We start from the raw sequence: 56,834 nt of genomic DNA on the forward strand, positions 1-56,834 counted from the left end.
CACAGACTTTGCCGGCGCCGCCTCAGAGGGCTCGACAGACTCGGCCTCGGTCATGTTGTTGCTGGTCATCGATGCATCTTCCATGATCGGGAGTTGCACCGAACGTTTTACAGTCCCCCTCGGCGGATTGAGGTTTAGCGGTCGTTGGTGTGGTATGGGCGGACGGGAAGTGCAGCAGGCTTCATTGGCAGCCAAGTTCGATGCGGTCCTGCCGCATCTGGATGAGCGGCAGCGGCGTCTGCTGCTGGGGGCAGAGGCCCGGTCGATCGGCCACGGCGGGATCAGGCTGGTCGCCCGTGCCGCTGGCGTCCGGGAGGCCACGATTTCGCTGGGAGCGGATGAAGTGGACTCCGGTGAGGCCCAGTTGGGGCGGGTGCGCCGGGCGGGCGGGGGCCGCAATCGGACGGTCGATCTGAACCCGGGACTGCGTCCGGCGCTGCTGGCTCTGGTCGAGCCGGATGTGCGGGGTGATCCGATGTCGCCGTTGCGGTGGACGACGAAGTCCACCCGTCACCTGGCCGCCGAACTTACCCGCCAGGGCCATCGGATATCCGCCGACACCGTCGCCGACGTGCTGCGCGAGTAGGGATTCAGCCTGCAGGGCAACGCCAAGACCGTCGAGGGCCGGCAGCACCCTGACCGGGACGGCCAGTTCCGCTACATCAACGAGCAGGCCAAGGACCATATCGGCGCCGGGGACCCGGTGATCAGCGTCGATACGAAGAAGAAGGAAGTCGTGGGGCCGTACGGGAACGGCGGCCGCGAATGGCGGCCCGCAGGCGACCCTGTGCAGGTCAGCACCCACGACTTCCCGGACAAGGACCTTGGGAAGGCCGTGCCCTACGGCATCTACGACCTGGCCGCGAACACTGGCTGGGTCAGCGTCGGCACCGACCATGACACCGCCGCCTTCGCCGTCGAATCCATCCGCGGCTGGTGGAAGGGCCGCGGCAAGGAGGACTACCCGCAGGCCGGACGACTGCTGATCACCGCCGATGCGGGCGGTTCCAACGGATACCGGACCCGCGCCTGGAAGGCCGAACTCGCCGCCTTGGCCCTGGAGACCGGCCTGGACATCACTGTGTGTCACTTTCCTCCGGGCACATCGAAATGGAACCGGATCGAGCACCGGCTGTTCTCCCACATCACCATGAACTGGCGCGGCAGGCCTGACCGGGCTGCCGTCCGCCCAGTGGGACACCCTCATCACTACGCTGACCGCCCTCCACGAGGCTCAGCGCGAGACGCACCTGGACAAACGACGCGGCCACCGCCCACGCGCCAAGGGCGACAGGAGCACCGGGCGCCGCCCGATCCTCACCCTCGCCGACCGGCTCCTGGCCACCGTCCTCCATTACCGGCACGGCCTGCCCCAGGTCGCCATCGCCACCCTGTTCAGCGTCTGCCCCGAGACAATCAACCGGCGCTTGAGGGACATCCGGGAACTGCTGGCAACCGCAGGCCACGCTCTCCACCCCGCCGAACGCCAACTCGCCACCCTGAACGACCTGTTCGACCTGGCGCGCGAGGCAGGCATCACCATCACACCAGAGATCAAGACCGCGAGTTATTGATCTGCAAGCCCTAACTACCCGGCATTGGATCCAGTTCCGCAGCACCTCGGTGTTCACGACGAGGTCGGTGGCGACCGCCTTGATCGTTGCTCCTGGACGCGAGTGGTACAACGTGACCGCGTCCGCCTTGAACTCGGCGGGGTAGTGCTTCACCCCGACGGGGACTCCGTTCTCCGGAACCTTCAGGATCCAAGTCTCTCTGGTATCCAAGATCCGGGGTCAGGGCCCGTTTTGCGACCTGGCCCGATAGGTGCGCTTCTTGGCGAGGGCGCCGCAGGTCTTCATCGAGCACCAGCGGCGGGCGCCCGCGCGGGAGGTGTCGACGAAGGGTGTGCCGCACGCGGGGTTTCCGCAGATGCGGACGCGTGTGCGGTGTTCCGAGTGGCAGAGCTCGATCAGATCCCGCGCGACCATGGAGAGCACCGCCGCGACCCCGTCCCCGTGCCAGCGCACGGAGGCCGCGTCGGCCGAGAGTGCGGGCACGGAGGTGGGCTCGGCGGCCGCGCCGTTGATTAGCGCGATGTCCTCGTGGGCGGGCGGGGCTTCGTCCGCCAGGGCCCGGCCGGCCCGCTGGATCGCCTCGCGTAGTCGTCTGGCGTGGTCCAGGTCGGCTTCGGTGCAGACCGGCGCCACCGTGGTGCAGCCGCTCTCCACGCCCCAGCGGCCCAGGTCCTCTGGCCGGGCCAGCCGTTCGAATGGCGTGTCCGTACCGCGCTCGGCCAGGGTGGCGGCGAAGGCGAAGCACAGCCGCGCGTCGTCGAAGCGGAAGTCGGCCTTGGCGCGCTGGCGCCCTCCGCGTCGACCGTCCTTGTCATTCATGTCCACCACTTTATGTGGTTGACATCGCGCCGAGCAAGCAGTTAGCTTCAAAGTCCACCGCTTGAACCGGTGGACTTTGAGTGTCTTCTGCCGTATCACGAGCCACAAGGAGGTCGCGTCAATGCGCGCCGCAGTCATCGAAGAACTCAACAAGCCGCTCGTCATCCGCGATGTGCCCGACCCCGAATGCCCGCCGGACGGTGCGATCCTCCGCGTCGGGGCGAACGGGATCTGCCGGACGGACTGGGCCCTGTGGGCCGGGAACTTCTGGACGGGGGGACCGAGCGTCGAGCCCCCGTTCGTTCTCGGCCACGAGTTCGCCGGCACCGTCGTGGAGGTCGGCCGGGACGTGCGGGGGTGGAAGGAGGGCGACCGTGTCATCTTCCCGATGAACCCCGGCGAGGGGTCGTGCGAGATGTGCCGCAGCGGCAATCAGCAGGTGTGCGAGCACGTGGACTCGCTCGTGCCCGGGGTGTCCTACTGGGGTGCCTTCGCGGAGTACGTCATGGTCCGCTTCGCCGATGTCAACCTGGTCCGGGTGCCGGAGTCCGTCGGCTTCGTGGACGTCGCCGCTCTCGCCTGCCGCTACATGACTGCCTTCCACGGCGTCGTCGACCAGGCGCGGGTCCGCGGCGGGGAATGGGTCGCGGTGTACGGCGCCGGCGGCGGCATGGGCCTGTCGACGGTGGAGGTTGCCGCGGCGACGGGCGCCAACGTCATCGCGATCGACATCACGGACGAGAAGCTGGAGGCCGCGCGGGCCCTGGGCGCGGTCCACACCATCAACGCGGCGAAGGACGAGCCCGCGGAGGCGGTGAGGACCCTCACCGGGGGCGGAGCGCACGTGTCGGTCGACTCCGTTGGGATCGCCGAGGCCTGCCGCAACTCCGTCCTGTCCCTGCGTACGAGGGGCCGCCACCTCCAGCTCGGGCACACCACCGCCGCGGAGAAGGGGGACGTCGCGCTGCCGATCGACGTCATGATGGTCAAGGAGCTGGAGATCCTGAGTGCCTTCGGCATGCAGGGCCAGCGGTTCGGCACGATGCTGAACATGATCGCCGCCGGCCGCCTCAACCCCGGCCGGATTGTGACCCGCACCGTCGGCCTCCACGAGGCGAGCGGGGTTCTGGAGTCCCTGGAGACGTACGGGCCGACCGGCGTGGTCGTCATCGACGAGTTCCAGGCCTGAGCCGTCCCACCCAACACCGCCCGGAGCGCTGCCCGAAGCGGCGCCCCCTCATGGAAAGAAAGCAGGCACGATCATGCCCGTTTCCCGTCTGCTGATGGACCGGGAACTGAGCCAGGCACTCGACGGCGTCCCCATGACGTCCAACGGCGCGTTCGACCTCACCGACATTCCCGCGACGCGCGCGGCGTTCCGCGCGCAGGCCGAGTCGATCGCCGACAGCGAGCCCGACGACCCGTCGGTCCTTGCGGAGGAGCACCGTGTCAGCCGGGCGGACGGCCCCGACGTGCTGGTCCGCCTGCTGCGGCCCGCGACCGCGCAGGGACCGCTGCCGGTGATGCTCTGGTTCCACGGTGGTGGCCAGGTGCTCGGCTTCGCAGCCCAGGACGATCCCTGGCTCAAGCGGTTGTGCTCGCGGCTCGGCTGCGCCGTCGCCGCGGTCGACTACCGGCTCGCCCCGGAAACACCCTCTCCCGGCGCCGCCGAGGACGGTTTCACCGCCTACCAGTGGCTCGTCCGTGAGGCGGAGGCCCTGGGTCTGGATGGTGCCCGGATCGGCATCGCGGGCCAGAGCGGCGGCGGAGGCATCGCGGCGGCTACCGTACTGCTGGTCCGGGACCGCGGCGGCGCGGCACCCCTGTTCCAGTCACTGACGTACCCCATGCTGGACGACCGCAACCGGACCGTGTCGAGCCACGAAATCACCGACATCGGCATCTGGGACCGCTCCACGAACATCCTGGCCTGGCAGGCGATCCTGGGAGACCGCGCCGGAGCCGGCGACGTCTCCCCGTACTCGGCGCCCTCCCGCGCGGAGGATCTCAGCGAGCTGCCGCCGACCTTCATCGCGGTCGGCGAACTCGACTGCTTCCGCGACGAGGACCTCAACTACGCCGCACGCCTGCGCGCCCACGGGGTCCCGGTCGAACTGCACCTCTATCCGGGCGCTTACCACGCCTTCGACCTGTTCGCCCCCGAGTCGCAGCTCGCGGCCACCTTCCAGCAATCCTGGTTCAGCTATCTCGCCCGCCGGCTCCAGGACACATCCACCCCGTGATGCACCCCTCCAGCTCGGACACCGCGAAACGACGCGAGCGCCGACACGGAATCTGGTGCAGGCCCCGACCAAACTCCTCGGTCGGGGCCGGACGGTGCGGCCATCAACGAGTGGCTGTGACCAGTACTCGTCAGAGACCAGGCTCTACGCCTGGGCCATCGTCGGCAAGCACGGCCAGGTCATCACCTACGAACGCGATGTCGCCTGGAACAGCGCCGAAGCCCGCTGCCGCACCCACATGTGGCTCCACGACCAATGGAACACCGCCCACAACGCCAGCGGCCCTGAGCTCGACCCGCCGTTGGCACGCCTCGCCCAGTAGCCACCCCGATGCCGCCGCGCGTCCGGCGCGGCGGCATCCCCTTGAAGAAGAAACGAAAGAGAGAAGCACGATGCCCATCATCAACATCGACGCCTGGGAGGGCACCAGTGACGAGCAGACGCAGGAACTGTTGACTGAGGTCACCGAGACCGTGCACCGCGTCACGAGCATCCCGCGCGACAAGATTCTCGTCCTATTCCACGCCAACCCGGTCAAGTACTGGGCGCAGGGCGGCGTCCTCGCCTCCGACCCCGACTTCCTCGAAAAGTCGCGTCAGCACTGAAGTGCATGAAGCACGCGAAACGGCGCGCGCGCTCACCGAGTACCACTGGTCGCGGCCCTCTCTCGACGCCAGGGAGAGGGCCGCATCACTCGGGTCGCAGGCCACCGAGCCTTTTCCAACCTCACGCTGACGCGTGATGAAGGACGAGGACGGCCCGGACGATCGCCGTGAGGCGGTTGGTGCTGCAGCGGAGCTTCCGCAGGAGGCGCCAGCCCTTCAAAGTGGCCATGGCCGGTTCGCCAGCTGCGGGAGAAGCAACCCGTACGAGGGAGCCCGGCAACCAGATCGCCCGACACCGGTCGCGCCAACCATGCCCAGCCCGTAGACAGGGAGACGCAGCCACGCCCGCTGACAGGGCCGGGCGGGCTGTGCCTTCCCTTTCGCCGACAACCCGTTCCGCCGCCAGGGGTGACACCACATCGCCTGCCCCCTCCGACCCCTTCGAGGGTGGCGCGGGGAGTGGCTTTCTCTCGCGCTTCGGCTGCAGTGCCAGTTCACCGGTCGAGCAGGGAAAGGAGCATCGCGAGGTTCTCCAGGCTCGGGATCACGTGTGCGGCTCCGGCTTCGGCGAGCGTGTGCAGTGTCGAGCGGCCGGTGGCGACGCCGAGGACAGGGATTCCTGCGGACCGTGCGGCGGACACGTCATAGTCGTAGGTCGTGTCCGACTCATGGATGAAACGGCCTGATGAAGCCGTAGAGCAGATCGAGAAGGTGCCTGCGGAGCTCCTCGGTTGTCAGGGGGAGTGCGCCTGCGCCTGCCAGATGGTCGAAGACGAGGCCGTCCAGGAAGGCCACGAATATCGGCGCCTGTGACGGCGGATCGGATGCGCCCGCAGTGGTGAGCAAATTCTGCGCTACGGCCCGGTGGGCTTTGCCTGCGGCGACGAGAACGGCATGCAGTTCGGGGCGACGCGTGGACTCCAGGGATAGTTCGTAGCGGGCAAGCATGCGTTCGCGACCTTCGGCGACCCAGCGTTCGACGAGATCGGCAGCGACCGTAGCAACCTGGGCCATGTCTGCTGGCTCGGCTATGACGGGGCGATCGGCCAGGTCTGCAGTGTCCGCCTCGGCCAACCGCTCGACCGCCGCCTGCAGGAGCGCCTGCCGGGTGCGGAAGTAGTACGAGCACGTGCCGGTCGGTACACCAGCGGCCTCGTCGACCGCGCGGTGCGTCAGACCCCGCATCCCCGCCCGGGCCAGCGTGCTTATCGCCGCATCGGCCAGTTCCTGCCGCCTTGTCGTGCGTTCGGCCACTGTTTCCTCCCTCTCTACGACCACCCCACTCTACAGGTGTAGCATTTCCGGTGATTGCTGCAGATGCAGAGGGTAGGTGCAGTGGGTGCAGGGACGTCACGCGCAGGGCGTGAGTCCGCGTAGTGCGATCGTGGTCGGAGCAGGGATTCGGTGGTCTGGCCGTTGCCGTCGCTCTGATCCGGCGCGGATAGCGAGTGAAGGTACTGGCACGCGCCCCTGAATTCCCTGAATTCAGCAAAACCAGTTCCGGGCTTTCGGGGCGGTCCAACGGTGTATGTGCTGGACGCGCTGAGACTGGGCAACCAGGCCCGGGCGCGTACCCTCATCGAGACCCAGGCTGGCATCCTGAATGAGTCAGGCCACTGGCGTACGAACACCGGAGAGCTTGCCGGTGCCCTGGCGTCGGGCAGCGGCACAAGCTCCGCCAGGAGATTGAGGGTGGGGGCGAGGAGGGGGTGAGCCGTGGCGGATGGCGCCGATCAGGGCGCGGCCGGGGGATGCTGTAGCTGTCGGTCATGCCGGAGCGCTATACGCCCTGGCGTGACCCGGTCGACGGGTGAGTGTCCGGCTGCTTCGCCGCTGGTGGGGGTCCTGGTGCTGGCGCCGTCGATCGCGATCCGGCCCAGGACGAGACCGACGGCGTGGTCGTAGGTGCTGAGTGTGTTCTGCTTCAGGCGGGCGAAGAGGCGCATGTCTGTCCACGCATCCTGGTGGGCCCGGATCGTGGTGGCCGAGTACGTGGTGTCCGTGATTGCCTGGCAGGGGCAGCTGAGCCGTAGGACCTGGCAGGAGTTTGTCGAGGACGGTGTGATGGGGCGGCGGCCGCGTAGGTGCCGGATGGTACGACGATGCCTGCCCGGGCGGGCCTGGCATGGTGTGTGCGGTCAACGGGGGAGAGAGAAGCTGGCGAGTACCCAGCCGAAGCCGGCCAGCAGCTCCCCGCCCGGTGCCACCGCCACCGCGTGGACAGGCGCGGGGAAGGACAGGACGGGAGCGACCTGTTGGCCGGTGGCCAGGTCCCACATCCGCACTGTCCCATTCGCGTAGTCGGTCTCGCCGACGCTGGTGAGGCCGAATGCCGCGCCGATCAGGGCCCGGGTGCCGGTCTCCACCAAAGTCATCAGCTCCACCATCGGGTAGCCGCCACGGCTCTGCGGTCCGAACCGGTCTACATTCCGGTCGCTCTCGGGGATCTTGATGGAGCTGCAGCCGTCGAAGGAGACTGTGCGGAAGGGACCGAACCGCACGCCGCGCGTCGTCGGCCGGGCCAGCGGCCCGGCCACGACGTCGAAGAGGTGCCGCACCGGCGCGGCACCGATCTGGCGGCGCAGGTCGCGCAGTGCCTTCTCGGTCGGCCGCACGGTGTCCAGCCCTGCCCCCGTCAGCGCTGCGGTCAGCTTCTGCCATACCAGCCGGTATCCGACCTCCGGGAACAGGCACATCGCGAGCACGAAGTAGACGCCCACCCGAGAGGGCAGGTCCCGCAGTCGACACAAAACACCATCGGTCAGGGCAGCTGGTGGCTGTCAGTCACGGCGTGGGATGACGAAGCTGTTCGATGACCGCTGCGTAGCTGTTGCTGCCGTGTCCCTTGGCTACGGCCCTTTCGGCCAGCGTCGTGAGGAGTTCGGGTAGTTCGGCGTTGATGTCGGCGGCGTGGCTTTCATGGAGGAGGTGTTTCATTCCGGCCAGGTTCGTGTTGACGGTGGATTCGGTGGCCGGGTAGGCGCCATCGTCGATCTGCTGCGCATAGCCAGGCACCCAGTCAGCTACGGTTTCGATGCCCGTCTTGGCGAAGCGGGCGAATGCGGTCGCGGGGATTCCTGCCTTGCCGAGCAGGGCAGCGCCGTGCAGGAAGCCGTTGAGTGTGCTCCACACCAAACTCAGTGCGGCCGCGTCGAACAGGGACGGCAGGCCATGGTCTGCGCCGACGTACACGGGGCCGCCGAGGCTGCTGAGTTCCTGTTGGTGCTGGTCGAATGCGGTAGTTGGACCGCTGTAGAGGATGGTGGCGTTCGCGGTGCCGATGGCTGGGGGTACGGCCATGATCGCGCCGTCGAGGTAGGTGGCGCCTTGATGCACCGCCCACTTGGCCGTCTCGCGGGCCTCTTGTGAGGTGCCCGAGGTCAGGTTGACCAGGGTGCGGTCGGCCAGGTCCCGGCTCACGGGTTCGAGGATGTCACGCACGTTGTCGTAGTCGGAGACACAAATGACCACGAGCGGGCTGGCCGTGACGGCGTCACGGACGGTCCAGGCGAGCTGCGCGCCCCGCGCGGTGAGGGGTTCGGCCTTGGTGTGGGTGCGGTTCCACACGGTAGTGGGGTGGCCTTGGCCCAGGAAGGCCGCGGCAAGGGCCTGGCCCATAAGTCCCAGGCCGAGGACCGAGAGGGGGGTAAGGCCGGTGTCGGTGTCGAGGTCGTGCATCTTGTGCTCGCTTCCAGTGAATCGGCGTGGGTGGAGGGGTGTCTGGCGGTCAGCTCGTGGTCTCGGGCAGCTGCCAGGAGGTACGCAGCTGGCGCACCAGGGCGGAGGCCGGGGCCAGGCGGACAAGGGTGTTGCGTACCCGGGTGCGTGTGGGGGTGCTCCAGTGGGCGATGCGTCCGATCTGGTGGGCGGCCTTGACGACGGCGTTGGCCCTGGGCTGGCGGAAGCGTTCGTAGCGTCGCAGGGCGTCGGGAGTGGGGCCGTACTCGGTGATCAGGTCGGTGAGGGCGAGAGCGTCCTCGATGGCCTGGCAAGCGCCCTGGCCCAGGTTGGGGGTCATGGGGTGGGCGGCGTCGCCGAGCAGGGTGGTGCGGCCCCGGCCCCACTGCGTGACCGGCGGGCGGTCGCGGATGTCGTCGCGGCGGATGGCGCTGACGGGGGTGTCCTTGACGGCCTGGCGGACATAATCGGGGAACTCGGCCGTGGCCCGGGTGAGCGCGGCACGGATGTCGCTGTCCTTGCCGTCGGCGGGGCCGTTGGCGCACAGGAACCAGTACAAGCGGCCACCGTCGATGACGCATCCGCCGAAGCGGCGACCCGCTCCCCACATCTCTCCGATCCAGTCGCCAGGCAGAGGGTTGGCGTCGGTGACGCCGCGCCAGCAGTAGTAGCCGCTGTAGCTGGGTGCCTGGGCGCCCAGCAGTGCGGTTCGGACGGTGGAGCGCAGGCCGTCCGCACCGACCAGCACGGAGCCGTGTACTTCCTGTCCGTCGGCGAGGGTGACGGTGGCCTGATCGGGGTCGACGGCGGTGACGGCCGAGGCGAGCCGCAGTTCGCTGGTGCCGAGCTGTCCGACCAGCGCCTGGTGGATGGTGGCGCGGTGCAGGCCCAGAGTGGGGGCACCGACCTCCGCCAGCAGGGCGCTGGCCTGGGCGGGGCTGGGCTTCAGCAGCACGCGGCCGCGGGCATCGTAGACCGCGGCCGTGGAAAGCCGCGTGCCGACGGCTTCGAAAGGCTCGGCCAGGCCGAGGCGGCGCAGCGCGATCAGCGCGTTGGGCTGCACAGTCAGGCCAGCCCCGACAGGGGCGAGTCTTTCCGCCTGCTCCAGGACGACGGCCGGAATGCCGCGGCCGGCGAGTCCCGCCGCGAGGGTGAGTCCGCCGATGCCTGCTCCGGCGATGAGTACGTGGTCCATAAGGTGATTTCTCTTTCGGTTCTTGCCAGGTTCTGGATCAAGTGCAGCAGCCTGGTGCACAGTTCGGCCGGGTAGAGGTCGAGTCCGTCCGGGCCGGCCGGATGCTCGAAGATCAGACCGCCGATGGAAGCCATGAGTGTTTTCGCGCGCTACTCCGGCTCGCGGATGTCGACCGCCATGGGCGGGTCGACGACCGGCCGTCGCATTCCCGGCTGCGGTCTTCAGTACCGACCGCAGTTCGGGCCTGCGTGTCGCCTCAAGGGAGGGTTCGTGGCGTGCCGTCGTGCGCAACGCGCCCCTGGGCCGGCCAGTGCTCCAGGACGGCCACTGCTGCCTCGGCGATCTTCTCTACCGAGGTGATGCCCGTCAGCGGCAATGTGGCGGCGCCCGCGGTCTCCACCTCGGCGAGCCGGTCCGCGGCCGCTTAGAGGAGCACCTGCCGGGTCCTGAAGCAGGAGGAGCAGGAGCCTTCCGCCAGCCCCGCCCACTGGTCGACGGCTCGGTGGGTCAGTCCCCCGCGTATCCGTCGCGGCCGGCGCCTTGATCGCCGCGTCGGCCGGCTGCTTCCGTCGTGTCGAGCTCTCCGTCACAGTCGTTCCCGTCCACACGCCCAATTCCTCTACAGACGTAGAGTACCCCTTATTGCTACAGCTGTAGAGGCCGGGGTAGGTCCACTGCTGCGTATGTCGAACTGCCAGCGGCCCAGGAAGTTGATATGCCAGTCCTTGAGTGCTGAAAGCCGGGCGACACCCACGCCCTTGACGTCGCACCCGCGACCGCCACGCCACTCGCCACACCGCGGATCGTCGAGGATCGACTCCGGGGCCCAGCAGGGGGAATGGATTGCCCAGGCTGGGAGGATGCGGCTACGGGGACCGCCAATCCGTCCGAGCTGATCTGAGGTTCCCCCGAGATGCGGGGATGGGTGACAGAGGGTCAGATGGGTCTCATGAGAGGAGCCCAGACGATGCCTGCGCCGAGGAAGTACCCGCTGGAGTTGCGTGAGCGTGCGGTTCGGATGTATCGGACCGCCGAACCGAAGCCCGTGATCCGCCGCATGGCCGAGGAACTCGGCGTGCACCACGAGGCCCTGCGCAACTGGATCAGGCAGGCCGAGGCCGACGCCGGCGAACGCGACGACATGCTCACCACCGCCGAGCGTGAGGAGCTGGCCGCCCTGCGCAAGGAGAACGCCCAGCTCAAGCGTGCGAACGAGGTCCTGCGGACGGCCTCGGCTTTTTTCGCGGCCCAGCTGTGCGCCACGAGGCGCGATGTTGATCGAGAGGTGGTGAAAGGCCACTTCCGTCAGGTCGTCGTAGCGGCCTGATCGAAGCTTGGGGGCAGCCTGATCCGGGGAACGCCGGTGAGGGTGGCAAGCGGCCCCGACGAAGGCGGGACGTACCGGAACTACCAGACGGTGCGGGCCCGTTCAGCGAGGTCAGAAGGTGTAGCGAGAGCGAACCAGTGGTGGACGCCCCGTAACAGCGAAGCCGGGTCAAATCTGGTGGATATGGGCCGGTGTGCAGCGCGTGAGGACCGGTTCCTTCTGGGCCGGTCTTCAACTCTGAAGCCGTTTAGTTGTGTCGGTGGGGAGGCCACGTCGAAGGTCTACGGCGTAGACGTGGCGATGCTGCCGGGGTAGAGCTGGACGCCTCCCTGACCGATCGATCACATGGTGAACGTGGGAACCATCCACGGTCGCCCTCCTGCTGAACAGCCAGTTCAGCGGTGGGCAGGTCCGTTGCCGATTGAGGGCCGTGGAATGGGGCGGAGGCTCCGTAGTAGTCGCGGGCGTGACGACCCGCCGTGGAGGCCGTGAGAGACGGCCGCAGGGCGAAGGGGGCCAGCAAGTCAGCAGTCGAGGCTGCTGGAATATCGGGAGGGTTTTCGCTGGTGAATACCAACGAACTGGAGCACGCCCTAGATGCGGCGGAGCGGCTGGAGTGGACGGGCGCACGGCCCGTTCCGTCGAGGCCGGACAGGGCGTCGGGGATTTTCTCGACGAACTGCGGTCGCAGTTGAAGGGCCGTAGTTTCCGCCCGCTACCAGTACGGGAGCGCATGATCCCAAAGGCGGGCGGAAAGCTCCGTCGTCTGGGGATCGCGACCGTTACTGACCGGGTGGTCCAGGCATCCTTGAAACTGGTGCTGGAGCCAATTTTCGAGGCGGATTTCCTCCCGTGTTCCTACGGGTTCCGCCCGAATCGTCGGGCTCATGACGCGGTAGCTGAGGTGCGCTATCTCTCTTCGCGGCCACGCAACTATGAGTGGATCGTCGAGGGAGACATCACGGCCTGTTTCGACGAAATCTCGCATCCGGCCCTGATGGACCGGGTGCGGTATCGAGTCGGTGACAAACGCGTCCTGGAACTGGTAAAGGCTTTCCTCAAGTCAGGCATCCTCGGAGAGGACCGCCTGCTGCGGGAAACCACCGCCGGAACCCCACAAGGGTCGATTCTCTCGCCTCTGCTCAGCAATGTGGCGCTTTCCGTCCTGGACGAGTACATAGCCCAGGCTCCGGGAGGCCCGACTGCCCGGAAGGTGGACCGCGCCAGAAGGCACCGCCATGGTCTGCCCAACTACCGCCTTATTAGGTACGCGGACGACTGGTGCCTGATGGTTTTCGGCTCGAAAGCTGACGCCGAGGTCCTGTGCGAGGAAATATCGGATGTCTTGTCCACGATGGGCCTGCGCCTGTCCCCGGAGAAGACGCTGATTACCCATATCGATGAGGGCCTGGACTTTCTCGGGTGGCACATCCAGCGCCACCGCAAGAGAGGAACCAGCCAGCACTACGTCTACACCTACCCCGCGAAGAAGGCTGTCCAGGCCGTGAAGCGGAAGGTCAAGACGCTGTGCCAAGAGGTCGAAGTGAACCAGCCGCTGGATGACCTGCTGCGTCGGCTGAATATGGCGTTGCGGGGCTGGTGTGCTTACTTCCGGCCCGGGGTTTCCTCCGTGACCTTCGCCTATCTGAGCCACTACACGTGGCGGACGGTATGGCGTTGGATGCGGCGCAAACACCGCCGGTCCACTTGGAAGGAACTCCGCCACCGCTATTGCGGCGGCGGTTGGTGGCCTGCCAGTGAGGACAGAGAGCTGTTCGACCCCGAGAAGGTAGGAACGACCCGCTACCGATATCGAGGTTCGATTATTCCGGCTCCCTGGCCTATCGCGGGATGAGGCTGTCCAACACGCAGCCCGTTTCGGGGCTTGTGGAGAGCCCGGTGCATTGAGAGGTGCCCGCCGGGTTCGGGAAGCGGTCCGGGGAAACGGGCCGGTCGAAAGGCCGGCACCGCGCCCCGGGCCGACTTTCACCGACCCAACCCGGCCCAGGTGACGGCGCTCGTCGACGAGCACCCGCACCTGGGGGTCGAGCCCGTACTCCGGGAACTTTCCATCCCCTCTTCCACCTACTACCGATGGCGCCAGACCGAGAAGGAACCGTGCGAGCGGCGACGCCGGGACGCCGAGTTGACCGGGCGGATCCGTGAGGTCCACGACGAGTCCGGCGGGATCTACGGCTCACCCCGCGTGCACGCCGCCCTCAAGCGTGAGGGCGTCCACGTCGGCAGGAAGCGCGTCGAGCGGCTCATGCGGGAGGCCGGCCTGGCCGGGATCAGCCCCCGCCGGGGCAAGGGTTTCACTCGCCGTGACCCGGGCGCCGATCTGGCCCCTGACCTGGTCAGGCGCGACTTCACCGCGAACGGGCCGAACCGGCTGTGGGTCACCGACTTGACCATGATCCCCACCGGGGAGGGGCCGTTGTGGCTGTCCGCGATCCGCGACGCGTTCTCCCGCCGGGTGGTGGCCTGGGAGACCTCCGCCCGCGCGGACGCTGACCTGGTCCTCACTTCGCTGGAGTATGCCCTGGCCAGCCGCGAAGTCGCCCCAGGCGAGCTCATTCACCACGCCGACCACGGCTGTCAGTACACGTCCGTGAAGCTCACAACACGCCTGGTCAGGGCAGGTATCCAGGCGTCCATGGGCTCGGTCGGCGACTCGTTCGACAATGCCCTGGCGGAGAACCTGTGGATGGTCATCAAGACCGAGTGCATCCGCGGCCGCGTCTTCGCCACCAGGGCCGAAGCAAACCTCGCGCTCTTCGAGTACATCGACGGCTTCTACAACCCCCGCCGCATCCAGAAACGACTCGGCTACCTCAGCCCGATCGAGTACGAGGAGAAGCACTACGCCGACCAGGCAGCGACCGAACAAGTGAAACTGAAACCACGTCAACCCGCCCTGACCAGCTAGTCAGCCACTCCCGCTCAGCGGGGGAACCTCAATCGAGGGCCTCTTGGCGTGAATCCGGTTGGCGTACTTTAAGGATGGTCCAGCGATACCGTGCTGCCGGTCCCAGGCGCGGATCGGCCTGCTGGCGGGCGAGGACGGAATGCCAGCCGGGACCATCGAGGGTGCGGGTGGAGTTGTCGACCAGTCGGCGGGCGGTCAACCGGCTGCGCTGTGCTCGGTCTCCGGCACCGGGGGCAGCCAGTGCGCGGCCTTGTCGCGGAAGGGCGCGTGGATGGGCACGAGGTCTATGCCGCTGGTGTCGTCAAGGGCGGTGACGTTGATGCCGATCTCAGGGATGTCGCTGTCGATCGCCGCGAGGCGGCTGCCACAAGTCGGGCAGAAGTCGCGCTTCGCCTCGCCCTCGAAGCTCACGTACCAGGTCGGCTCGCTCTCGCCGGTCCAAGTGACCGTCGCGAAGCCCACCCACCACATCACGGGGATGCCGCCGAGCTTTTGACAGTGTCCGCAGGCGCACAGTTCCCTGTCAAGTTCTTGTGTTCCGTCGTGTGCCTCCTCAGCAGGGTGGCGCACAGTGGTGGCTGCGGAAGGGATGGGAGGGCCACTCAACGGCACGGACGAGCGGTTCGTGTCAGGTCGAGGAAAGCGGGACCAGGGTGTACCACTCCGTACTGTCCGAGACCACAGCCCGCATAAGTCGCAGAGCTCTGGCACGCTCTCACCCTCGTCCGGCTCGCCGTTGTTCGTCGCTGTCCCTTTCCCGCCGCTCAGCATCGCCCGCGCTCACTCACCGTTGACACTACCGACTGTATTACTAGTAACGCATCGAATGCGGTGTCGTTGGACGTGTGCGACTTAACCGCAACCACTAGCTGAAAGGCGCAGCATGACCGAGGAAGAGGCCATCAAAATGATCTGGGACCAGTTGAAGGAAGACCTGGACCACATCGACGACGTAACCCCCGTTGACCCGTCCCTGACCTTCAAGGCGCTCCGTCTGGACGACTTGTACACGGAAGAATTGGCCTACAGGATCGAAGAGAAGCATAGTCTTCCTGTCCCAGTCTTCACACCCGAAATGTCGATTCGTGACGCTGCCAGGGCCCTTGTCGAAAATCTGGGCTGAGGCGTCCTCAGGCGATCGAGTAGGGCGGTGGCGTGACCGGTAGTGGTCGGCCGCGGCGTCGATGCTGCCCCAGTCGGCCTGGCGCAGCAGGTCGATGGCGAGATTGCGCATCGGACGCAAGGAACTAGGTTCTGTCCGGCGGATCATGTGACCTTCTGACCAGTCGCTCGTTGGTCGGGTCATGGGTCGGGGGGATCTGACGAATCGCGAGTGGTCGATATTGGAGGCGCATTTGCCTCCGTCGGGTGGTCGGGGCGGTCGGTGGAACGACCACCGCACCGTGATCAACGGAATCATGTTTCGGATCCGGACCGGTATCCCTTGGCGTGACCTGTCAGAACGCTACGGGTCGTGGAAAACCGTTTACGAACGGCATCGTCGATGGTCGGCGGACGGCACCTGGGATCGGATCCTGCAGTCGGTCCAGGCCGGTGCCGACCTCGCGGGGCGGATCGACTGGTCGATGGTCGGCGTCGACTCGACATCCTGCCGGGCACATCAGCATGCGGTCGGCGCCCGGAGAATAAGCCGCGTGTCCCGAAAAAAGGACAACGCCCCGGCACCACCGCCCCGACGAAGGACTCGGACGGCCCCGGGGCGGCCTGACCTGCAAAATCCACCTCGCCGGCGAAGGCGGCTGCCGCCCCATGGCCCTCCTGCTCACGCCTGGTCAGTGGGGCGACGCTCCGCAGATGGTCGAGGTCCTGGACCGAATCCGGGTCCCTCGCCCGCTGGGCGGACGGCCCCGGACCCGGCCCGACCACGTCAGCGGTGACAAGGCATACAGCTCACGCCGCAACCGCCGCTACCTGCGAAGACGCCACATCCGGCACACGATCCCGGAACCGAGGGACCAGCGGGCCAACCGGCGACGCAGAGGCAAAGAAGGTGGCATGCCTGCTGGCTTCGACCGCGACCGCTACCGGCGCCGCAACGAAGTCGAGCGGACCATCAACCGGCTCAAGAACTCACGTGCAGTGGCTACTCGTTACGACAAGCGGGCCTACGTCTTCCACGGCACCGTCACCGCCGCAGCGATCCGGCTCTGGCTCCGCCAGTGATCCGCGGACAGAACCTAGCGACCTGTCCGGCTGTCGCGTTCCACCCGATCGCAACCAGCCACCAGCACACCTGCGGCGACAAGATCTGCTCGCTTGACTGCCCGCCCCGGGGCGAGGTGGTCATCGGTCCAGCATCCCGCAGGAACACGCTGCGCGGGTTTATCGGGCAAGGGGGTTCCCGGGGATGGTCGGCCCCCGGCGACAGCCGCACAGTTCCTTCCTCGTGGTCAGGGAACAACGTGAGCAGGCCGTTTCCCGGGCTCGAACCTGATCGTTGAGCACACGGAAAGCGGACGGCCGGGCTGTCATACCTGCCCTGCCCTTGAACGGAAGAGTTGCTTCGTTGAACCTCTCGGAACTGCCCCGCGCTGGTGCAGCCTGCTGTGCTACTCCCGTCTCGGTCGACAGCCGACCGGGCCCGAGCCCGAATTCGCATCGGCTGGGCCGGGCTGCAGCAGCCTTGACCGTACTGGCCGGAAGCGGGATTGGCACGGCCGTGGTCGCTCCCGCCGCCCATGCCGACGACGCATTCAACTTTGCCCGGCCCGGGAAGTACACGATCACGGTGCCCAAGGATGTCACCGAGGCGACCGTGAAAGTGTGGGGCGCCGGAGGCCGCGGCGGCCACGGCGGTCACGGCGGAGCCGGCGGTGACGGCACCATGAACGGCACCGGGGGCGGCGGCGCCGGGGGCGGCGGCGGAGCTACCGGGAACGCCGGAACCTACATCGAATGCCAACTGACCGGCCTGCAGCAGGGCCAGACATACGAGGTCGTGGTCGGCTCGGCCGAAGCATCGACGTTGGGGGGCCGGAGCAGCCTGCTGCGTCCCCCGAACATGGACACCAAGCCGCAGTACATGAGCCTGGCCGTTGCCGCCGGTGGCGGCGACGGTGGCGACGGCGGCGACGGCGGCGACGGTGGCAACGGCGGCCTCATCCTCCCCGGCAGCGGCAATGGGGGCCGGGCCGGCGCCGGTGGCCAGCCCGGCACCGAGACGGGCCCTGCGGGTTGCGGTTACGCCGGCAGTAAGGTCGCGTCCAGGCAACGAGACCTGAAACGCAGTCAGCCCGGCAAACCCGGAGCCGCCGGCAACCCCGGGCAGCCGGGAACGTACATGAAGGGCGGCAAAGGGGGCACGGGCGGTGACGGCGGTAAGGGTCGGTCCGGATACCTGGGCATCGGCAACGGCGGCGATGGCGGCAAGGGCGCCACGGGCGGCGACGGGGGCAAGAGGGCCGTGACAGGCACGGAAGGGAATGGCCCTCGTCCCGATTCCCAAAGCGGTATGGCGGGCGGCAACGGCCAGGTCACCGTCACCTGGCACACCGAGCCTTAGCCTCGCGCTTTCATGAGTGTGCTCGTCCATGCCTTGATCAAATAAGTGGAGAGTGCCTCTGACCTGCAACGATGGGACTTCTCTAGGGTCCTGTCAGCTGCACGGAAGGAAGCACTCTCCAGGTGAGTAAGCGTATCGGGTTGTACCCGCGTGTCCGCGTCGAGGGCGGTGGCAGCGGGGCGGTCTCGCAGGCCGGGGCGGTGCTGCTTGTGGAGACGGTTCGCAAGGTGGGCCTGGACACCGCGATATCGGCGGCACTGACGCCGTGGCGCAAGCCGCGGGCACTGCACGACCCGGGCAAGGCCCTGCTGGATGTCGCGCTCGGAGTCGCGCTGGGCGGGGACTGCCTGGCCGATGTTGCCGTGCTGCGGGCCGAGCCCGACGTGTTCGGCCCGGTGGCATCCGATCCGACAGTCTCCCGGCTCATCGACGCTCTCGCGGCAGCCGGACCGGAGGCCCTCGGCGCGATCCGGTCGGCCCGGGCCGAAGTACGGTCGCGCGTCTGGGAACTGGCCGGGGCGAACGGTCCGGCCGCCGACGGCTCGGTGATCGTGGACATCGACGGCGTGCTGGTCCTTGCGCACTCCGAGAAGCAGGACGCCACCGCGACCTGGAAAAAGACCTTCGGCCATCATCCGCTCGTCGCGTTCGTCGACCACGGCCAGGCAGGTTCCGGAGAGCCAGTGGCCGCACTGCTGCGACCCGGCAACGCAGGCTCCAACACCGCGAGCGATCACATCGAAACAGCACAACTTGCCCTGGCCCAACTGCCCAAACACCTGCGGCGAGGCCGGCAGACACTGATCCGCACCGACTCCGCAGGCGGCACCCACGGTTTCCTCGACTGGCTCTCCCGCCGGGGCCGGTGGCTGTCGTATTCCGTCGGAATGACCATCACCGACACCATCCACAAGGCGGTCCTGAAGATCCCGAAGAAAGCATGGACACCGGCCTACGACGCCGGTGGCACCGAACGGCCCGGCGCCTGGGTCGCGGAGATCACCGACGTGCCCGACCTGAGCACGTGGCCCAAGGGCATGCGGTTGATCGTCCGCAAAGAACGGCCGCACCCAGGAGCCCAGTTGCGGTTCACCGACCTCGACGGACTGCGGCTGACCTGTTTCGCGACCAACACCAAAGGCGGCCAGCTCGCCGACCTTGAACTGCGTCACCGCCGAAGGGGCCTTTCCCCAAGGCCGGGTAGTTAGCGCACCGAGCTGGTCACCGACGCGCTCGAAGCCGCCGCCCGCACCCGGGGCGGCAGCCTGGACGGAGCAATATTCCACAGCGACAACGGAGCGCAGTACGCGTCAAAGGAGTTCGCGAAGGTGTGCCGCCGACTCGGCGTGACCCGCTCGCGCGGAGCGGTCGGCACCAGCGCGGACAACGCCGCCGCGGAGAGCTTCAACGCAACCTTGAAAAGGGAGACGCTGCAGGGGGAGAAACGCTGGTCAGGGGCGCGTAAGGCTCGTCTCGCGGTGTTCCGGTGGGTCACCCGCTACAACACCAGACGCAGGCACTCGGGGCTTGGCTACATCAGCCCGATCGCCTTCGAACAGCAATCGGTTACGCTGGCCGCTGCCGCATAGCAAACGGTGTCCACGCTTCGGGGGAAGCCCCCCTCCAGCAGCATTCGGTAGCCGGCCGCGTCATCGGTGATCCGCCGCTTGGCCAGCAGTTCACCGGACTCATCGACCAGGGCGATGTCGTGATGCCTCTCCGCCCAATCAATCCCGCAGAACACAGTCACACGTTCTCCCATCATCGATTGTTTATGCAGGTCACGAGCTCATGCGGGTCACGCGGCGTCCTAATCCCAGGACTCGATCGGTCCGCCATCTCGGTAGCCGTTCGCGACACCAGCGCACCCCAGGGGCCTCTGTCTCCGCCAGAGCTCACGGCTCGCGGAGGTGAACAGGAGGTCGCCCTGCGGCGGGCTCGCGCCACGACGACAACGAACGGCATACGGCGGCGAGTTTCACGGGACTTGGAGACGCCGGGTCACGCCGCTCTCTCGTGAGGCCTCAACGGCCGGGGAGATTCCCAGGCTTCTGCCCGGCGCCCGCATGCCCCGTGAAACCCACCACCGTGACGGCGCCGCTCTATCGGTAGGCCTCATGGGCCCGGGGCCTTACAGACGTCCGTCACCAGACGGCCCAGAAGCCCAGCTGCGGCTTCCGGAACCACCTTCACTACGGATTAGGGGCCTTCGCGACAGGCACCGTCACAGTCTTGACCGCCCCGGCCCGGCGACGGCCACCAGCACCCAAGGCGATCAGGAGAAGGCGACCTTGCCCAGCATCACGCAATCCGCTGCCCCGTGTCACATTCCGGCCGACGCCGCCGAGGAGGTCCTGCTCGGTGTGGACACCCACAAGGACGTTCACGCCGCGGCTGTCATCACCATGCTCGGTGCCGCCCTGGACGGCCGGAGCTTCCCGGCGACCGCGCAGGGATACCGCCAACTCGTCGCCTGGGCCCGCTCGTTCGGAGTGGTGCGACGTGCCGGCGTCGAGTGCACCGGCTCCTACGGGGCAGCCTTGGCCCGCCACCTGCACGCCGAGAGAATCGAGGTCACGGAGGTCAACCAGCCGGACAAGGCCGCCCGCCGGCGCCACGGCAAGACCGACGCCGTCGACGCCGGGGCCGCCGCCCGCGCCGTGCTGTCCGGACGCGCCACTGCCACGGCCAAGACGAGCGACGGCCCGGTGGAGATGCTGCGGCTGTTCAAACTCGCCAGGGGATCCGCGATCAAGTCCCGCACCCAGGCCATCAACCAGCTCAAGAGCGTCCTGGTCTGCGCCGACTCCGCCCTGCGCGAGGCCCTGGCCGGCCTGACCAACCCGCACCTGATCAAGCGGTGCGCCGCACTGGAAGCTCTGGACGCGACCGGGCCTGCTACAGCTGCCCGGCACACCCTGCGTCTGCTGGCCCGCCGAATCCAGCACCTGACCGAAGAGATCGACGACCTGAACCAGCGGATAGCCGAAGCCGTCAAGGCGAGTACGCCCGGTCTGCTCGACGTACGCGGCGTCGGCCCGGACAGCGCCGCAGCCCTGCTCATTGCCGCAGGTGACAACCCCGAACGCCTCACCAGCGAGGCGTCTTTCGCTGCCTTGTGCGGCACCAGCCCGGTCGAAGCGTCCTCCGGCAAGACCCAGCGCCGCAGACTCAACCGCGGCGGCAACCGCCAGGCCAACGCCGCCCTCTACCGGATCGTCCTCAGCCGCCTGCGCTGGGACGACCGCACCCGGAACTACCTGCAGCGACGCCTTGCCGAGGGCAAGACGCGCCGAGAAGTCATCCGCTGCCTCAAGCGCTACATCGCACGGGAGGTCTACCGGCTCATCGCCACTCCGAGCCCCGCAGCCAGCCGCGCACGTGCCGCAACCGCTACTTGACATCCATAGGGGCATCAGTGCCCTGGAACGAGACATCCGTGCACCCAGTGGAACGAGGAGCCCAAGCCCTTCGTCTGGACGAAGGACGCCGACGAGATCCTGCAGCGTCTCGCCACATATCTTGATCGGATTCCCGGCGCGGGACACTAGGTCACCGGCTCGGGCTCCGGTGCGCTCTCGTCGGACGCCTCACCGGCCGGGTCGACCGGCGTCTTCACGGAGTCGAGGAGCAGCTGGGCGACGTCGGCGACCTGGATGGACTCCTTGGGCTTGACGCCTGCGGCGGAGCCGCTCTCGGCTGCCGCCTTCTTGCCGTTGACCGAGTCGGTGAGCATGACCAGGCAGAACGGGCAGGCGGTGGAGACGATGTCCGGGTTCAGGGACAGGGCCTCGTCGACGCGCTCGTTGTTGATGCGCTTGCCGATCCGCTCCTCCATCCACATCCGGGCACCACCGGCGCCGCAGCAGAAGCCGCGCTCCTTGTGGCGGTGCATCTCCTCGTTCCGCAGGCCCGGGACCTTGCCGATGATCTCGCGCGGGGGCGTGTAGATCTTGAACTCCCTGAGCAGCGTCAGGCTCCGCTGTTCGGGGCGGTCGCTACGGCTGCCCGCGGGCACGCTCCGCCCGAGCCGTACGAAGCGGACGATGCGACCGATGGCTCGGGCGAACAGCGCCACGCCCACCACGGCCAGGACCAACGACACGATGATCGCGGCGAACTGCATGGTTAACGCCTTCTGTTTCTCGGGGGTTCAGCCCTTGCGGATCTTGACCCCCTCGGTGAGCTGCGGGACGACGTCGAAGAGGTCACCCACGACGCCGTAGTCGACCATGTCGAAGATCGGGGCCCCGCGGTCCTTGTTGATCGCCACGATCGTCTTGGAGGTCTGCATACCGGCGCGATGCTGGATGGCGCCGGAGATGCCGTTGGCGATGTACAGCTGCGGCGAGACCGACTTACCGGTCTGGCCGACCTGGTTGGTGTGCGGGTACCAGCCGGCGTCCACGGCGGCACGCGAGGCACCGACGGCCGCGCCGAGCGAGTCGGCGAGAGCCTCGATGAGCGCGAAGTTCTCCGCGCCGCCCACGCCACGGCCACCGGAGACCACGATCGCGGCCTCGGTCAGCTCCGGGCGGCCCGTCGACTCACGCGGCGTGCGGGCGGTGATCTTCGTGCCGGTGGCCTTGTCGGAGAAGGTCACCGACAGGGACTCGACCGCACCGGCGGCCGGGGCGGCCTCGACGGCGGCCGAGTTCGGCTTGACCGTGATGACCGGGGTGCCTTTGATGACGCGGGACTTGGTGGTGAAGGACGCGGCGAACACCGACTGGGTGGCCACCGGCCCCTCGTCGCCTGCCTCGAGGTCAACGGCGTCGGTGATGATGCCGGAGTCGATGCGCAGCGCCAGGCGGGCGGCGATCTCCTTGCCCTCCGCGGAGGACGGGACCAGCACGGCGGCCGGCGAGACGGCCTCGTAGGCGGCCTGCAGGGCGTCCACCTTCGGCACCACCAGGTACTCGGCGTACTCGGCGGCGTCGTGGGTGAGGACCTTCACCGCGCCGTGCTCGGCGAGCGTGGCGGCGGTGTCGGCTGCGCCGTTGCCGAGGGCGACGGCGACGGGCTCGCCGATACGGCGGGCCAGGGTCAGCAGCTCCAGGGTGGGCTTGCGGACCACGCCGTCCACGTGGTCGACGTAGACGAGGACTTCAGCCATGGGAATACTCTCCTGCGAAAAGAAGTTGAGGGGCGGTCAGCGACTGCGGGGCCTTAGATGAACTTCTGGCCCGCGAGGAATTCAGCGAGCTGCTTGCCGCCCTCGCCCTCGTCCTTGACGATCGTGCCGGCCGTGCGGGCCGGGCGCTCGGCCACAGCCTCGACCTTGGTGAACGCGCCGTCCAGGCCGACCCCCTCGGCCTCGATGTCCAGGTCGGACAGGTCCCAGGACTCCACCGGCTTCTTCTTGGCCGCCATGATGCCCTTGAAGGACGGGTAGCGCGCCTCACCCGACTGGTCAGTGACGGACACAAGCGCCGGGAGCTGCGCCTCCAACTCCTCGCTCCCGGCGTCGCCGTCGCGGCGGCCTTTGACCGTGCCGTCCTCGACCGAGACCTCGGACAGCAGGGTGACCTGCGGGACGCCCAGGCGCTCGGCGACCAGCGCGGGGACGACACCCATGGTGCCGTCGGTGGAGGCCATGCCGGAGACGACCAGGTCGAAGCCAGCCTTCTCGATGGCCTTGGCCAGCACCAGGGAGGTGCCGATGACGTCGGTGCCGTGCAGGTCGTCGTCCTCGACGTGGATGGCCTTGTCAGCACCCATCGACAAGGCCTTGCGGAGCGCGTCCTTGGCGTCCTCCGGGCCGATGGTCAGCACGGTGACCTCGGCGTCGTCCGCGTCCTCCGCGACCTGCAGGGCCTGCTCGACCGCGTACTCGTCCAGCTCAGAGAGCAGACCGTCCACGTCGTCCCGGTCGACGGTCAGGTCATCGGCGAAGTGCCGGTCGCCAGTGGCGTCGGGCACATACTTCACACACACAACAATCTTCAGACTCACAACATTTCTCCTGCTTGTTCGGTCGTCGGCTTGCTGACGCCCCGCCCGGTAGTGCGCCGCCGAGGACGGATGTTCCCGTCGGCACTCGTCCGGCTGGACCGGCACATCAAGGCTGGGCAGATTGGCCCTCTGCGGCGTCCTGCCCGTGTCGGGGTGGGCCTTCGTAGGAAGCCGACCGCTCAGGGGGCTCTTGGGTGGAGGCTTCACCAGCGAACGCCGCTCGCTGATGCCTGTCGCCGCCGTCTGGCGTCCAGAAAACGTCTCCGGGCCACCTCGGTGTCCGGATCGAGCGGCGGAAGAAGCGCCGGCTGACCCTTGGCATCAACAGAATCATCGTGAAGTAGGCGCTGTTGACGTGCCGGCTGGAGCCGTTTTGGAGAGACTGGGGCAAGCTGCGACGGTGAGCCGGGCCAGGTGCCCGGCGCACCGGTGTGCTCAGGCTCCGGGCTCGCTCTGGATGAGCGTGGGAACGTCCTCGACAGTCACGGTCGTCCGCAGCCGGGTCACCGCCTTCACCGTGAAGTAGTACAACGGCGAGACGACGAGCAGGCCGGCGATGAAGGAGATGTCGGTGTGGCCGAGGGCCTTGGCGATCGGGCCGGTGTAGGCGGTCCCGATGATCATGAACGGGATCTGCACCGCGACACCGATCAGGTAGCAGAGCACCGCGGGCCAGTTCACCCGGCCGTAGCGACCGCCGTCGCGTTTGAAGAAGTCCTCTACGGCGTAGTCGCCGTGGCGCACCAGGTAGAAGTCGACCAGGTTGACCGCGGTCCACGGGACCAGGGAGCCGAGCAGCAGGGTGAGGAAGTTGTTGTAGGTGGCGACGAAGCCGCTCCCGGAGGTGAGGGCTACGGCGAGCGCGATCGTGCACAGTCCGGTGGCGACCACCGCACGCTCGCGGCTGCGAGCTGTGAAGCGCGGCAGGAAGGTCTGCGCGATCGTGATCGTGCACAGGGTGCCGCAGTAAAGGTTCATCGCGTTCGTCGCGGCGACACCGATGCTGAACACGGCCACGACCAGCAGGCTGATCCCGGCGGTCGCCCGGGTCAGGGCGGCGATGGGGTCCGCGCCGGGCAGGAGCAGCCCGATGCCCGCGCCCAGGAACATGGGCAGGATCGAGCCGATGCTGGTGCCCCAGTAGCTCATCCAGAACGCCGGCCTGGAGCCGGTCTTGGCCGGCATATAACGGGAGTAGTCCGAGACGTACGGTGCGTAGGCGATCTGCCAGACCGCGGCCACCGACACGGTGCTCACGAACCCGGACAGGGTGGCCTGACCGGTGGCGAAGAAGGTGTGCGGCACCGAGTGGACGACGAACGCCCAGAAGAACGCCAGTAGCAGGACGGCACCGGAGACGTAGGTCATGATCCGCGCATAGGCGTGGATCAGGTTATAGCCCCAGATCGTGGCCGCGACGCTGGCCGCCGCGAGCAGCACGATGCCGGCCTTGCTGCTCAGGTGCGGAATCACCGACGCCAGAGACTGTCCTCCGAAGACCAGGATCGAGATGAAGAACCCGAGGTACATGACCACCACGATCAGGACGATCAGCAGCGCACCCCAGGAGCCGAACTGCCCCTTGGTCTGGACCATCTGAGGGACCCCGAGCCGCGGCCCCTGGGCGGAGTGCAGCGCCATGAAGATCGCACCGAAGAGGTTCCCGACGATAATCCCCAGCGCGGCCGACCAGGCCGGCTGGCCGAACAGGGTGGTGGCAAGTCCTCCGGTGACAATGGACAGGATCATGATGTTCGTGCCGAACCAGATCGTGAACATGTCCCGTTTCGTGCCATGCCGCTGGTCGAGCGGGACCGGCTGGATCGTCGATGACTCGATGCTGGAGACGGACCCGCGCCGCCCAGCCGGTTGCTCACTCATGCCAGCCCCCTCGCCTCAGCGCATCGAGCCCGGTTGAACATGACGTGCTTGGTACGCGAGTAGTCATCCAGCGCATACGCCGACAGGTCGCGCCCGTAGCCGGAGGACTTGAACCCGCCCCACGGCATTTCGGTGGCGAATGCGAGGTGGTCGTTGACCCACACGGTGCCGAAGTCCAGCCGCCCGGGCAGATCGGCGGCGCGACGGGCGTCCTCGGTCCAGACCGAGGCGGACAGCCCGTAGGCGGTGCGATTGGCCGCCTCGACCGCGGCATCCTCATCGGTGAAGGTTTCCACCGTGACCACGGGCCCGAAGATCTCCTCACGAGTGGATTCGGCACCGTCCGGGAGGTCCACCAGCACCGTCGGAAGCACGAAGTAACCGTCGCCTTCCGGGGCCCTCCCGCCCGTCGCCGCCCGCGCTCCTTCCGCGAAGGCACGGTCGAGGAAGCCGAGCACGCTGTCGCGGTGGGTCTTCGAGACAAGCGGTCCCATCTCGATGTGGTCCCCGGCCGCCGGGTCGCCTACGACCAGCGACTCCACCCGGGGCACGAGACGCTTCAGCAGTTCGTCGTGGACGGACTGCTCCACGAGGATCCGGCAGGCCGCGCCGCAGTCCTGGCCCGAGTTGCCGAAGCTGGCGAACCGGATGCCTTCGGCGACCGCGTCCAGGTCGGCGTCCGCGAACACGATGACCGGTGCCTTACCTCCGAGTTCGAGGTGCACGCGCTTGAGCGTGGTTGCGGCCGCGCCGGCCACTGCCTGTCCGCTCCGTACGCTGCCCGTCACCGACACCAGCGCAACATCCGGGTGAGTCGCGAGCGCCTCGCCGACCACCGATCCGGCACCCGTGACGACGTTGAGCACCCCTGCGGGAAACACCTCGGCAAGAAGCTCGGCCATGCGCAGGGCGGTCAGCGGTGTCTGATCCGAGGGCTTCAATACGCACGTGTTGCCGACCGCCAGGATCGGCGCGATCTTCCATGCCGCCGTGAGCAGGGGGTAGTTCCACGGCGTGATTGCAGCCACTACCCCGACCGGCTCCCGCACGATCATCGACGTGCGGCCGGTGACGTACTCTCCGGCGCTCAGACTCAGCTGCGCCCGGACCGCACCGGCCATGAACCGCAGCGTGTCGATCGTCCCGGCGACATCGTCGCGGGCCAGCGGCATCGGCTTGCCGGTGTTGACCGACTCCAGGTGCGCCAGCTCCTCGGCGTTGGCTTCCAGCACCGCAGCGGCCCTGAGCAGCACGTCGGCGCGGTCCTTCGGCGTCCGCTGCCGCCAGCCGGGCAACGCCGCCTTGGCGGCGGCCACCGCCTTGTCGACATCGGCCGACGTGCCGCACAGGGCCTGTGCAATCGGCTGTCCCATCGCGGGGTTGAACACCGGATGCGTCTGCGTCCCGGTGCCCTCCCAGCTGGCACCGTTGACGAAGTGCGTCAGCACCGCGGTCTCCGCACCGACCGGTGCCAGGCCGCCTCCCAGGTGAGCCACGGGGACCTGCTTTTGCGCCTCGATCATCTCGAAATCCTTCGTTCGTGTACCTGGTTCACGACCGGTTACGCCCACCTCGAGCGCACCGGTCCAGCTGCTCGGAAGCACGCCGACCTGGTTGTGCAGATACTCAGGCCGCGAGCTCAACGGATCGTGAAGCCCCGTTCGACGACGGTGGCCAACATGTCGATGTAGGAATCGACGTCATCGCGGGCCGCGAGCTCAACGGATCGCAAAGCCGCGATCGACGACGGTGGCCAGCATGTCGATGTAGGAGTGGACGTCGTCGTGGGCCGTGCGCGGCGGAGGGTCGTAGGCGAGCGCGGCCTTCGTCCGGGGGCTCAGGAAATAGGCGCCGGCGGTCAGCACAGTGAGGGCCTGGAACTGCTCGGGCTGCTGCACGGAGAGAGCGTCCAGAGCAGCTTCCGGGTCCTTGCCCGTGCACCAGGCAACCGCCTCGGCGAACGGTTCGGCCAGGTCCGGTCGGTAGCCGAGCACCTGGTCGAGCAGCGCATCCGGCACACCTGCGGCGGTGGCCGAGGGCATCGGATCGGACACGGGAATCAGTACGTCGGCGAGTGCGGCAAAAGTGCGTCGCTGGTCGGGATCGAGCATCACGGGGTCCTTAGTCGGCGGTGGGCTGGTTGTGGCGGTTGTCGGCGAGGTGGCGCATCGACCGCAGCGCGACCGCCATGATGGTCGCGGTCGGGTTGACGCCGGTCGAGGTGACGAACACGCTCCCGTCGATGATGAAAAGGTTCGGCACGTCGTGCGCGCGGCCGTACTCGTCGACGACGGAGGTGGCGGGATCGGTGCCCATGCGCGTGGTGCCCAGGAGGTGCCAGCCGCTTTCCCGGACGACGGGGATGGGGAGCACCGAGGTCGCGCCCGCGGCCAGGTGGGCCTCGGTCGCCCGGTCGACGTGGAACTTGAGCATGCGTTCGGTGTTCTCGCTGACGGTGTAACGAATCCTGGGCGCCGGGATGCCGTCGGAGTCTGTGGCGTCTGGGTCGAGGACGACCTCGTTGTGGTCCTCAGGTAGGTCCTCGGTGGTGATCCCCCACTCGGTGTACCGGCCGAAGGTTGTGCGCAACCGGGTGTGGAAGGCGGGCCCGAAGGCGTCGCGCCAGTCCTCGCCCGGCTCCCACAGGGTGTGGGTGAGTGGGCCGCCGGTCGGCATCAGGTTCCATTTCGCCCCGCGCACGAACCCGCGGCTGGTGTCGGTCTCGTAGAACTGCATCGACTGCAGTGCCTGCCCGGTCGGGCCGAGCCAGGTCTCGAGCTCGTCCTCGTAGGTCCCGTACACCGAGGCGTAGGGATGCACCATGAGCCGCTTGCCGACCAGCCCCGAGGAGTTCGCCAGACCGTCGGGGAACTGCGCAGAGGCCGAGTTGAGCAACAGTCGCGGGGTGCCAATCCCGTTGGCGGCCAGCACGGTCACGCCTGCGGCTTGGTGGCGCACGACTCCCGCGCGGTCGACGTACTCCGCGCCGGTCACCAGACCCCGGTTGTCGACCGTGAGCTGTCGCACCCGGGCCCCAGTCACCAACACAGCACCGGCGGCGATCGCGTCGCGCCAGTGCGTGAAGTCGGTGCTCGCCTTCGCTCCGGTCGGACATCCCGACTCGCAGGCGCCGTACCGCAGGCACGCGGGCCGGTTCTTGAACTTACGCGACGCGATGGCGTTCGGGGCGGGCCACCAGTGCCAGCCGAGCTTGTCCATGCCCTTCGCCGCGGCGAGGCCGTACTTGCCGATCGGCATCGGCGGCAGTGGGAAAGTGTGCGGGTCCGGGTAAGCCGGGTCGCCGTCGAGTCCGGACGCGCCGATGTGGTGGGTGACCTCGTCGTAGAACGGCCGCAGGTCCTCGTAGGTGAACGGCCAGTCATCAGCGACCCCGTCGAGGGTCCGAACCCGGAAGTCGGAGGGCAGTGCCCGGACCCAATGCCCGGAAAACAGGATAGTGCTGCCGCCCACGCCGTTGAACATCAACGGCTCGATCGGGCTCTCCTCGGTGTCGACCGGGTAGTCGCTCTTCCGCCCGCGCACATTCGGACTGGGGTGCCACTGCTTGAGGCGGGTCAGCTCCCACTCGGGCTTGCCGCCCGTGAAGTCATCGGGAAGAGCCCAGTCGCCCTGCTCCAGGCAGACCACACGAAACCCACGGCCGGCCAGCTCCAGGGCCGCCACCCCACCGGAGGCGCCGGCACCTACGATGAGCACATCCGCATCCCCGTGATCATGCTGCGTGTTCACCAGTAACTCTCCCGCTCGCTCAGTCCGCTGCGGACACGTTCGCACCCACATCGGTGGACTTTTCCGCTCCGGTCGACTCTCAGGTGCCTGCCGGACCAGGGGATCGAATGACCCGCACCCAGAATGCTTCGGCCCGCCCCCGACGACACCAGGTTCATCCGCCACAAATGAGACGTTCGACTTGAGCAAATGCACAACCTGCCCCCCATTGCTCCCGCATCCGGGTCACGATCTTCAGCTCAGGTGGGGGCCTGGACCACAGCGGGTGCCGCACCCGGTTGTCACGTTCGTCCCCGCCGACGACGGCGGCGGATCGGACAGCCGGGAGCGGTGCGTGTTCACCGTCTTCTCCACCGCCTGCCCGAGGTTCTGCCACAGGACGACGCCTGCGGTGATCGGGGCGGGCAGCAGGCAGCACGCCAGCCCGGCCAGGCCCGCCAGCAGCTTCGGCGCGCGTGGGGTGGGGTCAGCTGCAGGGCCGGGCATCAAGCGGCACTTCGGCCCAGATCGTCTTGCCGTGTGGTGTGTAGCGGGTGCCCCAGCGTTCCGTAAGTTGGGCGACGAGGAACAGTCCGCGGCCGCCCTCGTCCTCCTGTGCAGCCCGCCGCAGGTGCGGGGAGGTGTGGCCCCCGTCCGAGACCTCGCAGATCAGGCCGCGGTCCCGAATGAGCCGCAGCCGCACAGGGGCGCCGCCGTACCGGATCGCGTTGGTGACCAGCTCGCTCACCACCAGCTCGATGACGAACACCGCCTCGTTGTACCCCCACTCAGCCAGCTTCTGGACCGCCAGGGAGCGGAACCTGGCGACCTCTGCGGGATCGGCGGGAAGGTCCCAGCTCGCCACCTGGTCGTCGCTCAACGCATGGACCCGGACCAGGAGCAGGGCCGCGTCGTCTTCTGGGGACTTCGGCAGGACAGCGCTCATAACACTGTCACAGGTCTCTTCCAGCTGTCGGCCTGGTACGGACAGTGCGTCGCGCAACTCGTTCAGGCCGACGTCGATGTCCCGGTCGCGGGCCTCCACCAGGCCGTCGGTGAACAGGGCCAGGAGGCTGTCCTCGAGAAGGTCGAATCCGACGCTTTCGAACGGCAGGCCGCCCAGGCCGAGCGGTGGGCCAGCGGGCAGGTCGAGGATTTCCACGCGGCCGTCAGGAGCCACCACTGCGGGGGGCAGGTGGCCGGCCCGGGCCATGACGCAGTGGCGCTCGACCGGGTCGTAGATGGCGTAGAGGCAGGTCACGCCAACGGCCCGGTCATCCTCGCTCCCGAGGGACTGCGCGACCAGGTCGTCGAGCCGGGCGAGCAGCTCATCCGGTGCGAGGTCCATTGCCGCGAGCGCCGCCACAGTGGTCCGCATCCGACCCATGGTGGCGGCGGCACGCATGCCATGACCGGCAACGTCCCCGACGACCAGGCCGACCCGTGCCCCGGAGAGCGGGATGACGTCATACCAGTCCCCGCCCACTCCCACGGGTCCGGCCGCGGGAAGGTAGCGGTGAGCGACCTCCACGGCCGCGGGCTGCGCTAGGCGATGCGGGAGCAGGTCGTGCTGCAGCATCAGCGCGATCGCGTGCTCGCGAGCGTAGCGGCGTCCGTTGTCCACACACACCGCGGTCCGGGAGACCAGTTCCTCCGCGAGGGCGATCTCCTCGGGGTCGAAAGCGTCCCGCGGCGGGAACCTTTCAAACGTCGCCAGGCCCAGCGTGGTTCCCCGGGCCCGCAGCGGAACGACCGCCACCTGGTCGCAGGCGACCGAATGCCCATGGGCAAGGCAGCGCAGCTGCGGCGAATCGGGTGAATATCCGATGGGACGCGGCGATGTCGCTGCCGCCGGACGGTCGTGGTCCGCCACCCGTTCCGCCACCCGCCGCAGGTCGCGTGTGCGGGCCGAACGGGAACACCGGCACCATGCGGTGGTCGAGCAGGTGATCGCGGACAGCAAGGCCGGTGCCCTGGCCCATCTGCCGTCCGGGCACTTCCACGCCAACGCGGCCTGGCTCACCCTGTGGGCGATGACCTACAACCTGCTGCGGGCCGCAGGTTCCCTGGCCTCGCCCTTCCACACCAAGGCCACCAACGCCACCCTCCGCACCCACCTGGTCCAGGTCCCGGCCCGGATCGCGCGATCCGCACGACGTATCACCCTGCACCTGCCCTACAACTGGCCCTGGCAGCAAGCCTGGACACACCTCTTCGACACCGTCCACGACCCACCCGCACCGGCCTGAACCCCCTGATAACCCGCCCGCCAGGGCCCGACCGGAACCGAACCCGTGGAAAAGCTGGGCAGACCAGCAGAAACAACCTGCCCATCCACGACCACCGACCGAAACCAGCTCGCACAACGATCAAAAGATCATCTTCAGAACACGTCGGTGGATCGAGGCTTAGACGGCTGTGAGGGTCTGGGGCGACACCACGGCAAGGACGGGGCACAGCCAGGCCTGGAAGGAGCCAGGACAAGTGAGCTGCACGAGCCCGACGCTGACCTGTCAGTGAACGGAGCGCCGCAGAACCGCATGACGGGAATGTGCGATCACTCCTCCATTTTGCTCTCTGTGTCTCGCCCGCGTTCGTAATTCAGCGGCCTGGAGGGCGAAATCCCGGGATCTGACCTGGGCAGACATGGGTGTGGCCGCCTGGAGGCCGTTAGACGGCCTTCAGGGCAAGCCAGAGCGCGGCCAGATCTCCCGTGTCGGCGACCTGCTTCCCGGTCAGCTGCTCGATCCGCCGAACGCGGTAGAGCACCGTCTGCCGGTGAACGTGCAAGGCCTCGGCGGTGCGCTGCCAGGACCTGCCGTTCTCGAGGAACACCCGCAGGGTTCCCAGCAGTTCGCCGGACTGCGCGGACGGCAGTCGGAGAACGGGGCCCAGTACGCGATCGACGAGGGCCCGGGCCTCAGTCGGGTTGCGCGGGCCGAGGAGCGGATCGGCATCGGCGTATCGCAGCAGTGGGGTGCCCTGTTCCCTTGCGGTGTCGAGCGCCCAAGTGGCCTCTCGCGCCGCGTCGACGACGCGGTCAGCGCGGACGATCAGGTCGCTGACACCTGCTTGGCCACCCGGCCCGAGCGCCTGCACCAGCACCTGCACGGCCGCGTCGGGCAGCACCGTGAGCGACGTGCTGCCGCGGTGCACCGTGGCATGCCTGACGGCCGAGCGCCACAGGTGGAGGTGCAGGCCTTTGAGCAGTTCCGGGTCGTCGTTGCGTGCCGCCACGCACACTGCTTCTTCGACCGGGAGGCCGAGCTCTGCCAGCTGGCGCCGGGCAACCGCCGGCGCCAGCTGCGCATCGAGGATCTGCAGCAGAAGCTCCGCACCGGTCCTGCGATCGTGCTCGATGGTCAGGCGGGCCTGGGAAAGCGCCAGCGCACACACCGTCGCGGCGTGCTGCAGCAGCAGCGCGTCCGGCTGCCCGGTCGGCTCGGAGAGGGCGACGAGGACCGCGTCCGGGTGGGTCGGGACGTCGACCAGGAGCGCGCGACGGTCTTGGTGGAGAGGGATCGCGATGATGCCGGCCCGGAGCTTTCCGCGACGCTCGGTCACGGCGATGCGGATGTCTTCCGGGAGCGGGGCGCTGCCCGGGTACCAGCCGTAGCCGGTCGCCCGGTCGCACACCCGGACGTCGCAGGCGAGCTCGCGGGACAGGGCGCTCGTGAGCGTGGTGAGCCCGGAACCGTGCGAGGAGATCTGCTGCAGCGCCTGGTAGATGCGCTCGGTCCGGATCAGGCGCTGGGATTGTTCCAGGAGGGTCGCCTCGGCGACCGCGCGCGAGATCGCGACGAACGGCATCGGGTAGGCGATCCAGAGCACCGGGAAACCCAGTTCTTCGCTGGTCTGCGCCAGCCGCTTGGTCAGCGGCGGGGCGTACATCTGCTCGGCGATGGCCAGCGCGGCAGCACCGTGCTCGACTAGCTGCCGGACGAGTTCCTCCTGGCCCGACGCGCTGCGCGGGACTGGCTTGCCGTTGGTCATGAGGAGTTCGCCGCCCGCCACCCAGCGCCACGGCTCGGGCAGGTCCGTCGTGTGGGTCCAGGAGATGGGGCGGTCCAGCGCGCCGGCCCCCGAGTGGAGTCTCAGGCGCAGGTGCGGCATGTCGAGCAGTTCGCCCACTGTGATCGGCATGAGGCCACGGTAAGACGAGGCCTGACCGCCTGTACAGCAGCGTTATTCAAATGCACAGTCACGGGCGGGAACTTTGAGCGTTGGGGGTCTTCGTGGCGCCCTTCGCACCGGCGTACACCTGGGTGAACATCCCGCAACGCCTCCCCGCGGCCTTCTCGAGCCAAGGACGCCTTCGTGACTGCTCGATCGAACCTCATAGACGATGCTCCGCTGACGCGCTTCCACAAGAAACTGACCGCCTACTCGTCGGGCGGACCGTTCATCGACGGTTACGCGATCGCGATCGTCGGTGTCGCTTTCACGACGCTTACGCCCGCCCTGGACATGACCACGGGGGACAAGGGTCTGGTCGCGGCCGCCAGCCTGGTCGGCATCTTCGTGGGCGGGGCGTTGTTTGGGTATGTCACCGACCGGATCGGCCGGCACGTCATGTACATCGCCGACCTGGGCGCGCTCGCGCTGTTCTCGGTGCTGTCCGCCTTCACGACGGAGGTCTGGCAGCTCGTGCTCCTGCGCTTCCTCCTCGGCGCGGCCATCGGTGCCGACTATCCGATCGCCACGTCGCTGCTGGCGGAGTACCTCCCGCGGCGGTTCCGCGGTCGGATGCTCGGTGCGACCTTCGTCGTCTGGGCACTCGGTGCCGCTGCGGCGTACGTCGTGGGCGTGGGCCTTGCGGGGCTCGGTGCGAACGCCTGGCGGTTCATGCTCGCCAGCCCGGCCGTGTTCGCCATGGTGACCCTGTTCCTGCGGCTCGGTACGCCGGAGTCGCCGCGCTGGCTGCTCAGCAAGGGCCGTCCTGACGACGCCGACCGGGCGATCAAGAAGGTCTTCGGCCCGCAGTACGGCGTGGCAGACCTGGCAGCGGAACCGACGGTCGCGCGAACTCGCTACACCATGGTGTTCCGCTCGCCGTACCTCAAGCGCACCCTGTTCGTCGGCATCTTCTGGACCGCCCAGGTGATCCCGCTGTTCGCGCTCTACTCCTTCGCCCCCGATCTGCTGGCGGGCATGGGAATCACCGGGAACACCGCCGAGGTCTTCCTCGCCGCGCTCTTCGTCGTCGGCGGTATCCCCGGACTCTGGCTGGTCGAGCGGATCGGCCGCCGGGCGCTGCTGCTGTGGTCCTTCGGGATCGTCGCGGTCGCCCTGGGCATACCTGGTCTGGTGCCCGGAGTGCCGACCTGGGTCTCCTTCACCTCGGTCTGCGTCTTCGCCCTCGCCTCGGGCGGCTCCAGCTTCCTCGAGGTGGTCTACCCCAACGAACTCTTCCCGACCGAGGTCCGCGCCACCGCCGTCGGTGTGGGAACGGCGTTCTCCCGCATCGGGTCGGCCGCGGCCACCTTCTTGATGCCGTTCGCCCTGGCCAAGAGCCAGAGCCTGCCGCTCCTCATCGGCGCCGTCGTGTCGGTCGTCGGGCTCCTGGTCACGCTGGCCTGGGGCATCGAGACCCGAGGCCGGGCGCTCAGCGACACCGCCGCGGGCGCCGACCACCCGGCCGAGCCCACTGGTTCCTCCCTCACCACCACCGTTACGAACTGACTGGAGACCGTGATGAACCACGACAACCGAACCGCTCCGATCGGAGCCCTGGACGCCACGAAGGTCCCGCGCTTCGCCGGCCTGGGCACCTTCGCTCGGATACCCGACATCGGCTCGGTCAGCGACTACGACATCGCGATCCTGGGTGTGCCGTTCGACGGGGGCACGTCGTACCGGCCGGGTGCCCGCTTCGGTCCGATGGGTGTTCGTCAGGCCTCGCGTCACCTGCGCCCGAAGTTCCACGTCGAGCTCGACACCGCACCACTCGAAGCACTCCAGGTCGTCGACGCCGGCGACGTTCCCTGCACGCCGTACAGCATTGATGAGGCGGTCGCCCAGATCGAGGGCTACGCCCGCGACGTAGTGGGACAGTCCGACCGGCGCATCGTGAGCATCGGCGGCGATCACACCATCGCGCTGCCCATGCTGCGCGCGGCCAAGGACAAGTACGGCCCGATCGCGCTGGTCCACTTCGACGCGCACCTCGACACATGGGACACCTACTTCAGCGCTCCGATCACGCACGGCACGGTGTTCCGCCGGGCCTTCGAAGAAGGCCTGCTCGCCGAGGACAAGTCCATCCACCTGGGTATCCGCGGACCGATCTACGACCAGATGGACCTCGTGGATGACAAGAGGTTCGGCTTCCGGGCGATACGCGCCGGAGACCTCGATGTCATCGGCATCGACGGGGCGGTGGACGCCGTACGGCGACGCGTGGGCGACGCACCGGTGTACATCTCGATCGACATCGACGTGCTCGACCCCGCGTTCGCGCCGGGGACGGGGACGCCGGAGATGGGCGGGTTCAGCAGCCGCGAGCTGTTGCGTCTGCTCCGAAGCCTCGACGGGCTCAACATCATCGGCGGTGACGTGGTCGAGGTCGCTCCAGCATACGACCACGCCGAGATCACCTGCGTCGCCGCCGCGACCGTCGTGTTCGACCTGGTCACGCTCATGACGAAGAACCACGTCGCCAGCCCCGTGCTCGCGGCATCGAAGCACGCCTGATTTGGGACGTGGTCGACGCTCACCAGGGTCGTCAGGGTGCTGACCCGCCCTGACGGCACCTCCACCCGGCCTTACGGTCGGGCTCGACAACTCAACACAAACGCTGCTCGAACCGGAGCGGGAGAGCCCTTGCCCAGTCTTGGCGAGGCGCCGAAGGAGCAACTCTCCCCAGAATCTCTCAGGCACAAGTACCGCTCCGGTGAAGCGACTCTGGAAAGACGGGACGTCGAAGTCCTGCGCCCACGGTGCAAACCGCCGGACCCGGTGGTGAAGCTCTCAGGTACCGATGACAGAGCGGGGAGGTCACCCGTCACGGCGCCGCGTCCGCGGTGCCCCCCATCAGGGAGCCTCGCACCATGACCTCACCCGGATCCTCCGCGTCCGGCGAGTTCGCCGCCCGTCACATCGGTGTCGGCGACGCTGACCGCGCCAAGATGCTGGCCGACATCGGCTACTCGACGCTGACCGAGCTGATCGACGTCGCTGTCCCGAGCGGCATCCGGAGCACCTCCGACCTGAACCTGCCCGCCGCCGCCACCGAGGCCGAGGCGCGTGCCGAGCTGCACGAGCTGGCCAGTAGGAACATCGTGGCCGTCCCGATGATCGGCCTCGGCTACCACGCGACCATCACACCCGCGGTGATCCGGCGCAACGTGCTGGAGGATCCGGCGTGGTACACCGCCTACACGCCGTACCAGCCGGAGATCAGCCAGGGCAGACTCGAGGCGCTGATCAACTTCCAGACCATGGTCGGCGATCTCACGGGGCTGCCGACTGCCAACGCGTCGCTGCTCGACGAGGGTACGGCGGTCGCCGAGGCCGTCACGGTCATGCGCCGCGTCGCCGGCAAGAACCGCACCCGCGTCCTGGTCGACCGTGACACCCTGCCGCAGACCCTCGACGTCCTGCGCACGCGTGCCTACGCGGTCGGTATCGAGGTCGTCGAGATCGACGTCGCCGAGCCGCTGCCGGAAGACGACTTCTTCGGGGTGGTGCTGTCCTACCCCGGCTGCTCGGGCGCGGTCCGCGACCTGCGCGAGATGACCGCTGCGGCACGAGCACGCGGGGCGCTGGTCACCGTGACCGCCGACCTGCTGGCGCTCACCCTGCTCGTACCACCGGGCGAGTTCGGCGCCGACATCGCCGTGGGATCGACCCAGCGGTTCGGTGTCCCCTTGTTCTACGGCGGGCCGCACGCCGGCTACATCGCGGTCCGTGAAGGGCTGGCACGCCACCTGCCCGGTCGGCTCGTGGGCGTGTCCGTGGACGACGGCGGCCGGCCCGCGTACCGCCTCGCCCTCCAGACCCGCGAACAGCACATCCGGCGCGACAAGGCGACTTCCAACATCTGCACGGCGCAGGTGCTGCTCGCCGTGGTCGCCTCCATGTACGCCGTCCACCACGGCCCCGACGGTCTGGCCGAGATCGCCCGGCGGACGCACCGGCACGCCACGCTCATCGCCGCAGGTCTGCGGGCGAGCGGGATCACGGTGGTGCACCGTGAGTTCTTCGACACCTTGCTGGTGCGGGTCGACGGCCGTGCCGAGGAGGTCGTAGCGGCCGCCCACGACAAGGGCCTGCGGCTGCGACTGGTGGACGGCGACCACGTCGGCGTCTCCTGCTCCGAGGTCACCACGCAGGACCACGTCAGTCTCGTGCTCGACGCTTTTGGCTGGGCCGGGGACGACCTCGACCAGCCGGCGGCCGACGCTCCGGCGGCTCTTCCGCCGGGACTGCGTCGTACCTCCTCGTTCCTCACCCACCCGCTCTTCCACCAGCACCGTTCCGAGACCGCGATGCTGCGCTACCTCCGCAAGCTGTCCGACCGTGACTTCGCGCTGGACCGCGGCATGATCCCGCTCGGGTCCTGCACGATGAAGCTCAACGCGACCACGGAGATGGAACCGGTCAGCTGGCCCGGGTTCGCGGACCTGCACCCGTTCGCGCCGATGACGGATGCAACCGGTTACCTGACCCTGGTCGAACAGCTGGAAACGTGGCTGGCCGAGATCACCGGGTACGCCAAGGTCTCCATCCAGCCGAACGCCGGATCGCAGGGCGAGCTTGCGGGCCTGCTGGCGATCCGCGCCTATCACCGGAGCAACGGCCAGGCCGGACGCGACGTGTGCCTGATACCAGCAAGCGCGCACGGTACCAACGCCGCCTCCGCTGTCATGGCCGGGATGCGCGTCGTCGTTGTGGCGTCGCGGCCCGACGGCACGGTCGACCTCGCCGACCTCGAGGCCAAGTGCGCGAAGCACGCCGAGGACCTGGCCGCGATCATGGTGACCTACCCCTCGACACACGGTGTCTACGAGGAGAGCATCACCCGGCTGTGCGAGCTGGTGCACGAGCACGGCGGACAGGTGTACGTCGACGGCGCCAACCTCAACGCGCTGCTCGGGGTCGCCAAGCCGGGTGAGTTCGGTGGCGACGTGTCCCACCTCAACCTGCACAAGACGTTCTGCATCCCGCACGGCGGCGGCGGGCCGGGCGTTGGCCCGGTCGGGGTGGCCGAGCACCTCTCGCCGTACCTGCCCACCCACCCGCTGCACCCCGACACCGGGCGCCGCGACGGGATCGGGTCGGTGAGCGCCGCGCCGTTCGGCAGCGCCGGCATCCTGCCGATCCCGTGGGCCTACATCCGGATGATGGGCGCGGAGGGGCTGACCGAGGCGACTGAGACAGCCGTGCTGAGCGCGAACTACGTCGCCCACCGGCTCGCGCCGCACTTCCCCGTCCTGTACGCCGGGGAGGCCGGCCTCGTCGCGCATGAGTGCATACTCGACGTACGCCCGATCACCGCCGCCACGGGTGTGACCGTCGACGACATCGCCAAGCGGCTCATCGACTACGGCTTCCACGCGCCGACGATGAGCTTCCCGGTCGCCGGCACGCTGATGGTCGAGCCGACCGAGAGTGAGAGCCTGCAGGAACTGGACCGCTTCTGCGAGGCGATGATCGCGATCCGCGCGGAGATCGACCTGGTGCGCAAGGGCACCTGGACCCTCGAGGGGAGCCCGCTGCGACGGGCGCCGCACACCGCGGCCGCGATCGCCGGTGAGTGGACCCGGGCCTACTCGCGCGAGCGGGCCGTCTACCCGGCAGGCGTCACGCCCGACAAGTACTGGCCGCCGGTCGGTCGGATTGACCAGGCGCACGGCGACCGGAACCTGGTCTGCGCCTGCCCGCCCCCCGAGTCGTTCGAGTCGTGATCCGACCGGTCACGGTCTGAGGGAAACCACCATGTCCAAGAAGACACCCCTGCACGAGATCCACGCCGAACTCAAAGCGTCGTTCATCGACTTCGCCGGCTGGTCCATGCCGCTGCGCTATACCTCCGAACTGGCCGAGCACCACGCCGTACGGACCACCGCCGGAATCTTCGACCTCAGCCACATGGGCGAGATCGAACTGTCCGGCCCCGAGGTGGGCCGGGCCCTCGACCACGCCCTGGTCGGAGAGCCGTCGAAGATCACCGTCGGCCGCGCCCGGTACTCCCTTCTGGTCCACGAGACCGGCGGAGTCCTCGACGACCTCGTCGTCTACCGCCTGGCCGAGGAGAAGTACCTCGTCGTGGCCAACGCCGGCAACGCGCCGATCGTGCTCTCCTGCCTGAGCGACCGGATGGACGGCTACGCCACCACGGTCCGGGACGCTTCCGGCGAGTGGGCGCTGATCGCGCTCCAGGGCCCGAATTCGCCGACGATCGTCGGCGAATTGGCCGACGTCGACGTGCCGTCGCTGAAGTACTACGCGATCGGCCCGGCCTGGCTGGCGGACCGCGAGGTGCTGCTCGCCCGCACCGGCTACACCGGCGAGGACGGCTTCGAGATCTACTGCCGCCCCGAGGACGCGGTAGCCCTCTGGCAGGCCGTCAGCGCAGCGGGCGCGGAACACGGCCTGGTCCCGTGCGGCCTGGCCTGCCGCGACACGCTGCGCCTCGAGGCCGGCATGCCGTTGTACGGCCAGGAACTCACCATCCGCAACACGCCGTTCGACGCGGGACTGGGCCGCGTCGTGGTGTTCGGGAAGCGCGGCGGGTTCGTCGGCGAGGCGGCCCTGGCCGCCTGCCGTGACAAGGGACCGACCCACGTGCTGGTCGGGCTGACCTCGACCGGCCGACGAGCACCGCGCACCGGCTACGCCGTACTCGACCCGGACACCGGCGAGCACATCGGCGAGGTCACCTCCGGCGCGCTGTCGCCCACCCTCGGCCACCCCGTGGCGATGGCCTACCTGCCGACCGACCGGTGCGACCCCGGCACGAAGGTGCTCGTCGACATCCGGGGCAGCCAGGAGTACGCCGAGGTCGTCCCGATGCCCTTCTACCGCCGCCAAGGCTGACCGCTGCCCGAAAACCCCTCATCAGCCACACCCGGTCCTCCCGGACCGACCGACATTCTTAGGGACCCATCATGAGCCTGCCCACCGACCTGAAGTACACCAGCGACCACGAGTGGATCGCGACCGACGGCGACGTGTCGACCGTCGGGGTCACAGCCCACGCGGCCGACGCGCTCGGCGACGTGGTCTACCTCGACCTGCCTGCCGTCGGCGCGACGATCGAGGCTGGCGAGACGTGCGGAGAGATCGAGTCGACCAAGTCCGTGAGCGACCTGTTCGCTCCCGCGGACGGCGAAATCGTCGAGATCAACGAAGCGGCGGTCGCCGACCCCGGCCTGGTCAACTCCGACCCCTTCGGAGCGGGCTGGCTGTTCCGGTTGCGGATCACCGGCACGCCCGACCTGCTGGACGCAACCGCCTACGCGGCTCTCACCGAAGGAGCCTGAGATGTCCGTCTTGAACCGACGGCTCGCCGACTTCGACCCTGACGTGTACGCGGCCGTATGTGCTGAGCTGGTGCGTCAGCAGAGCACGCTGGAGATGATCGCCAGCGAGAACTTCGCACCGGTCTCAGTGATGCAGGCGCAGGGCTCCGTCCTGACCAACAAGTACGCTGAGGGCTACCCGGGCCGTCGCTACTACGGCGGGTGTGAGCACGTCGACGTGGTCGAGTCCCTCGCCATCGAACGGGTGAAGGGCCTGTTCGGCGCGGCCTTCGCCAATGTGCAGCCGCACTCGGGCGCCCAGGCGAACGCCGCCGCGATGACGGCGCTCCTCCAGCCGGCGGACACCATCCTGGGCCTGGACCTCGCGCACGGCGGTCACCTCACCCACGGCATGCGCATCAACTTCTCCGGCAAGCTCTACAACGTCGTCGCCTACCACGTCTCCGCGGAGGACAACCGCGTCGACATGGCGGAGGTGCAGCGACTTGCCGATGAGCACCGGCCCCAGCTGATCATCGCAGGCTGGTCGGCGTACCCCCGACAGCTCGACTTCGCCGCCTTCCGGCGGATCGCGGACCAGGTCGGCGCGTACCTGATGGTGGACATGGCGCACTTCGCCGGGCTGGTCGCCACCGGACTCCACCCGAATCCCGTGCCGTACGCCGACGTGGTCACCACGACCACACACAAGACGCTCGGCGGCCCGCGCGGCGGAGTGGTGCTGACCAACCGCAGGGACGTGGCGAAGAAGGTCAACAGCGCGGTCTTCCCCGGGCAGCAGGGCGGCCCGCTGGAGCACGTGATCGCGGCCAAGGCGGTTGCCTTCAAGATGGCGTCCGAGCCGGTGTTCCGCGAGCGCCAAGAGCGCACCCTCGCAGGCGCTCGGCTCCTCGCGGAACGGCTGAGCGCTCCCGATGTCGCGGGTGCGGGTGTGTCCGTGCTGTCGGGTGGTACCGACGTACACCTGGTCCTGGTCGACCTGCGCGAGTCGGAGCTCGACGGGCAGCAGGCGGAGGACCGACTGCACCACATCGGCATCACGGTGAACCGCAACGCAGTACCGTTCGACCCCCGCCCGCCGATGGTGACTTCGGGGTTGCGCATCGGTACGCCTGCGCTGGCCAGCCGAGGCTTCGAGGAGGCCGCGTTCGCGGAGGTCGCCGACATCATCGCGGAGGCCCTGGCGCCGGCGTACGACGAGGGCGTCGCCGCCGAGCTGCGGGCTCGTGTGGCCACGCTCGCCCACACACACCCCTTGTACCCGGAGCTGTGAGATGAGCGGAACCAGCACGCCTTCCATTGCGCCTGACGGCCGCAGGCTGCTGCGGCTGGAGGTGCGGAACAGCCAGACACCCGTCGAGCGCAAGCCGGGTTGGATGAAGGCCAAGGTGCGGATGGGGCCGGAGTACACCGCGCTGCAGTCGCGGGTGAAGGCCGAAGGGCTGCACACGGTATGCGAGGAGGCGCGCTGCCCCAACATCTTCGAGTGCTGGGAGGACCGCGAGGCCACCTTTCTCATCGGCGGCGACCAGTGCACCCGGCGCTGCGACTTCTGCCAGATCGACACCGGCAAGCCCCAGCCTCTTGACCGGGACGAGCCGCGCCGGGTGGCGGAGTCCGTGGCGACGATGGGGCTGCGATACGCCACCATCACCGGCGTGGCCCGCGACGACCTGCCCGACGGCGGTGCCTGGCTGTACGCCGAGACGGTCCGGCAGATCCACGCGCTGAACCCGGACACCGGGGTGGAGAACCTGATCCCGGACTTCAACGGTGTCCCCGCGTTGCTGACCCAGGTGTTCGAGTCCCGCCCGGAAGTGCTGGCGCACAATGTGGAGACAGTGCCCCGGATCTTCAAGCGGATCCGGCCCGCCTTCCGCTACGACAGGTCGCTTGGTGTGCTCACCGCGGCACGGGAGTTCGGTCTGGTCACCAAGTCGAACCTGATCCTGGGCATGGGTGAGACCCGGGAGGAGGTCTCGACGGCGTTGCAGAACCTGCACGACGCCGGGTGTGACCGGATCACCATCACCCAGTACCTGCGGCCCTCAGCGCGGCACCACCCGGTGGAGCGGTGGGTCAAGCCCGAGGAGTTCGTCGAACTCCAGGAGGAAGCCGAGGAGATCGGCTTCGCCGGAGTGATGTCCGGCCCCCTGGTCCGCTCCTCCTACCGTGCCGGACGGCTGTACCAGCAAGCACTCGGCGCAAAACTTCCGCAAGAACCGAACAACTGAACACACCGCTGGCGGTTCTGCGCGGGAGAGCCCACGTCTCCTGAAGGACGTGGCGTCGAAGGAGCAAATCCTCCCTGGAAACTCTCAGGCCCCGTTACCGCGCAGAGAAGGCGGACTCTGGAAAGCAGGCGCCCGTCGCGCCTCGCCCATGGAGCAAGCCGCCTGCCGCGCGGCGAAACTTTCAGGCCGAACTATTCAAAGGGAGCCCGCCCGTGGCCATCTCCGTGTTCGATCTCTTCTCCATCGGCATCGGGCCGTCCAGCTCGCACACGGTCGGCCCGATGCGCGCCACCGGGATGTTCGTCGGCCGTCTGAAGGAAGACGGCCTGCTGGCGCATACGGCCTCGGTGCGGGCGGAGCTGTTCGGCTCGCTCGGGGCGACCGGGCACGGCCACAGCACGCCGAAGGCCGTCCTGCTCGGTTTGGAGGGCCACTGCCCCCGTACGGTCGACGTGGAGCACGCCGACGCCGAGGTGCAGCGCATTCGCGACACCCAGCGGCTGCGGCTGCTGGCGACGGAGCTCGGCGACGCCCACGAGATCGACTTCGACGAGCCCACCCAGCTGGTGCTGCACTGTCGCCGCTCGCTGCCGTACCACGCCAACGGCATGACCCTCTTCGCGTACGACGCCGACGGGCTGCCGCTGCTGGAGAAGACCTACTACTCGGTCGGCGGCGGCTTCGTCGTCGACGAGGACGCGGTCGGCGAGGACCGGATCAAGCTCGACGACACCAAGCTCACCCACCCCTTCCGCACCGCCGACGAGCTGCTGCGCCTCTCCCGGGAGTCGGGTCTGTCGATCTCCGCGCTGATGCTGGAGAACGAGAAGGCCTGGGGCACCGAGGAGGAGATCCGCGAAGGGCTGCTGGAGATCTGGCGCACCATGCAGAGCTGCGTCTCGCGCGGCATGTCCCGCGAGGGCATCCTGCCGGGCGGCCTGAAGGTCCGCCGCCGCGCCGCCAACTCCGCCCGGCAGCTGCGCGCCGAGGGCGATCCCGCCACGCGCGCGATGGAGTGGACCACCCTCTACGCCATGGCGGTCAACGAGGAGAACGCGGCAGGCGGGCGCGTCGTCACCGCCCCCACCAACGGCGCGGCCGGCATCATCCCGGCCGTCCTGCACTACTACGTCAACTTCGTCCCCGGCGCCGACGAGGAGGGCGTCGTCCGCTTCCTCCTCGCGGCGGGCGCGATCGGCATGCTCTTCAAGGAGAACGCCTCCATCTCCGGCGCCGAGGTCGGTTGTCAGGGTGAGGTCGGCTCCGCCTGCTCCATGGCCGCGGGCGGCCTCGCCGAGGTCCTCGGCAGCACCCCGGAACAGGTCGAGAACGCCGCCGAGATCGGTATGGAGCACAACCTCGGTCTGACCTGCGACCCGGTCGGCGGCCTGGTCCAGATCCCGTGCATCGAGCGCAACGGCATGGCCGCGGTCAAGGCCGTCACCGCGGCCCGCATGGCCCTCCGTGGCGACGGCCGCCACCATGTCTCCCTGGACAAGGTCATCAAGACGATGAAGGAGACCGGCGCCGACATGAAGGTCAAATACAAGGAGACCGCCCGCGGCGGACTCGCGGTCAACGTCATCGAATGCTGACCGGATAGGGCCTGACCTGGCCATATGAGGGCCGGGCCCCTTCCCTGCTCAGCCAGGTGATGCCTACCGTCCGGGTACGTACGAGCTCGGGAAGGAGGTTTTTCGTACCTGGTCGCGACGCCACGGGATTGCTTGAGGAGGCCGATCCGGCACTCGATCTTGTGGCGGCGCTTGTACCGTTCCCGGTCGAAGCCGGGCGGGCGACCGCCGGCCGAGCCTCGACGCAGGCGATGCCCGGCCTGGTCGAGCTTCTCAGGGATGGTGTATGGGATCTGTCGTCGGCGCAGGTAGGAGCGGATCTGGCGGGAGTAGTAGACGCGGTCGGCGATCACGCGGTCGGGGCGGGTGCGGGGGTGTCCGTCGCCGACGCACTCCACTCGGATACGGTCCATGACCTCGGTGAACAGCGGCGCGTCAGCCCGCTGGCCCGCGGTGACCACCACGGCCAGGACGTGCGAGGAAGAGTCGACCGCGAGGTGGACCTTGGTGGTCGGGCCGCCGCGCGATCGGCCCAGCGCGTGGTCCTCCGGCTCGCGCGCCAGGCCGTCCGTGCCCGGCCGGCGTGGATCGCCAGCCCTCTTTTACGCACCCCTGCGGCGTGCTGGTGCGCTCGGGCGACGGTGGAGTCCACCGACACCTCCCACCTGAGGTGCCCGACCGCATCGGCCTTGACCCAGCGCAACGAGCGCATCGAGCAGCACTCGATCGACTACGTCCCGGTGAACGAGCGGCACGGCAGGCCCTGACACCTGTTCACGGTGTGGTTCTCCAGCAACCTGCAGATCACCGGCTTCGTGAACGGCGCGCTCGCCGTCCTGATCGGGCTCGACCTGCCCTGGGCGATCTTCGCGATCGTCGTCGGGAACCTGGTGGGCGCCCTGTTCATGGCGTACCACTCCATCCAGGAGCCCTGAATGGGCGTGCCGCAGATGATCCAGAGCCGCGCCGGTCCTCAACATCACCCTGTTCCTGCTCAACCTGCCGGTGCCGTGGACGGCGATCAACCTCGCCGACAACTACCTGGTGCGGCACAGCGAGTACGAGACCGACCAGCTCTTCGACCGGCGCGGGAGCTACGGTCTGGTGAACTGGCCGACGATCACCGCCTACGTGGCCACGATGGCTGCGCAGGTCCCGTTCGTCAACACCGGGCTCTACACGGGCCCGCTGGTCGACGACCTCGGCGGCGCGGTCGTCTCCTGGATCGTCGGCCTGGTCGTCGCCACCGTCCTCTACCTGGGCCAGACCAAGCTCGCCCGGCGCGCCGCGCCCCCGCCGCGCCGGCCCCGGTGGCCGTGCCGAGCGAGGTCGCCTGAGGCAGGACCCCCGCGCCCGGCGGCGCCGACCCCGTGGTCGGCGCCGCCGGGCGCGTTGTGCATTCGTATAGGACCGTGCGCCAAAGGCGTGACATTGGGTGGCTGTTGCGCAGTGCCACGGAGCCATGAGACTGAGGCCGAAATCACTGGCCCACCCCAGGAGGTCACCGCAATGGGACCACCCAGCCTTGAGAGCACCGCCGACCGCGCGGTCGTGACGCCGCCGGACGGCGGCCACGACGTACTGAACCGCGGGTTCGGCTTCCGCTCCGCCCTGTCGCTCGCCTTCGCCGACATCTCGCCGATCGTGGCGCTGTACGCCATCTTCGCGCTGGGCCTGTTCGCCGCCGGGCCGCGCTTCTTCTGGGCGTTCCCGATCGTGCTCGGCGGCCAGCTGCTCGTGGCATTCGTCTTCGGCGAGCTCGCCTCGCGCTGGCCGTACGCCGGCAGCGTCTACCAGTGGGCCCGGCACGCCCGCGGAACGGCCTGGGGCTGGACCGCCGCGTGGGCGTACATCTGGGGCCTCACCCTCACCCTGTCGACGATGGCGTACGCCGCGGCGGGCTTCCTGCTCGAAGTCTTCGACGCCGCACCGGGCCAGCGGCAGCGCGTCCTGGTCGCGATGGGCATCATCGGCCTCGGCACCGCGGCGAACATGATCGGCCGCCAGGTCCTCAAGGTGATGATCACCGCGAGCATCCTGTGCGAGATCGTGGGCTCGGTCGTGCTCGGCATCGTGCTGCTGGCCTTCCACCGGGTCAACCCGGTCTCGACCCTCTTCGACGGCCTGCCCCACGCGAACGGCGGCACGCTGAGCACGATGCTCGTCGCGATGGCCTTCGTCGGCTGGGCGTTCCTCGGCTTCGAGTCCGCCGGGTCGATCGCCGAGGAGGTGCAGGATCCGGAGCGCAACGTGCCCAAGGCCATCATCTTCGGCCTGCTCCTGGTCGGCGTGATCGTGATGTTCTCGGCGGTCTCGGTCATCCTCGCCATCCCGGACCTGCCCGCCGTGCTGAACGTGCAGAGCGGTGACCCGGTCTCCGCGACCCTGACCGAGCAGCTCGGCGCCTCGATCGCCAAGCCGCTGCTCATCATGTTCGTGATCGGCTTCGTCTCGGCGTTCCTCGCCGTCCAGTCGGCCGTCTCCCGCGCCGTCTACGGCATGGCCCGCGACGGGGCCCTGCCCGGCGCGGCCACCCTCGCCAAGCTAGCCGGCCCGGAACGGATGCCGATCTCTGCGATCGGCCTGACCGCCGTCGTCTCGGCGCTCTTCCTGCTCTTCGCCGGCTCGGACTTCTACGACGTGCTGGTGAACTTCTCCGTGATGGGCCCCTACATCGCCTTCGCGATCCCGGTCTTCGCTGCCGCCCTGCTCCGTCTCAGTGGGCGCTGGGTGCCCGGGCCCTTCTCCATGGGCCGCTGGGGTGGGATCGTCACGTACGCCGCCGCGGCGTGGCTGGCCATTGAAATCGTCAACGTCCTCTGGCCGCGAACAAGTCCCGGTCAGCCGTGGTACATCAACTGGAGTATGGTGATCAGCTTGGTCGCACTGGGCATCGTCGGCGTCGCGGTCTACGCGAGCCGCCGCAACCAGATCAGTGAGCCGGTGGGCGAGCGGGAGGTCGTCCGATGAGCGCGCGCGTCGCGGTCGTCACGGGCGCCGCCTCCGGCATCGGCGCGGCCGTGTGCCGGTCGCTGGAGGAGACGGGCTGGACCGTCTGCGGTCTCGACCTGCGTCCCGTCGAGCACCTGAAGCACTCCTACGAGTGCGACGTCGCCGACCCGGCGTCGGTGTCCGCCGCCTTCGGCCGGATCGAGGCCGAGGTCGGGCCGGTGGGCGCGCTGGTCACGGCGGCGGGGCACTACGAGCTGGTGCCGGTCGGCGAGATCACCGAGGAGGCCTGGAACCGGATGATGCACGTCCACGTGGGCGGCCTGCTCAACCCGGTCCGGGCGGTGCTGCCCGGGATGATCAACAGGGGTGAGGGCACCGTCGTGGCGATCTCCTCCGAGCTCGGCATCGGCGGCACCGAGAGCGAGGCGCACTACTCGGCGGCCAAGGGCGCGATCCTCGGCTTCGTGCGCAGCCTCGGCGCGGAGGTCGCCGAGCACGGCGTCCGCGTCAATGCGGTCGCGCCCGGCCCGACCGACACGCCCCTGCTGCCGGCGGCCCAGCGCACGCCGGAGTACCTGGCGTCCCTGCCGGCGCGGGCCCTCGGCCAGCCCGAGGACATCGCCCAGGCCGTGCAGTTCCTGGTCGACGAGGGCGGGTTCTGCTTCGGCGAAGTGCTTTCCCCCAACATGGGAGCAGTGATCTGATGAGCGAGCCGAACGTACGACGTCGCCAGGAGGGCAGGGTCGCCGTCGTGACCGGCGCGACCCAGGGGATCGGCCGGGCGATCGCGCTCCGGCTGGCCGCGGAGGGCGCGAAGGTCGGTGTGAACGGCCGGGCCGACACCCCGCAGATGCGTGAGGTGGTCGAGCTGACCGGTGGCTTCCCGGTGGTGGCCGACATGGCCGATCCCGAGGCGGTGCGGACCGCGTTCGCCGCGGTCGAGCGCGAGCAGGGACCGGTCGACGTACTGGTGTGCAATGCGGCGTACATGTCGATGAGCCCGATCCTCGACCAGCCGCTCGACGACTGGTGGCGCAATATCGACACGAACCTGTCAGGCACCTTCCGGTGCGTGCAGGCCGTGCTGCCCGGGATGAGGCGCAAGGGGCGCGGCAACATCGTCGTCATCACCTCCGAGTGGGGGGTCGTCGGCTGGCCGCGCGCCACGGCGTACGCCTCCTCGAAGGCGGGACTCATCGCGCTCACCAAGTCGCTGGGCCGTGAGCTGGCGCCCGAGAACATCACCGTCAACGCGGTCGCGCCGGGCATCATCGACACGCCCCAGCTGCAGGTGGACGCCGACGACGCCGGCCTGAGCCTGGAGGAGATGCACGCGCAGTACGGCGCCGAGATCCCCGCCGGCAGGATCGGCCGGCCCGAGGAGATCGCCGCCACCGTCGCCCTGCTCTCGCGGCCGGGTCTGACCGCGTTCGTCGGCCAGACCATCTCGGCCAACGGCGGCAGCACCCGCGCCCGCGCCTGAACTCCTGCTTCTCTCGATCTGAAGGAACCGTCATGACCACCCCCACCGGCGACGCCACCCAACCGGCCGCCCCGATCACCTGGCCGACCGGCTTCCGGGCCGCCGCCAATCTCGGCTTCGACCTCGACGCCGAGGACGTCGCCCTCACCATCGACCGTGGCACCCGGGACCGGCTGTCCGTGATGAGCCACCAGGCGTACGGCGCGCTGACCGGCGTACCCCGCGTGCTCGACCTGCTCGACCGGTTCGACCTCAAGGCGACCTTCTTCGCGCCTGGGTACACCGTCGAGCGCTACCCCGACCTGCTCCGGCGGATCCGCGATGCCGGCCACGAGATCGCACACCACGGGTACATGCACGAGGCGATGGCCGGGCTGTCGTACAAGGAGGAGGCGGCCGTCATCGACCGCGGACTCGAGTCGCTCGACAAGGTGCTCGGCATCCGGCCCGTGGGGTACCGCGCGCCGTTGTGGGAGACGTCGTACTCGACGGCGGAGATCCTGCTCGACCGCGGCTTCCTCTACGACTCCAGCCTGATGGACTCCGACCTTCCCTACGAACTCGCCGAGCGGCCCGGCGACGGCGCCCGCTCGATCGTCGAGATCCCCGTGTCGTGGGCGCTCGACGACTGGGAGCAGTTCGCCTTCGTCCCCGAGGTCTTCGGCCCCGGCGTCATCGAGGACCCCGCCAAGGCGCTGTCGATGTGGACCGGCGAGCTCGCCGAGGCCTACCGCTACGAGTCGTGCTTCACCCTCACCATCCACCCGTTCCTGAGCGGCCGGCTGGGGCGGCTGCGCGCGCTGGAGTCGCTGCTGGAGACGATGGCCGGGTTGCCGGAGCTGTGGGTCACCACGTGCGGGGAGATCGCGGAGCACGTGCGGTCGCTGGAGCTGACGCCGCGGGTGTTCCCGCAGCCGGAGGTGGACTGACCGGAGGATCGACGTATTGCGTACCCCGCTTTCCGGCAGATTCCGCGATCGACTTGGCTTGAGGCAATGCGCGGCACATCCGCACGTTCTCGGGACAAGAGTGTGATCGGAAGATCATTGGCCGCGCTCGCGGTCGTGCAGGTGGACCAGAGCCCGATCGGCGACCAGGTCCCCGAGAAGTCGGTGGGTCCCGTGGACGATGTCGACAAGGGAGCCTGCTCGACCAAGGTGACGAAGGATCTCGGGCAGCGCATCACGCAGGTCAACGCTGTCGGCGTCCGGTGGTCGGGCGCGACGACGGACTTCGTCTGTCGCGCCGGAGCGACACCGCGACGCCGGGCGTCGCGGTGTCGCTCACGGGCAAGGCGGGTGACTGGAAGGCAGGCGGGTCGAGCGCCAAGGAGTCCAAGATGGAGTCGTCGCTCACCGAGAACTTCCCCAGCAAGGGCACCGGCTACTGGGCTCGGAAGACCTGGTTCCGCTTCAAGTCGCCCGACTGCGATGTGCCGGTCCACCCTGCACGAAGGACAGCAGACACACGCCCGGGTCGTCCGGGCCCGCACGACCGCCAACTCCTCGTCCACGAGGACGCCCTCGACCACGACGCCGTCGATCCCGGGAAACCACAGCTTCTCATGCGGCGTGCGCGCCGTCAGCAGCGGCGGCCGCTCCGCTGCACGCACGTCAAGAGCGCGCTGCCGCCGGAGGACCCGGTGGTCGGAGCTCCGGCCCACCTCGTCGAGCGGGTCGGCGAGCTCGCCGCGATCGGCGCGAGTCGGATCCATCTGCGGCTGACCGACGTCACCGACCTCGACGACCTGAGGGTGGGCTGCGGAGACGAGGGTCACGTGGTGGTGAAAGCCGTGGTAGGTCCGGCCTCGTAGTCGCCAAGGCCGAGGGCCTGCTTCATAGATGACCGCGTACTCACGGTCGATCACGGAAGCTCCGCCCCTTCAAGGAGGCGCAGATCCTTCAAGGGCTCCGAAGAGCGCCGCAGGGGACGGCGAAGCCCCCTGACCCGCGGCGTACACGTTTTGACTGCGCCGCATGGGGGCGGACGGTCCGCGGTGACCACGTGGACGTGGTCGTATCCGGTCTTGGGCAGGAAGCGGGTGGCGCGGTCGGTGACGGCCGGGTCGATGTCGAGGGTGGTGACGCTGCCGGTCGGGCCGACGAGTTCGGCCATGAGGGCGGCGTTGTAGCCGCCGGAGCCGCTCCAGGACACGGTGGCCAGGCCGGATGCGGGCAGCTTCGAGCATGTCGGCCTGCAGCCAGGGCGCAGAGATGGAGCTGATGATGCTGCCGTCGTCGCTGTGGCGGGTGGCGACGATGTCGTTGGCGTACGCCTTCTGGATCGGTACTTCGGGGGCGAAGGCGTGCCGGGGCACGGCATGCAGGCCTCGTCGACCGCGGGGCTTCGGATGTGACCCGCCTCGGCGAGCTGGTCGGCCAACTGGTGGCGCAGGGCGCGTGCTTCATCGAGGTCGGTGGTGAGGAGTGTCGTCACGGCGGGCCTTTCGGGTGAGCGGGTCATGCGGGATCCGCGACGGTGGGTGCGGCAGGGTTCGGGATGCTGGCGGTGGGGGCGTACTGGGCGGCTTGTGTGTCGAACATGGCGGCGTACCGGCCGCGCGCGGCGGTGAGTTCGTCATGTGTGCCGTGTTCGGCGAGGTGTCCTTGGCTGAGGACGTAGATGTGGTCGGCGTGACGGACGCCGGACATGCGGTGGGTGACCAGGACGACGGCCCGGTTCGGGGCGGCGAGGCGGCGGATGCGGTCGAAGGCTTCGATCTCGGCTTCGGGGTCGAGGGCGGAGGTGGGCTCGTCGACAATGAGGATGCTGTCCGCCTGCGATGTTGAGCTGCGCCAGTGGGTGCGGGCGAGGCCCACTTTCTGCCATTCACCGCCGGAGAGTTCGATGGCTCCGCGGAACATGCGGCCGAGCATGCTGTGCAGGCCGTTGGGGAGTTTGGCGGTGATTGGCCCGGCTCCGGCGAAGTCGACGGATGTCTGCAGGTCACGGGTCGAGGCATCGTGGCCGGGGCGGCCGATGCGGATGTTCATCGCGGCAGTTACGGGCCAGCGTTGGAAGTCCTGGGTGAGAAGGGAGACGCGGTCGAAGACCTGGGAGCGTTCCAGCTCGGTGATGTCTGTCTCACCCCATTTCACGGTTCCGTCGTGGGGGAGCAGCAGCCCGGACAGGATCTTCATCAACGTGCTTTTGCCGGAGCCGTTCTCGCCCACCACGGCGGTGACCGACCCCATGGGGAAGGTGAGCGTCACGTCGTCCAGGGCCGGTGCGTCGCGGTCGGGATACCGGTAGGTGACGTGTTCCAAGGAGACCTGCTTGACCTGGGCAGGGACGGGACTGCCGGTCTGCGGGATGGCGCGTTGGGTGGCATCGACCAGGAACTGTCCGTGGTCCCTAACGTAGAGGGACTCTTCGTGCAGCTGGTTGATGTTCATCACCAGGGCGCCCAGGCTCGCTGACCCGGTCCGTACCGCGATCACGGCGGTGCCGGCGACGGCGAGGCTCATGTGCCCGGCGACGATCAGCCAGATCATGCTTCCGTAGGTGGCGGCCATCGCTAGTCCGGACAGCGCGGAGGCGACCCATTCGGTGATGGCTTTGCTGGAGGCCAGGCGTTCCTGTTCCGCTTCTGCGCTCGCGGCCATGCGCCGGTACCGGTCGAGGAGGAAGGGACCGACGGCGTGGATACGTACTTCTTGGGCGGCTGTTCGCTCGGTGAGGAGGTTGCCGATGAGACGGCTGGCCCGCAGGTGCTCGATCCAGCTCCTTGCGCACCACAGTCTGGTGATCCAAGCGCACCCCCAGCGACCGCTCCACACGGTCCAGTACGGCTTCCACGGGCTCATTACGCAGATTCACCGAACGCAACGTCATAGGCCCGAACGTACCAAGTGCCCGCCACGGCGCGCCGAATCCGGATGCGGCGTTGGGCGCGGGCGTCGTCACGAAAGGCGCGCTTCTGCCGGTGGCTGGGATCTGGCCACCAGCGGACCTTTATCAGCGTTTGCGGAACTTCGCCTGGTTCTGTCCGCCTTGGCGGAGCAAGCTCTTGGTCTACCTGAAGGTCGACCCGAAGCACGTCGATCTCGTTCCTGGGTTCACCCTGGGCGTGTCCGGGCTCGGCCACCACGGGACGGGCGACTTGGAGGTGCAGCCCGCACGCCGAGGGACGTGGAGCGGGCGCAGGATTCCGCGCGAGCTACGCAGCAGCGTGATCGCTCGCCGGCACCTTGGCCGTGAGCGTCTCGCGGTTGGTCGGTGGTCGTCGGGTGGAGCCTTTTGACGTATGGGCAGGTCGTGGTGGTGGACCAACAAAATGATGCGCGGGATCGCCGGTTTGGCTAACCGGTGATCCCGCGTTGTTCTGCTCTGGCGTGCCGGTAGTCAGCGTGTACGGCTGGCGGCGGGGCTGGCCATGACCGCTCGGACGGCCGGGGACGTGGTGCCAAGGCTCGTCCTGCGTTCGCGGCCCGTGGCCTGCTTCTGGCGGGTGCCGGTTCCGTGGGCGAGGTTCTCGGAGAGGTCGGCCAGCAGCGAGCTGGGCGTGTACGGGGACGCGGTGAGGGTCCAGGCGGGGTGGTCGGGGTTCGGGCCGGCCCAAACGGTCCAGGTGGTGAGGGTCTGGTTCGGGTGCTGGGCGGCGAAGGCATCGAACTGGACCCCGGCGTCTCCCGTGGGGGAGGTCCAGCGGATCCATCGCCCGTCCACGGTGTGTCTCCACCCGGCTTCGGAGAGGGGGTGGGTGGCGGCGGTGACGGTCTTTTCGCCCACTGGGGAGCCGAGGGCTGTGTCCCAGCTGTCGGCATCGGCGAGGTGATCCAGAAGCCCTTGCAGCATGGGGGTCGGGGTGGCCCCGGTCGCTGTGAGGACCCACATGCGGTCGGAGACGGGTGTCTCGTACGCCGCCACGGTCCACGCCGTCTCGTGGGCGGGAGCGTCGTGGATGCGTTCGATGCGCAGGGTCTGATCCTCGTGGATGGCGTGGGTCGTCTCGTCGGACCAGGTGCGCCACTTCTGCCAGTCGCCGTGAGCGTCGAGGAATGCGTCCAGGAGGGCATCGTGGTCGCCGGCGTCGGCTGCGTAAGCGGGGACGGTTTCCGGTTCTGGGCGCGGAGGCTCAGCGCCGACGGTAGGTATGCCGAGTGAGATTCGGGCTTGGGCGGTGGCTCGCTCTGTGTCGGTCAGGGGTGCCGGGCCGGGCCGCATGGCGGCGCCGTGGGCCTTCTCGAAGGCGACCAGGGCCCCAGCGGGCGAGTCGAAGGTGTCGGCGATCTGCCGTAGGTGGTTCTCTCCGTGGAGGTAGACGCTCTTGCCGCCGCTGAGGTAGGTGCCGACCGCGACGGTGGTGTGGCCGTCCTCGGCGTGGGCGTGGATGAGGAGCTGGCCGTGGCGGATGTCGTCATGAATCTTTTGGGCCTCGTTGGAGACCTCGCGGATCTCGCTGCGGGTGCACCAGGGCATCGGGTAGTTGGCCCAGGTCCATTCCTCGTCCATTGCTTCCCGGAGCCGCGGGGTGATCTCGACGGTGATCCCGTCAGCGGCCAGTTGTTCGGCCGCCTTCTCGGCCCAGTAGGGCTCCTCGTGATCGATGCGGGCGAGAACCAGGGTGTTCTTGGCTACGACGGTCCAGTCGGCGGCCTCCAGACCCAGGTGGGGGATGTGGGCCTGGGAGCCGGTCAGGAAGGCGGTCACGGCACTGGAATGGTTGGGGTGGACGTCGAGGCGGACGTGCGCATCGATGGATGGTGTCGTCATGAAGGGGCTCTCTTCTGCCGGTTGCCGGGTCGCAAGGGCCCGGCAACCGGCGGGTGGGGGTCAGCGGGAACTGCGCGCGGCGGACGGAGTCGTGGTCCGCGGCGGACCGGCTCGGGGCACGCCCGTGGCTCTCGTGGCCCTGGCGCGTCCGGGCCGGTCGGCCGGTGCGAGGGAGGGGGAGGGGGAGGCGGCGTGCTGCCATCGGGTACGCACGGCTGACAGGTCGGCGAGAGCGCGGCGGCTGCCGACGACGAGTTGGTACGGCGTGGTGGCCGCATCGTCGGTGAACGCCCCAATGGCCCGGCCCGCTTGGTGTGCGGCGGTGAGGACGGAGCGCTGCACGACGCGCTCGCCCCAGTGCTCGGGGGAACCGACCGATCCTGCGAGGAGGTCCAGCAGCTCTCGCGGATCGGCCGCAGGGCCGAGGAGCCCGCGGTGCTGTGCCTCCCACAGGACGGTCACGGGGTCGACGGGCGTGCCGCGCCGGGCCAGGGTCGTCAGGCACTGCCACAGCCCGGCGTGCAGCGGTTGCGTGAAGTCGCCGGGCGTCAGCCACCGCATCTGCTCGATGCCGCTGGGGTACGCGGTCGAGGTCGCGAGCAGCAGCCGCTCCTCGTCGATCGCTTCCTCGTCCTGGGGCGTGGCCGGCGCAGGAACGGAGGTGCGGGGCAGGGACCCGGCGTGCGGGGGGAAGCGGGCAGCGACGTCGTCCACCACGGTGGCCACGGCGTCGGCCTCATCGAGGGTGGTGGCCACGCGCTGCGGGAGCGAGGTGTCCCCAGTGGTGTGCATGAGGCGCTGGGCGGCGGCGGCCAGACGGCGCCGGCAGTGTTCCGCCTCGATCATCCGGGCGTACGCGGGCGCGTGCCGGGTCCACGGGCAGACCTGGATCAGGCTGTGCAGGTACGGCGCGGACAGCCCGCGCGCTTCCTCGCGAGCGGCGGTGAGCACGGCGTCGAGCCACTTCGTGTTCTTCGCGTGCTCGACCGGGTCGGGGGCCGGCAGGGAGCGGATCGCGTCGAACAGGGCGGCGTGGGCGGCGGTGGAGAACGCGTCGGGGCCGATACCGGTCACGTCGCGAAGGCGTTGCGGTTCGAGCAGGAGAGCGCCGAGGAGGGCCTGCTCGACGTGGAACACAGGGTGCGGCCGTGGGATCGCGTCGAGGTCGTCCTCGTCGGGTTCGGGGGCGTGCGGCATTAAGCGGCCAGGGTGAAGTCGTTGGGATTGAGGGGGACATCCAGGTGCGGGGCGAGCAGATGGGCGGCGAGCAACGGGGGCACGGCGTTGCCGATCTGGGAGAACTGCTGGCCCTTGTTGCCGGCCCAGGGGCAGTCGGCCGGAAAGGTCTGCAAGAGGCCGGCCTCGCGGGCGGTGATTCGGATCGGCTCGGGAAATGCCAGCGCGTCCGTGTCCCTGACTGGGGGTGCGGTGGGCTCGGCGACCCAGGTGCACTCGTTCGCCCGGTGGCCGAAGAACAGCGTGCCCGCCGGCTCGGACAACGAACGGATGGTGGCGTTGGCCTGGTTGTTGCTGCGCAGGGACCAGGACCAGCGGTGCGCCTCGGCGGTGAACGTCGGCGCCGGAGCGTCGGCGGCAGGGTTCTCGCGGGTACCGTGCCGTGCCGCCCATCCGGCGCCTTCGCGGCGGGACTGCAGGACCACACCGTCCGCCCGGGGCGTCCAGGTGCCCCGCTCCCGGGCGTCTGAAAGCGCCTTGCGGGAGCCCGAGGGGAAGGGTTCGGGCCCGCCCCCGGGTCCGCCACCGGCGCAGACGGTGGGGACGGGGCGGTCGGTCGCGCCCCACCCGAGGGCCTCGGCCATGCTGACCCAGCGAGTGCGGCCCGGGCCGAACAGTGAGTCCGGTTCGGCTAGTTGAGCGTGCGTGGGCGTGGGCGGTTGCGCCGTGCGGACGCGGGAGGCCAGGAGTATCGCT

The 56,834-nt window shown here is 68.7% G+C and carries 47 protein-coding genes, 10 pseudogenes and 2 riboswitches (1 of these 59 running past the window's edge); of the genes and pseudogenes, 30 read left to right on the forward strand and 27 right to left on the reverse strand.

Going from position 1 to position 56,834, the window contains the following annotated elements:
* Positions 1–154: 154 nt before the first annotated feature.
* Positions 155–1,574, forward strand: a pseudogene (locus tag ACF1B9_RS32115) (ISAzo13 family transposase).
* 36 nt (positions 1,575–1,610) lie between these two features.
* Here the strand turns inward: ACF1B9_RS32115 and ACF1B9_RS32120 are convergent.
* Together ACF1B9_RS32120 and ACF1B9_RS32125 are read right to left on the reverse strand one after the other, a co-directional pair.
* A pseudogene (locus ACF1B9_RS32120) lies at positions 1,611–1,727 on the reverse strand (hypothetical protein); the annotation flags it as partial.
* 66 nt (positions 1,728–1,793) lie between these two features.
* Positions 1,794–2,393, reverse strand: coding sequence for a CGNR zinc finger domain-containing protein (locus ACF1B9_RS32125; protein WP_391746308.1), 600 nt, complete (start codon positions 2,391–2,393; stop codon positions 1,794–1,796).
* A gap of 121 nt (positions 2,394–2,514) precedes the next feature.
* On the opposite strand from ACF1B9_RS32125, the gene ACF1B9_RS32130 reads away from it, so the two are divergent.
* From ACF1B9_RS32130 to ACF1B9_RS32145, 4 genes are all read left to right on the forward strand, one after another.
* The gene (locus tag ACF1B9_RS32130) at positions 2,515–3,582 is read left to right on the forward strand and encodes an alcohol dehydrogenase catalytic domain-containing protein (protein WP_391746307.1); all 1,068 of its coding nucleotides are present in this window, start codon (positions 2,515–2,517) and stop codon (positions 3,580–3,582) included.
* Between the two features lie 73 nt (positions 3,583–3,655).
* Positions 3,656–4,636: an alpha/beta hydrolase gene (locus ACF1B9_RS32135; RefSeq protein ID WP_391746306.1), complete on the forward strand. Its 981-nt coding sequence runs from the start codon at positions 3,656–3,658 to the stop codon at positions 4,634–4,636.
* A gap of 55 nt (positions 4,637–4,691) precedes the next feature.
* The gene (locus ACF1B9_RS32140) at positions 4,692–4,958 is read left to right on the forward strand and encodes a hypothetical protein (RefSeq protein WP_391746305.1); all 267 of its coding nucleotides are present in this window, start codon (positions 4,692–4,694) and stop codon (positions 4,956–4,958) included.
* A 70-nt stretch (positions 4,959–5,028) separates the two neighbouring features.
* Positions 5,029–5,241, forward strand: coding sequence for a tautomerase family protein (locus tag ACF1B9_RS32145; protein WP_342286972.1), 213 nt, complete (start codon positions 5,029–5,031; stop codon positions 5,239–5,241).
* A 121-nt stretch (positions 5,242–5,362) separates the two neighbouring features.
* On the opposite strand, the pseudogene ACF1B9_RS32150 reads toward ACF1B9_RS32145, so the two are convergent.
* The 7 genes and pseudogenes from ACF1B9_RS32150 to ACF1B9_RS32180 form a co-directional block, all read right to left on the reverse strand.
* Positions 5,363–5,479, reverse strand: a pseudogene (locus ACF1B9_RS32150) (IS5/IS1182 family transposase); the annotation flags it as partial.
* A gap of 256 nt (positions 5,480–5,735) precedes the next feature.
* Complete coding sequence (locus ACF1B9_RS32155) at positions 5,736–5,882, reverse strand: hypothetical protein (RefSeq protein WP_391746304.1); 147 nt, start codon at positions 5,880–5,882, stop codon at positions 5,736–5,738.
* A 25-nt stretch (positions 5,883–5,907) separates the two neighbouring features.
* A complete protein-coding gene (locus tag ACF1B9_RS32160; protein WP_391746303.1) occupies positions 5,908–6,495 on the reverse strand; it encodes a TetR/AcrR family transcriptional regulator in 588 nt (195 codons plus the stop codon).
* A gap of 479 nt (positions 6,496–6,974) precedes the next feature.
* Entirely contained in the window at positions 6,975–7,187 is a 213-nt protein-coding gene (locus ACF1B9_RS32165; protein WP_391746302.1) for a hypothetical protein, read from the reverse strand.
* A 192-nt stretch (positions 7,188–7,379) separates the two neighbouring features.
* Positions 7,380–7,991 carry a transposase domain-containing protein gene (locus ACF1B9_RS32170; RefSeq protein WP_391746301.1) on the reverse strand — a complete coding sequence of 204 codons (612 nt, stop codon included), beginning with the start codon at positions 7,989–7,991 and terminating at the stop codon, positions 7,380–7,382.
* A gap of 34 nt (positions 7,992–8,025) precedes the next feature.
* The gene (locus ACF1B9_RS32175) at positions 8,026–8,919 is read right to left on the reverse strand and encodes an NAD(P)-dependent oxidoreductase (RefSeq protein ID WP_391746300.1); all 894 of its coding nucleotides are present in this window, start codon (positions 8,917–8,919) and stop codon (positions 8,026–8,028) included.
* A gap of 49 nt (positions 8,920–8,968) precedes the next feature.
* Positions 8,969–10,114, reverse strand: a complete 1,146-nt coding sequence (locus ACF1B9_RS32180; RefSeq protein ID WP_391746299.1) for an FAD-dependent monooxygenase — start codon at positions 10,112–10,114, stop codon at positions 8,969–8,971.
* A 967-nt stretch (positions 10,115–11,081) separates the two neighbouring features.
* Here ACF1B9_RS32180 and ACF1B9_RS32185 point away from each other — a divergent pair.
* The 3 genes from ACF1B9_RS32185 to ACF1B9_RS32195 all read left to right on the forward strand — a co-directional run bounded on the left by ACF1B9_RS32185 (position 11,082) and on the right by ACF1B9_RS32195 (position 14,370).
* Positions 11,082–11,441: a transposase gene (locus tag ACF1B9_RS32185; protein WP_391746298.1), complete on the forward strand. Its 360-nt coding sequence runs from the start codon at positions 11,082–11,084 to the stop codon at positions 11,439–11,441.
* 616 nt (positions 11,442–12,057) lie between these two features.
* Positions 12,058–13,296: a group II intron reverse transcriptase/maturase gene (gene ltrA, locus ACF1B9_RS32190; protein WP_391746297.1), complete on the forward strand. Its 1,239-nt coding sequence runs from the start codon at positions 12,058–12,060 to the stop codon at positions 13,294–13,296.
* Between the two features lie 30 nt (positions 13,297–13,326).
* Positions 13,327–14,370: an IS3 family transposase gene (locus ACF1B9_RS32195; RefSeq protein ID WP_391746296.1), complete on the forward strand. Its 1,044-nt coding sequence runs from the start codon at positions 13,327–13,329 to the stop codon at positions 14,368–14,370.
* A 195-nt stretch (positions 14,371–14,565) separates the two neighbouring features.
* Here the strand turns inward: ACF1B9_RS32195 and ACF1B9_RS32200 are convergent, their stop codons facing one another.
* Positions 14,566–14,832, reverse strand: coding sequence for a GFA family protein (locus ACF1B9_RS32200; protein WP_391795958.1), 267 nt, complete (start codon positions 14,830–14,832; stop codon positions 14,566–14,568).
* 421 nt (positions 14,833–15,253) lie between these two features.
* Between ACF1B9_RS32200 and ACF1B9_RS32205 the strand changes: the two genes are divergently transcribed.
* From ACF1B9_RS32205 to ACF1B9_RS32225, 5 genes and pseudogenes are all read left to right on the forward strand, one after another.
* Positions 15,254–15,493 carry a hypothetical protein gene (locus tag ACF1B9_RS32205; protein ID WP_391746294.1) on the forward strand — a complete coding sequence of 80 codons (240 nt, stop codon included), beginning with the start codon at positions 15,254–15,256 and terminating at the stop codon, positions 15,491–15,493.
* Between the two features lie 181 nt (positions 15,494–15,674).
* A protein-coding gene (locus ACF1B9_RS32210) for an IS5 family transposase (RefSeq protein ID WP_391746293.1) occupies positions 15,675–16,554 on the forward strand; the annotation gives its coding sequence in 2 pieces (ribosomal slippage) (positions 15,675–16,021 and positions 16,020–16,554; 882 coding nt in all).
* Between the two features lie 343 nt (positions 16,555–16,897).
* Positions 16,898–17,893: a hypothetical protein gene (locus ACF1B9_RS32215; protein WP_391746292.1), complete on the forward strand. Its 996-nt coding sequence runs from the start codon at positions 16,898–16,900 to the stop codon at positions 17,891–17,893.
* Between the two features lie 122 nt (positions 17,894–18,015).
* Positions 18,016–19,074, forward strand: a pseudogene (locus tag ACF1B9_RS32220) (IS1380 family transposase); the annotation flags it as partial.
* Positions 19,075–19,101: 27 nt separating this feature from the next.
* Positions 19,102–19,482: pseudogene (locus ACF1B9_RS32225) on the forward strand (transposase); the annotation flags it as partial.
* A gap of 32 nt (positions 19,483–19,514) precedes the next feature.
* Here the strand turns inward: ACF1B9_RS32225 and ACF1B9_RS32230 are convergent.
* Positions 19,515–19,658, reverse strand: a pseudogene (locus tag ACF1B9_RS32230) (transposase); the annotation flags it as partial.
* Between the two features lie 640 nt (positions 19,659–20,298).
* Here ACF1B9_RS32230 and ACF1B9_RS32235 point away from each other — a divergent pair.
* Positions 20,299–21,294 (forward strand): IS110 family transposase, encoded by a 996-nt coding sequence (locus tag ACF1B9_RS32235; RefSeq protein WP_391746312.1) that lies wholly within the window; start codon positions 20,299–20,301, stop codon positions 21,292–21,294.
* A 146-nt stretch (positions 21,295–21,440) separates the two neighbouring features.
* On the opposite strand, the pseudogene ACF1B9_RS32240 reads toward ACF1B9_RS32235, so the two are convergent.
* From ACF1B9_RS32240 to ACF1B9_RS32280, 9 genes and pseudogenes are all read right to left on the reverse strand, one after another.
* Positions 21,441–21,857 (reverse strand): annotated as a pseudogene (locus ACF1B9_RS32240) (heterodisulfide reductase-related iron-sulfur binding cluster); the annotation flags it as partial.
* 189 nt (positions 21,858–22,046) lie between these two features.
* Positions 22,047–23,009, reverse strand: coding sequence for an electron transfer flavoprotein subunit alpha/FixB family protein (locus tag ACF1B9_RS32245; protein WP_391746291.1), 963 nt, complete (start codon positions 23,007–23,009; stop codon positions 22,047–22,049).
* Between the two features lie 53 nt (positions 23,010–23,062).
* Positions 23,063–23,848, reverse strand: coding sequence for an electron transfer flavoprotein subunit beta/FixA family protein (locus ACF1B9_RS32250; protein WP_391746290.1), 786 nt, complete (start codon positions 23,846–23,848; stop codon positions 23,063–23,065).
* Between the two features lie 435 nt (positions 23,849–24,283).
* The gene (locus ACF1B9_RS32255) at positions 24,284–25,729 is read right to left on the reverse strand and encodes a purine-cytosine permease family protein (RefSeq protein ID WP_391746289.1); all 1,446 of its coding nucleotides are present in this window, start codon (positions 25,727–25,729) and stop codon (positions 24,284–24,286) included.
* The gene (locus tag ACF1B9_RS32260; protein WP_391746288.1) at positions 25,726–27,252 is read right to left on the reverse strand and encodes an aminobutyraldehyde dehydrogenase; all 1,527 of its coding nucleotides are present in this window, start codon (positions 27,250–27,252) and stop codon (positions 25,726–25,728) included. The genes ACF1B9_RS32255 and ACF1B9_RS32260 overlap by 4 nt, the downstream gene beginning before the upstream one ends.
* A 195-nt stretch (positions 27,253–27,447) precedes the next feature.
* Entirely contained in the window at positions 27,448–27,840 is a 393-nt protein-coding gene (locus tag ACF1B9_RS32265; protein ID WP_391746287.1) for a gluconate 2-dehydrogenase subunit 3 family protein, read from the reverse strand.
* A 10-nt stretch (positions 27,841–27,850) separates the two neighbouring features.
* Positions 27,851–29,446, reverse strand: coding sequence for a GMC family oxidoreductase (locus tag ACF1B9_RS32270; protein WP_391746286.1), 1,596 nt, complete (start codon positions 29,444–29,446; stop codon positions 27,851–27,853).
* Positions 29,447–29,713: 267 nt separating this feature from the next.
* The gene (locus tag ACF1B9_RS32275; protein WP_391746285.1) at positions 29,714–29,965 is read right to left on the reverse strand and encodes a hypothetical protein; all 252 of its coding nucleotides are present in this window, start codon (positions 29,963–29,965) and stop codon (positions 29,714–29,716) included.
* On the reverse strand, positions 29,946–31,343 hold the full coding sequence (locus tag ACF1B9_RS32280; RefSeq protein WP_391795959.1) for a SpoIIE family protein phosphatase: 1,398 nt from the start codon (positions 31,341–31,343) through the stop codon (positions 29,946–29,948). Before ACF1B9_RS32280 ends, ACF1B9_RS32275 begins: the two co-directional genes overlap by 20 nt.
* A gap of 16 nt (positions 31,344–31,359) precedes the next feature.
* Between ACF1B9_RS32280 and ACF1B9_RS32285 the strand changes: the two are divergent.
* A pseudogene (locus tag ACF1B9_RS32285) lies at positions 31,360–31,707 on the forward strand (transposase); the annotation flags it as partial.
* 421 nt (positions 31,708–32,128) lie between these two features.
* Here ACF1B9_RS32285 and ACF1B9_RS32290 read toward each other — a convergent pair.
* Entirely contained in the window at positions 32,129–33,601 is a 1,473-nt protein-coding gene (locus ACF1B9_RS32290; RefSeq protein WP_391746283.1) for a PucR family transcriptional regulator ligand-binding domain-containing protein, read from the reverse strand.
* Between the two features lie 174 nt (positions 33,602–33,775).
* On the opposite strand from ACF1B9_RS32290, the gene ACF1B9_RS32295 reads away from it, so the two are divergent.
* The 8 genes from ACF1B9_RS32295 to ACF1B9_RS32330 all read left to right on the forward strand — a co-directional run bounded on the left by ACF1B9_RS32295 (position 33,776) and on the right by ACF1B9_RS32330 (position 44,773).
* On the forward strand, positions 33,776–35,140 hold the full coding sequence (locus ACF1B9_RS32295; RefSeq protein ID WP_391746282.1) for an MFS transporter: 1,365 nt from the start codon (positions 33,776–33,778) through the stop codon (positions 35,138–35,140).
* 12 nt (positions 35,141–35,152) lie between these two features.
* Positions 35,153–36,151 (forward strand): agmatinase, encoded by a 999-nt coding sequence (gene speB, locus ACF1B9_RS32300; RefSeq protein ID WP_391746281.1) that lies wholly within the window; start codon positions 35,153–35,155, stop codon positions 36,149–36,151.
* A gap of 108 nt (positions 36,152–36,259) precedes the next feature.
* A riboswitch (glycine riboswitch) is annotated at positions 36,260–36,355 on the forward strand.
* 152 nt (positions 36,356–36,507) lie between these two features.
* Entirely contained in the window at positions 36,508–39,366 is a 2,859-nt protein-coding gene (gene gcvP / locus ACF1B9_RS32305; protein ID WP_391746280.1) for an aminomethyl-transferring glycine dehydrogenase, read from the forward strand.
* 31 nt (positions 39,367–39,397) lie between these two features.
* Positions 39,398–40,498, forward strand: a complete 1,101-nt coding sequence (gcvT, locus tag ACF1B9_RS32310) for a glycine cleavage system aminomethyltransferase GcvT (RefSeq protein WP_391746279.1) — start codon at positions 39,398–39,400, stop codon at positions 40,496–40,498.
* A gap of 71 nt (positions 40,499–40,569) precedes the next feature.
* On the forward strand, positions 40,570–40,944 hold the full coding sequence (gene gcvH, locus ACF1B9_RS32315; RefSeq protein ID WP_391746278.1) for a glycine cleavage system protein GcvH: 375 nt from the start codon (positions 40,570–40,572) through the stop codon (positions 40,942–40,944).
* Position 40,945: 1 nt separating this feature from the next.
* Positions 40,946–42,217 carry a serine hydroxymethyltransferase gene (glyA, locus tag ACF1B9_RS32320; RefSeq protein WP_391746277.1) on the forward strand — a complete coding sequence of 424 codons (1,272 nt, stop codon included), beginning with the start codon at positions 40,946–40,948 and terminating at the stop codon, positions 42,215–42,217.
* A 1-nt stretch (position 42,218) separates the two neighbouring features.
* A complete protein-coding gene (gene lipA / locus ACF1B9_RS32325; RefSeq protein WP_391746276.1) occupies positions 42,219–43,178 on the forward strand; it encodes a lipoyl synthase in 960 nt (319 codons plus the stop codon).
* Between the two features lie 12 nt (positions 43,179–43,190).
* Positions 43,191–43,288: riboswitch (glycine riboswitch) on the forward strand.
* 102 nt (positions 43,289–43,390) lie between these two features.
* Positions 43,391–44,773, forward strand: coding sequence for an L-serine ammonia-lyase (locus ACF1B9_RS32330; protein WP_391746275.1), 1,383 nt, complete (start codon positions 43,391–43,393; stop codon positions 44,771–44,773).
* Between the two features lie 20 nt (positions 44,774–44,793).
* Here the strand turns inward: ACF1B9_RS32330 and ACF1B9_RS32335 are convergent.
* Positions 44,794–45,443, reverse strand: a pseudogene (locus ACF1B9_RS32335) (IS5 family transposase); the annotation flags it as partial.
* An 88-nt stretch (positions 45,444–45,531) separates the two neighbouring features.
* On the opposite strand from ACF1B9_RS32335, the gene ACF1B9_RS32340 reads away from it, so the two are divergent.
* From ACF1B9_RS32340 to ACF1B9_RS32365, 6 genes are all read left to right on the forward strand, one after another.
* On the forward strand, positions 45,532–45,687 hold the full coding sequence (locus tag ACF1B9_RS32340; protein ID WP_391746274.1) for a cytosine permease: 156 nt from the start codon (positions 45,532–45,534) through the stop codon (positions 45,685–45,687).
* Between the two features lie 70 nt (positions 45,688–45,757).
* Complete coding sequence (locus ACF1B9_RS32345) at positions 45,758–47,722, forward strand: amino acid permease (RefSeq protein WP_391746273.1); 1,965 nt, start codon at positions 45,758–45,760, stop codon at positions 47,720–47,722.
* Positions 47,719–48,408 carry an SDR family NAD(P)-dependent oxidoreductase gene (locus ACF1B9_RS32350; protein ID WP_391746271.1) on the forward strand — a complete coding sequence of 230 codons (690 nt, stop codon included), beginning with the start codon at positions 47,719–47,721 and terminating at the stop codon, positions 48,406–48,408. Before ACF1B9_RS32345 ends, ACF1B9_RS32350 begins: the two co-directional genes overlap by 4 nt.
* The gene (locus ACF1B9_RS32355; RefSeq protein WP_391746269.1) at positions 48,408–49,187 is read left to right on the forward strand and encodes an SDR family NAD(P)-dependent oxidoreductase; all 780 of its coding nucleotides are present in this window, start codon (positions 48,408–48,410) and stop codon (positions 49,185–49,187) included. The genes ACF1B9_RS32350 and ACF1B9_RS32355 overlap by 1 nt, the downstream gene beginning before the upstream one ends.
* Positions 49,188–49,219: 32 nt before the next feature.
* Positions 49,220–50,116 (forward strand): polysaccharide deacetylase, encoded by an 897-nt coding sequence (locus tag ACF1B9_RS32360; protein ID WP_391746267.1) that lies wholly within the window; start codon positions 49,220–49,222, stop codon positions 50,114–50,116.
* A 281-nt stretch (positions 50,117–50,397) separates the two neighbouring features.
* Positions 50,398–51,000, forward strand: coding sequence for a hypothetical protein (locus ACF1B9_RS32365; RefSeq protein WP_391746266.1), 603 nt, complete (start codon positions 50,398–50,400; stop codon positions 50,998–51,000).
* Positions 51,001–51,050: 50 nt separating this feature from the next.
* Here ACF1B9_RS32365 and ACF1B9_RS32370 read toward each other — a convergent pair whose 3' ends face one another.
* Positions 51,051–51,650, reverse strand: a complete 600-nt coding sequence (locus ACF1B9_RS32370; RefSeq protein WP_391746264.1) for a hypothetical protein — start codon at positions 51,648–51,650, stop codon at positions 51,051–51,053.
* Positions 51,647–52,993: an ATP-binding cassette domain-containing protein gene (locus tag ACF1B9_RS32375; protein ID WP_391746262.1), complete on the reverse strand. Its 1,347-nt coding sequence runs from the start codon at positions 52,991–52,993 to the stop codon at positions 51,647–51,649. Before ACF1B9_RS32375 ends, ACF1B9_RS32370 begins: the two co-directional genes overlap by 4 nt.
* A 149-nt stretch (positions 52,994–53,142) precedes the next feature.
* On the opposite strand from ACF1B9_RS32375, the pseudogene ACF1B9_RS32380 reads away from it, so the two are divergent.
* Positions 53,143–53,387, forward strand: a pseudogene (locus tag ACF1B9_RS32380) (hypothetical protein); the annotation flags it as partial.
* 144 nt (positions 53,388–53,531) lie between these two features.
* Here ACF1B9_RS32380 and ACF1B9_RS32385 read toward each other — a convergent pair.
* The 3 genes in view from ACF1B9_RS32385 to ACF1B9_RS32395 are tightly spaced (at most 60 nt apart) and all read right to left on the reverse strand, a layout consistent with a single transcriptional unit that may run on beyond the window.
* Positions 53,532–54,902, reverse strand: a complete 1,371-nt coding sequence (locus ACF1B9_RS32385) for a DUF317 domain-containing protein (RefSeq protein ID WP_391746260.1) — start codon at positions 54,900–54,902, stop codon at positions 53,532–53,534.
* A gap of 60 nt (positions 54,903–54,962) precedes the next feature.
* The gene (locus ACF1B9_RS32390) at positions 54,963–56,099 is read right to left on the reverse strand and encodes a DnaB-like helicase N-terminal domain-containing protein (protein ID WP_391746259.1); all 1,137 of its coding nucleotides are present in this window, start codon (positions 56,097–56,099) and stop codon (positions 54,963–54,965) included.
* Positions 56,099–56,834 carry the 3' portion of a DNA cytosine methyltransferase gene (locus tag ACF1B9_RS32395; protein WP_391746257.1) on the reverse strand. It continues 551 nt past the right edge of the window, so only the last 736 of its 1,287 coding nucleotides appear in the window; the start codon falls outside the window, past its right edge; its stop codon occupies positions 56,099–56,101. Before ACF1B9_RS32395 ends, ACF1B9_RS32390 begins: the two co-directional genes overlap by 1 nt.

It is taken from the genome of Streptomyces sp. NPDC014727, assembly GCF_043083485.1.
Lineage (GTDB): Bacteria > Actinomycetota > Actinomycetes > Streptomycetales > Streptomycetaceae > Streptomyces.

Bases quoted from the DNA above. Each gene is read 5' to 3' on its own strand.
- ACF1B9_RS32125 (WP_391746308.1), bottom strand. From the start codon at position 2,393: ATGAATGACAAGGACGGTCGACGCGGAGGGCGCCAGCGCGCCAAGGCC.
- ACF1B9_RS32130 (WP_391746307.1), top strand. From the start codon at position 2,515: ATGCGCGCCGCAGTCATCGAAGAACTCAACAAGCCGCTCGTCATCCGC.
- ACF1B9_RS32135 (WP_391746306.1), top strand. From the start codon at position 3,656: ATGCCCGTTTCCCGTCTGCTGATGGACCGGGAACTGAGCCAGGCACTC.
- ACF1B9_RS32145 (WP_342286972.1), top strand. From the start codon at position 5,029: ATGCCCATCATCAACATCGACGCCTGGGAGGGCACCAGTGACGAGCAG.
- ACF1B9_RS32165 (WP_391746302.1), bottom strand. From the start codon at position 7,187: ATGCGCCTCTTCGCCCGCCTGAAGCAGAACACACTCAGCACCTACGAC.
- ACF1B9_RS32175 (WP_391746300.1), bottom strand. From the start codon at position 8,919: ATGCACGACCTCGACACCGACACCGGCCTTACCCCCCTCTCGGTCCTC.
- ACF1B9_RS32180 (WP_391746299.1), bottom strand. From the start codon at position 10,114: ATGGACCACGTACTCATCGCCGGAGCAGGCATCGGCGGACTCACCCTC.
- ACF1B9_RS32185 (WP_391746298.1), top strand. From the start codon at position 11,082: ATGCCTGCGCCGAGGAAGTACCCGCTGGAGTTGCGTGAGCGTGCGGTT.
- ACF1B9_RS32205 (WP_391746294.1), top strand. From the start codon at position 15,254: ATGACCGAGGAAGAGGCCATCAAAATGATCTGGGACCAGTTGAAGGAA.
- ACF1B9_RS32235 (WP_391746312.1), top strand. From the start codon at position 20,299: ATGCTCGGTGCCGCCCTGGACGGCCGGAGCTTCCCGGCGACCGCGCAG.
- ACF1B9_RS32245 (WP_391746291.1), bottom strand. From the start codon at position 23,009: ATGGCTGAAGTCCTCGTCTACGTCGACCACGTGGACGGCGTGGTCCGC.
- ACF1B9_RS32255 (WP_391746289.1), bottom strand. From the start codon at position 25,729: ATGAGTGAGCAACCGGCTGGGCGGCGCGGGTCCGTCTCCAGCATCGAG.
- ACF1B9_RS32260 (WP_391746288.1), bottom strand. From the start codon at position 27,252: ATGATCGAGGCGCAAAAGCAGGTCCCCGTGGCTCACCTGGGAGGCGGC.
- ACF1B9_RS32265 (WP_391746287.1), bottom strand. From the start codon at position 27,840: ATGCTCGATCCCGACCAGCGACGCACTTTTGCCGCACTCGCCGACGTA.
- ACF1B9_RS32275 (WP_391746285.1), bottom strand. From the start codon at position 29,965: ATGCCCGGCCCTGCAGCTGACCCCACCCCACGCGCGCCGAAGCTGCTG.
- ACF1B9_RS32290 (WP_391746283.1), bottom strand. From the start codon at position 33,601: ATGCCGATCACAGTGGGCGAACTGCTCGACATGCCGCACCTGCGCCTG.
- speB (WP_391746281.1), top strand. From the start codon at position 35,153: ATGAACCACGACAACCGAACCGCTCCGATCGGAGCCCTGGACGCCACG.
- gcvP (WP_391746280.1), top strand. From the start codon at position 36,508: ATGACCTCACCCGGATCCTCCGCGTCCGGCGAGTTCGCCGCCCGTCAC.
- gcvT (WP_391746279.1), top strand. From the start codon at position 39,398: ATGTCCAAGAAGACACCCCTGCACGAGATCCACGCCGAACTCAAAGCG.
- gcvH (WP_391746278.1), top strand. From the start codon at position 40,570: ATGAGCCTGCCCACCGACCTGAAGTACACCAGCGACCACGAGTGGATC.
- glyA (WP_391746277.1), top strand. From the start codon at position 40,946: ATGTCCGTCTTGAACCGACGGCTCGCCGACTTCGACCCTGACGTGTAC.
- lipA (WP_391746276.1), top strand. From the start codon at position 42,219: ATGAGCGGAACCAGCACGCCTTCCATTGCGCCTGACGGCCGCAGGCTG.
- ACF1B9_RS32350 (WP_391746271.1), top strand. From the start codon at position 47,719: ATGAGCGCGCGCGTCGCGGTCGTCACGGGCGCCGCCTCCGGCATCGGC.
- ACF1B9_RS32355 (WP_391746269.1), top strand. From the start codon at position 48,408: ATGAGCGAGCCGAACGTACGACGTCGCCAGGAGGGCAGGGTCGCCGTC.
- ACF1B9_RS32360 (WP_391746267.1), top strand. From the start codon at position 49,220: ATGACCACCCCCACCGGCGACGCCACCCAACCGGCCGCCCCGATCACC.
- ACF1B9_RS32370 (WP_391746264.1), bottom strand. From the start codon at position 51,650: ATGACCCGCTCACCCGAAAGGCCCGCCGTGACGACACTCCTCACCACC.
- ACF1B9_RS32375 (WP_391746262.1), bottom strand. From the start codon at position 52,993: ATGAGCCCGTGGAAGCCGTACTGGACCGTGTGGAGCGGTCGCTGGGGG.
- ACF1B9_RS32385 (WP_391746260.1), bottom strand. From the start codon at position 54,902: ATGACGACACCATCCATCGATGCGCACGTCCGCCTCGACGTCCACCCC.
- ACF1B9_RS32390 (WP_391746259.1), bottom strand. From the start codon at position 56,099: ATGCCGCACGCCCCCGAACCCGACGAGGACGACCTCGACGCGATCCCA.